At 71.3% G+C, this 57,671-nt stretch carries 46 protein-coding genes and 3 pseudogenes (2 of these 49 running past the window's edge); 16 read left to right on the forward strand and 33 right to left on the reverse strand.

Annotation, left to right across the window (positions count from 1 at the left end; genetic code table 11):
• The 4 genes from ACIBVL_RS32485 to ACIBVL_RS32500 form a co-directional block, all read left to right on the forward strand.
• On the forward strand, window positions 1–557 hold the 3' end of the coding sequence (locus ACIBVL_RS32485; protein ID WP_399102756.1) for a nitrate- and nitrite sensing domain-containing protein. 2,752 nt of this gene lie to the left of the window's left edge; 557 of the gene's 3,309 nt are visible here — the last part of the coding sequence; the start codon falls outside the window, past its left edge; the stop codon is at window positions 555–557.
• 10 nt (window positions 558–567) lie between these two features.
• Window positions 568–981: a roadblock/LC7 domain-containing protein gene (locus ACIBVL_RS32490; protein ID WP_003993185.1), complete on the forward strand. Its 414-nt coding sequence runs from the start codon at window positions 568–570 to the stop codon at window positions 979–981.
• A 96-nt stretch (window positions 982–1,077) separates the two neighbouring features.
• Window positions 1,078–1,665: a DUF742 domain-containing protein gene (locus ACIBVL_RS32495; RefSeq protein ID WP_399102757.1), complete on the forward strand. Its 588-nt coding sequence runs from the start codon at window positions 1,078–1,080 to the stop codon at window positions 1,663–1,665.
• The gene (locus ACIBVL_RS32500; protein ID WP_026248371.1) at window positions 1,646–2,227 is read left to right on the forward strand and encodes an ATP/GTP-binding protein; all 582 of its coding nucleotides are present in this window, start codon (window positions 1,646–1,648) and stop codon (window positions 2,225–2,227) included. Before ACIBVL_RS32495 ends, ACIBVL_RS32500 begins: the two co-directional genes overlap by 20 nt.
• A 120-nt stretch (window positions 2,228–2,347) precedes the next feature.
• Here the strand turns inward: ACIBVL_RS32500 and ACIBVL_RS32505 are convergent, their stop codons facing one another.
• Window positions 2,348–2,542: an acyl-CoA carboxylase subunit epsilon gene (locus ACIBVL_RS32505; RefSeq protein ID WP_399102759.1), complete on the reverse strand. Its 195-nt coding sequence runs from the start codon at window positions 2,540–2,542 to the stop codon at window positions 2,348–2,350.
• Between the two features lie 57 nt (window positions 2,543–2,599).
• Complete coding sequence (locus tag ACIBVL_RS32510; protein WP_399102761.1) at window positions 2,600–4,204, reverse strand: acyl-CoA carboxylase subunit beta; 1,605 nt, start codon at window positions 4,202–4,204, stop codon at window positions 2,600–2,602.
• 325 nt (window positions 4,205–4,529) lie between these two features.
• Here ACIBVL_RS32510 and ACIBVL_RS32515 point away from each other — a divergent pair, with 325 nt between their 5' ends.
• The 4 genes from ACIBVL_RS32515 (at window position 4,530) to ACIBVL_RS32530 (ending at window position 9,104) form a co-directional block, all read left to right on the forward strand.
• Complete coding sequence (locus tag ACIBVL_RS32515) at window positions 4,530–5,138, forward strand: YceI family protein (RefSeq protein ID WP_399102762.1); 609 nt, start codon at window positions 4,530–4,532, stop codon at window positions 5,136–5,138.
• Window positions 5,139–5,240: 102 nt separating this feature from the next.
• Window positions 5,241–5,879 (forward strand): hypothetical protein, encoded by a 639-nt coding sequence (locus ACIBVL_RS32520; RefSeq protein WP_399102764.1) that lies wholly within the window; start codon window positions 5,241–5,243, stop codon window positions 5,877–5,879.
• A 150-nt stretch (window positions 5,880–6,029) separates the two neighbouring features.
• Entirely contained in the window at window positions 6,030–8,111 is a 2,082-nt protein-coding gene (locus ACIBVL_RS32525; protein WP_399102766.1) for a tetratricopeptide repeat protein, read from the forward strand.
• Between the two features lie 210 nt (window positions 8,112–8,321).
• Window positions 8,322–9,104 (forward strand): serine protease, encoded by a 783-nt coding sequence (locus tag ACIBVL_RS32530; protein ID WP_399102769.1) that lies wholly within the window; start codon window positions 8,322–8,324, stop codon window positions 9,102–9,104.
• A 104-nt stretch (window positions 9,105–9,208) separates the two neighbouring features.
• On the opposite strand, the gene ACIBVL_RS32535 is transcribed toward ACIBVL_RS32530, so the two are convergent.
• Entirely contained in the window at window positions 9,209–10,573 is a 1,365-nt protein-coding gene (locus ACIBVL_RS32535; RefSeq protein WP_399102771.1) for a hypothetical protein, read from the reverse strand.
• 49 nt (window positions 10,574–10,622) lie between these two features.
• Entirely contained in the window at window positions 10,623–13,634 is a 3,012-nt protein-coding gene (locus ACIBVL_RS32540) for a glycoside hydrolase family 3 N-terminal domain-containing protein (RefSeq protein ID WP_399102773.1), read from the reverse strand.
• Window positions 13,635–13,781: 147 nt separating this feature from the next.
• On the opposite strand from ACIBVL_RS32540, the gene ACIBVL_RS32545 reads away from it, so the two are divergent.
• The gene (locus ACIBVL_RS32545; RefSeq protein WP_399102775.1) at window positions 13,782–14,399 is read left to right on the forward strand and encodes a GPP34 family phosphoprotein; all 618 of its coding nucleotides are present in this window, start codon (window positions 13,782–13,784) and stop codon (window positions 14,397–14,399) included.
• A 4-nt stretch (window positions 14,400–14,403) separates the two neighbouring features.
• Here ACIBVL_RS32545 and cimA read toward each other — a convergent pair whose 3' ends face one another.
• The 5 genes and pseudogenes from cimA to ACIBVL_RS32570 all read right to left on the reverse strand — a co-directional run bounded on the left by cimA (window position 14,404) and on the right by ACIBVL_RS32570 (window position 19,392).
• Window positions 14,404–16,017 (reverse strand): citramalate synthase, encoded by a 1,614-nt coding sequence (gene cimA, locus ACIBVL_RS32550; protein ID WP_399102777.1) that lies wholly within the window; start codon window positions 16,015–16,017, stop codon window positions 14,404–14,406.
• A gap of 285 nt (window positions 16,018–16,302) precedes the next feature.
• Window positions 16,303–16,515, reverse strand: a pseudogene (locus tag ACIBVL_RS32555) (transcriptional regulator); the annotation flags it as partial.
• 132 nt (window positions 16,516–16,647) lie between these two features.
• The gene (locus ACIBVL_RS32560; protein WP_399102779.1) at window positions 16,648–17,736 is read right to left on the reverse strand and encodes a branched-chain amino acid aminotransferase; all 1,089 of its coding nucleotides are present in this window, start codon (window positions 17,734–17,736) and stop codon (window positions 16,648–16,650) included.
• Window positions 17,737–17,985: 249 nt separating this feature from the next.
• A complete protein-coding gene (locus tag ACIBVL_RS32565; RefSeq protein ID WP_399102781.1) occupies window positions 17,986–19,029 on the reverse strand; it encodes a 3-isopropylmalate dehydrogenase in 1,044 nt (347 codons plus the stop codon).
• Between the two features lie 210 nt (window positions 19,030–19,239).
• Window positions 19,240–19,392: a hypothetical protein gene (locus ACIBVL_RS32570; protein ID WP_399102783.1), complete on the reverse strand. Its 153-nt coding sequence runs from the start codon at window positions 19,390–19,392 to the stop codon at window positions 19,240–19,242.
• Window positions 19,393–19,460: 68 nt separating this feature from the next.
• Here ACIBVL_RS32570 and ACIBVL_RS32575 point away from each other — a divergent pair.
• Window positions 19,461–19,850, forward strand: a pseudogene (locus ACIBVL_RS32575) (phosphoesterase); the annotation flags it as partial.
• A gap of 68 nt (window positions 19,851–19,918) precedes the next feature.
• On the opposite strand, the gene ACIBVL_RS32580 reads toward ACIBVL_RS32575, so the two are convergent.
• The 4 genes from ACIBVL_RS32580 to ACIBVL_RS32595 form a co-directional block, all read right to left on the reverse strand.
• A complete protein-coding gene (locus ACIBVL_RS32580) occupies window positions 19,919–20,053 on the reverse strand; it encodes a hypothetical protein (protein ID WP_107419162.1) in 135 nt (44 codons plus the stop codon).
• A 244-nt stretch (window positions 20,054–20,297) separates the two neighbouring features.
• Window positions 20,298–21,149 carry an alpha/beta fold hydrolase gene (locus ACIBVL_RS32585; RefSeq protein ID WP_399102785.1) on the reverse strand — a complete coding sequence of 284 codons (852 nt, stop codon included), beginning with the start codon at window positions 21,147–21,149 and terminating at the stop codon, window positions 20,298–20,300.
• Window positions 21,150–21,212: 63 nt separating this feature from the next.
• Window positions 21,213–22,844 (reverse strand): L-glutamate gamma-semialdehyde dehydrogenase, encoded by a 1,632-nt coding sequence (gene pruA, locus ACIBVL_RS32590; RefSeq protein WP_399102787.1) that lies wholly within the window; start codon window positions 22,842–22,844, stop codon window positions 21,213–21,215.
• A 173-nt stretch (window positions 22,845–23,017) separates the two neighbouring features.
• Complete coding sequence (locus tag ACIBVL_RS32595) at window positions 23,018–23,944, reverse strand: proline dehydrogenase family protein (protein WP_399102789.1); 927 nt, start codon at window positions 23,942–23,944, stop codon at window positions 23,018–23,020.
• 107 nt (window positions 23,945–24,051) lie between these two features.
• Here ACIBVL_RS32595 and ACIBVL_RS32600 point away from each other — a divergent pair, with 107 nt between their 5' ends.
• The 3 genes from ACIBVL_RS32600 (at window position 24,052) to ACIBVL_RS32610 (ending at window position 29,478) form a co-directional block, all read left to right on the forward strand.
• Window positions 24,052–25,335, forward strand: a complete 1,284-nt coding sequence (locus tag ACIBVL_RS32600; protein WP_399102791.1) for a PucR family transcriptional regulator — start codon at window positions 24,052–24,054, stop codon at window positions 25,333–25,335.
• Window positions 25,336–25,438: 103 nt separating this feature from the next.
• Window positions 25,439–26,626 (forward strand): FHA domain-containing protein, encoded by a 1,188-nt coding sequence (locus ACIBVL_RS32605; RefSeq protein ID WP_399102793.1) that lies wholly within the window; start codon window positions 25,439–25,441, stop codon window positions 26,624–26,626.
• A gap of 35 nt (window positions 26,627–26,661) precedes the next feature.
• Complete coding sequence (locus ACIBVL_RS32610) at window positions 26,662–29,478, forward strand: protein kinase (RefSeq protein ID WP_399102795.1); 2,817 nt, start codon at window positions 26,662–26,664, stop codon at window positions 29,476–29,478.
• Window positions 29,479–29,497: 19 nt separating this feature from the next.
• Here ACIBVL_RS32610 and ACIBVL_RS32615 read toward each other — a convergent pair whose 3' ends face one another.
• On the reverse strand, window positions 29,498–30,079 hold the full coding sequence (locus ACIBVL_RS32615) for a TetR/AcrR family transcriptional regulator (protein ID WP_399102797.1): 582 nt from the start codon (window positions 30,077–30,079) through the stop codon (window positions 29,498–29,500).
• A 96-nt stretch (window positions 30,080–30,175) separates the two neighbouring features.
• On the opposite strand from ACIBVL_RS32615, the gene ACIBVL_RS32620 reads away from it, so the two are divergent.
• Entirely contained in the window at window positions 30,176–31,669 is a 1,494-nt protein-coding gene (locus ACIBVL_RS32620) for an MFS transporter (RefSeq protein ID WP_399102799.1), read from the forward strand.
• A 123-nt stretch (window positions 31,670–31,792) separates the two neighbouring features.
• Here ACIBVL_RS32620 and serA read toward each other — a convergent pair whose 3' ends face one another.
• The 6 genes from serA to ACIBVL_RS32650 all read right to left on the reverse strand — a co-directional run bounded on the left by serA (window position 31,793) and on the right by ACIBVL_RS32650 (window position 41,763).
• On the reverse strand, window positions 31,793–33,382 hold the full coding sequence (gene serA / locus ACIBVL_RS32625) for a phosphoglycerate dehydrogenase (RefSeq protein ID WP_399102801.1): 1,590 nt from the start codon (window positions 33,380–33,382) through the stop codon (window positions 31,793–31,795).
• A 231-nt stretch (window positions 33,383–33,613) separates the two neighbouring features.
• Window positions 33,614–34,612 carry a ketol-acid reductoisomerase gene (gene ilvC / locus ACIBVL_RS32630; protein ID WP_399102803.1) on the reverse strand — a complete coding sequence of 333 codons (999 nt, stop codon included), beginning with the start codon at window positions 34,610–34,612 and terminating at the stop codon, window positions 33,614–33,616.
• A 119-nt stretch (window positions 34,613–34,731) separates the two neighbouring features.
• Window positions 34,732–35,256, reverse strand: coding sequence for an acetolactate synthase small subunit (gene ilvN / locus ACIBVL_RS32635; protein WP_399102805.1), 525 nt, complete (start codon window positions 35,254–35,256; stop codon window positions 34,732–34,734).
• 21 nt (window positions 35,257–35,277) lie between these two features.
• The gene (locus ACIBVL_RS32640) at window positions 35,278–37,125 is read right to left on the reverse strand and encodes an acetolactate synthase large subunit (RefSeq protein WP_399102808.1); all 1,848 of its coding nucleotides are present in this window, start codon (window positions 37,123–37,125) and stop codon (window positions 35,278–35,280) included.
• A 220-nt stretch (window positions 37,126–37,345) separates the two neighbouring features.
• Window positions 37,346–40,420, reverse strand: a complete 3,075-nt coding sequence (locus tag ACIBVL_RS32645; protein ID WP_399102810.1) for a putative bifunctional diguanylate cyclase/phosphodiesterase — start codon at window positions 40,418–40,420, stop codon at window positions 37,346–37,348.
• Between the two features lie 368 nt (window positions 40,421–40,788).
• Window positions 40,789–41,763, reverse strand: coding sequence for a 2-hydroxyacid dehydrogenase (locus ACIBVL_RS32650; RefSeq protein ID WP_399102812.1), 975 nt, complete (start codon window positions 41,761–41,763; stop codon window positions 40,789–40,791).
• 75 nt (window positions 41,764–41,838) lie between these two features.
• On the opposite strand from ACIBVL_RS32650, the gene ACIBVL_RS32655 reads away from it, so the two are divergent.
• Window positions 41,839–42,837, forward strand: coding sequence for an aldo/keto reductase (locus tag ACIBVL_RS32655; RefSeq protein WP_399102814.1), 999 nt, complete (start codon window positions 41,839–41,841; stop codon window positions 42,835–42,837).
• A gap of 147 nt (window positions 42,838–42,984) precedes the next feature.
• Window positions 42,985–44,130 carry a PQQ-dependent sugar dehydrogenase gene (locus tag ACIBVL_RS32660; RefSeq protein ID WP_399102863.1) on the forward strand — a complete coding sequence of 382 codons (1,146 nt, stop codon included), beginning with the start codon at window positions 42,985–42,987 and terminating at the stop codon, window positions 44,128–44,130.
• A gap of 6 nt (window positions 44,131–44,136) precedes the next feature.
• Here ACIBVL_RS32660 and ACIBVL_RS32665 read toward each other — a convergent pair whose 3' ends face one another.
• From ACIBVL_RS32665 to ligA, 13 genes and pseudogenes are all read right to left on the reverse strand, one after another.
• On the reverse strand, window positions 44,137–44,316 hold the full coding sequence (locus ACIBVL_RS32665) for a DUF6191 domain-containing protein (protein ID WP_399102816.1): 180 nt from the start codon (window positions 44,314–44,316) through the stop codon (window positions 44,137–44,139).
• 103 nt (window positions 44,317–44,419) lie between these two features.
• Window positions 44,420–44,684: pseudogene (locus ACIBVL_RS32670) on the reverse strand (hypothetical protein); the annotation flags it as partial.
• A gap of 83 nt (window positions 44,685–44,767) precedes the next feature.
• Window positions 44,768–45,358 (reverse strand): hypothetical protein, encoded by a 591-nt coding sequence (locus ACIBVL_RS32675; RefSeq protein ID WP_399102818.1) that lies wholly within the window; start codon window positions 45,356–45,358, stop codon window positions 44,768–44,770.
• Window positions 45,359–45,403: 45 nt separating this feature from the next.
• Window positions 45,404–45,979, reverse strand: coding sequence for a GNAT family N-acetyltransferase (locus ACIBVL_RS32680; protein ID WP_399102820.1), 576 nt, complete (start codon window positions 45,977–45,979; stop codon window positions 45,404–45,406).
• On the reverse strand, window positions 45,957–48,185 hold the full coding sequence (locus tag ACIBVL_RS32685; protein ID WP_399102822.1) for an MMPL family transporter: 2,229 nt from the start codon (window positions 48,183–48,185) through the stop codon (window positions 45,957–45,959). The genes ACIBVL_RS32680 and ACIBVL_RS32685 overlap by 23 nt, the downstream gene beginning before the upstream one ends.
• 179 nt (window positions 48,186–48,364) lie before the next feature.
• Complete coding sequence (locus ACIBVL_RS32690) at window positions 48,365–48,676, reverse strand: hypothetical protein (RefSeq protein WP_399102824.1); 312 nt, start codon at window positions 48,674–48,676, stop codon at window positions 48,365–48,367.
• Window positions 48,677–48,762: 86 nt separating this feature from the next.
• Window positions 48,763–50,277, reverse strand: a complete 1,515-nt coding sequence (gene gatB / locus ACIBVL_RS32695) for an Asp-tRNA(Asn)/Glu-tRNA(Gln) amidotransferase subunit GatB (protein ID WP_399102827.1) — start codon at window positions 50,275–50,277, stop codon at window positions 48,763–48,765.
• A gap of 15 nt (window positions 50,278–50,292) precedes the next feature.
• A complete protein-coding gene (locus ACIBVL_RS32700; RefSeq protein ID WP_356771622.1) occupies window positions 50,293–50,532 on the reverse strand; it encodes a hypothetical protein in 240 nt (79 codons plus the stop codon).
• On the reverse strand, window positions 50,529–52,031 hold the full coding sequence (gene gatA / locus ACIBVL_RS32705) for an Asp-tRNA(Asn)/Glu-tRNA(Gln) amidotransferase subunit GatA (protein WP_399102830.1): 1,503 nt from the start codon (window positions 52,029–52,031) through the stop codon (window positions 50,529–50,531). Before gatA ends, ACIBVL_RS32700 begins: the two co-directional genes overlap by 4 nt.
• A 5-nt stretch (window positions 52,032–52,036) precedes the next feature.
• Window positions 52,037–52,333: an Asp-tRNA(Asn)/Glu-tRNA(Gln) amidotransferase subunit GatC gene (gene gatC / locus ACIBVL_RS32710; protein ID WP_007384860.1), complete on the reverse strand. Its 297-nt coding sequence runs from the start codon at window positions 52,331–52,333 to the stop codon at window positions 52,037–52,039.
• Between the two features lie 97 nt (window positions 52,334–52,430).
• Window positions 52,431–52,925 (reverse strand): cupin domain-containing protein, encoded by a 495-nt coding sequence (locus ACIBVL_RS32715; RefSeq protein WP_399102832.1) that lies wholly within the window; start codon window positions 52,923–52,925, stop codon window positions 52,431–52,433.
• 82 nt (window positions 52,926–53,007) lie between these two features.
• Window positions 53,008–55,320 (reverse strand): putative bifunctional diguanylate cyclase/phosphodiesterase, encoded by a 2,313-nt coding sequence (locus ACIBVL_RS32720; RefSeq protein WP_399102834.1) that lies wholly within the window; start codon window positions 55,318–55,320, stop codon window positions 53,008–53,010.
• 268 nt (window positions 55,321–55,588) lie between these two features.
• Window positions 55,589–57,671 carry the 3' portion of an NAD-dependent DNA ligase LigA gene (gene ligA / locus ACIBVL_RS32725; protein WP_399102836.1) on the reverse strand. 125 nt of this gene lie beyond the right edge of the window, so 2,083 of the gene's 2,208 nt are visible here — the last part of the coding sequence; its start codon lies off the right edge, out of view; its stop codon occupies window positions 55,589–55,591.

A 57,671-nucleotide genomic window follows, 5' to 3' on the forward strand; every position in this document is an offset into this window, starting at 1 on the left:
ACGACTGGCCCCAGCAGACGGGTTACCAGAACGGCTACCCGGACCAGTACGCTCCGGAAGCGGAATCCGCGCAGGCCGCTGACGTGAGCGAGCTGGACCGCGTAGGCTTCGACCGTCCGGGACCGGCCCCCTCCGCCGTCCACGAGCTGACCGACGCCGGGCTTCCCCGCCGCGGATCCACCGCGGCGAACGGTTCGAACGGCGCCGTGCGGCCCGTGAACGCGGAAGCGTCGGCCCCCACCTCGGAGAGCAACGGCGACAACAGCTGGCGTTCGGCGAACGACGCGCGCTGGCAGCAGGCCTCGCAGCTCCGGAAGCCCAAGGCAGGCGGGGTCACCTCGTCCGGTCTGCCGCGGCGGGTGCCCAAGGCCAACCTGGTCGAGGGCGCCGCCGAAAGCACCCCTCAGGGAGGCCCACAGGTCTCCCGCGCTCCGGAGGACGTCCGGGGCAGGCTGAGCAACCTGCGTCGAGGCGTCCAACGCGGACGCAGCGCAGGCAGCAGTGAAACGAACGGCCAGGGCTTCGGTCCTGACAGCACCTACAACCAGGAGCGTTAGTGTGAGCCCGATGAGCCAGGCGGCACAGAACCTGAACTGGTTGATCACCAACTTCGTGGACAACACCCCGGGGGTGTCCCACACCGTGGTGGTCTCCGCCGACGGACTCCTTCTGGCGATGTCCGAAGGCTTCCCCCGCGACCGCGCAGACCAGCTCGCGGCCGTCGCATCCGGTCTGACGTCACTGACGGCAGGCGCTTCCCGGATCTTCGAGGGGGGCGCCGTGAACCAGACGGTCGTGGAGATGGAGCGGGGATTCCTCTTCATCATGTCCGTATCCGACGGTTCCTCGCTCGCCGTTCTCGCGCACCCCGAGGCGGACATCGGCCTCATTGGGTACGAGATGGCCCTTCTGGTGGACCGTGCCGGCACGGTTCTGACGCCCGACCTTCGTGCGGAGCTCCAGGGCAGCCTGCTCAACTAACAGACGGACGGTGCGTTTTGGCGTCCCGGGGCCGTAAGGTTTCGGGACGCGGCTTCCACGTGATGGGTGCCCGGCGCAGTCGGAGGAGGAGAGAAAGTGGCAACACCCCCAGGCGGTTCACATTCGGGCAACTGGTCGTACGGTCCTCCCCAGGGCCCGGGCGACGGTTCCCAGAACCCGAACCGTTACAACTTCCCCTCCGCACCGAGCCAGCAGCGGCCGTACACGCCGCAGGGACCGCAGGGCCCCGGGCCGTCGCCGTACGACCAGCCGCCGGCCCCGCGCATCCAGCCCGTGCAGCCGCATCGCCGCACCCCCGAGCCGTCGCCCGCCGGGGCGTCCAACAACCCCCTGGTGCGTCCGTACGCCATGACCGGTGGCCGGACCCGCCCGCGCTACCAGCTCGCCATCGAGGCGCTGGTGCACACCACTGCGCAGCCGCACCAGATGCAGGGCCAACTGCCCGAGCATCAGCGGATCTGCAACCTCTGCCGTGAGATCAAGTCGGTAGCCGAGATCTCGGCCCTCCTGACGATCCCTCTCGGCGTGGCCAGGATCCTCGTCGCCGACTTGGCGGAGGCGGGACTGGTCGCCATCCATCAGCCCGGCGGCGACGAGAACGCCGGCGGCCAGCCAGACGTGACACTGCTCGAAAGGGTGCTCAGTGGACTTCGCAAGCTCTAGCGGCGGTCCTTCCCGCTCCACCACCTCGGCGAAGATCGTGGTGGCGGGTGGCTTCGGCGTGGGCAAGACCACGTTCGTCGGGGCCGTCTCGGAGATCAACCCGCTGCGTACCGAGGCCGTCATGACGTCTGCTTCGGCGGGCATCGACGACCTCACCCACACCGGGGACAAGACCACCACCACGGTGGCCATGGACTTCGGCCGAATCACCCTGGACCAGGACCTGATCCTGTACCTCTTCGGTACGCCGGGCCAGGACCGCTTCTGGTTCATGTGGGACGACCTGGTGCGCGGCGCCATCGGCGCGATCGTCCTGGTGGACACCCGCCGCCTGGCCGACTGCTTCCCCGCGGTCGACTACTTCGAGAACTCGGGTCTCCCCTTCGTCATCGCCCTCAACGGCTTCGACGGCAACCAGCCGTACAACCCGGACGAGGTCCGCGAGGCGCTGCAGATCGGCCCCGACACCCCGATCATCACGACGGACGCCCGCCACCGCGCCGACGCCAAGTCCGCGCTGATCACCCTGGTGGAGCACGCGTTGATGGCTCGCCTCCGGTAACACCCGCCCTGCGCAGCCGAAGGCCCCCTCCGCGAGGAGGGGGCCTTTCGCGTGGGCCGGCGCGCACACGGCGAAGGGGGCCCACCCGGGGGGTGGGCCCCCTTCGGGGCCGTACAGGTCTCAGCGCCAGCTGTGGGGGGCGCGGAAGCCGCCCTCGCGCTCCAGGCGGCGCCAGCGCGCCTTGGGGCGGGCGTGGTGGGCCTGGGTGGGCTCGGAGGTGCGGGCGGCGGCGCGGGCCAGGAGGATCGCCGTGATGGCGGCGACCTCCTCGGGCTCGGCGTGGCCCTTCTCGACGCGGATGTCGGGAGTGTTCATGGGTGTCAGTCTCCGTGAGAGAGGTTTCCGCGGGGGTACCGCGAAGGATCCGCCGGGTTACTGCGGAGGGTTGCCGTGCTTGCGGGAGGGCAGATCGGCGTGCTTGGACTGGAGCATCGCCAGGGAGCGGATCAGCACCTCGCGGGTCTCCGCCGGGTCGATGACGTCGTCGACCAGGCCTCGCTCGGCCGCGTAGTACGGGTGCATCAGCTCGGACTTGTACTCCTTGACCATGCGGGCCCGCATGGCCTCGGAGTCCTCGGCCTCGGCGATCTGGCGCCGGAAGATGACGTTGGCGGCACCCTCGGCACCCATCACGGCGATCTCGTTCGTCGGCCAGGCGAACGTGAGGTCCGCACCGATGGACTGGCTGTCCATGACGATGTAGGCACCTCCGTACGCCTTGCGCAGGATCAGCGAGATCCGCGGCACGGTCGCGTTGCAGTAGGCGTAGAGGAGCTTGGCGCCGTGGCGGATGATTCCACCGTGCTCCTGGTCGACGCCGGGGAGGAAGCCGGGGACGTCCAGAAGAGTGACGATCGGGATGTTGAAGGCGTCGCACATCTGCACGAAGCGCGCCGCCTTTTCGCTGGCCTCGATGTCCAGCACCCCGGCGAGCGTCTGCGGCTGGTTGGCGATGATGCCGACGACCTGGCCGTCGAGGCGGGCCAGCGCGCAGATGATGTTGCGCGCCCAGCGCTCGTGGACCTCCAGGTACTCGCCGTCGTCGACGATCTCCTCGATGACCTTGGTCATGTCGTACGGCCGGTTGCCGTCCGCCGGGACCAGGTCGAGCAGGACGTCGCCGCGGCGGTCGGCCGGGTCGCCGGACTCGACGCGCGGCGGGTTCTCACGGTTGTTCTGCGGCAGCAGCGACAGGAGGTAGCGCACCTCCGCGATGCAGGTCTCCTCGTCGTCGTACGCGAAGTGGCAGACGCCGGAGGTCTCGGCGTGCACGTCGGCGCCGCCGAGGCCGTTCTGGGTGATCTCCTCGCCGGTGACCGCCTTGACGACGTCCGGGCCGGTGATGAACATCTGCGAGGTCTCGCGGACCATGAAGACGAAGTCGGTGAGGGCGGGGCTGTAGGCCGCGCCGCCCGCGCAGGGGCCCAGCATGACGCTGATCTGCGGGATGACCCCGGAGGCCCTGGTGTTGCGCTGGAAGATGCCGCCGTAGCCGGCGAGGGCGCTCACGCCCTCCTGGATGCGGGCTCCGGCGCCGTCGTTGAGCGACACCAGCGGGGCGCCGGCCGCGATGGCCATGTCCATGATCTTGTGGATCTTGGTGGCGTGGGCCTCGCCGAGGGCGCCGCCGAAGATACGGAAGTCATGGGCGTAGACGAAGACCGTGCGGCCCTCGACCGTGCCCCAGCCGGTGATGACACCGTCGGTGAACGGCTTCTTGGCCTCCAGGCCGAAGCCGGTCGCGCGGTGCCGGCGCAGCTGCTCGACCTCCTGGAAGGAGCCCGGGTCCAGGAGCAGCTCGATGCGCTCCCGGGCGGTCAGCTTGCCCTTGGCGTGCTGCGCCTGGGTCGCCTTCTCGCTCGGGCCGGCCAGCGCCTGCGCGCGGATCTCGTGCAGCTCGGCCACGCGCCCGCGCGCGTCCGTGGGCTCCGAGGGTTCCGCGGCCGGCTCACCCGTCGTCTCTTCCAAAACGGTCATGTAGTGACCATACGAAGCCCACCAAGCAAACCGAGACGTCGACTCCGTACAGTCTCCAGCGCGTTTTCCTGGTAGCACTGAACAGAACCATGTCGACGTGCAGCCGTTCTGACTGCTCAGGAGGCATACGGGTTGTGGGGGTCACACAAAGACGGAGGACGAGACTCCCTTCACACCGGCCCGCGCGGCGCGCCGTGCGGCATCCGCCGGGGGAGTGACGCGGCGAGCCTGACCGGCCCCGAGCCGGAATAGGTCTACGGTACTTCGTGTTCACCTCGTTGAAGATTCAACAGAAACGATCTTCTCCGTCCCCAAGGAGCACGTCATGGGCATCTTCGGCCGCAAGGACACCACCGAGGGCACCGCGACCACCGCCACCGCGGTGAACCCCGACCTCGCCGCGCTCACCGGCGACTACGCGATCGACCCGGCGCACTCGACGATCGGCTTCGTCGCCCGCCACGCGATGGTCACCAACGTCAAGGGCAAGTTCAAGGACTTCACCGGCACACTGCACCTGGACGGCACCGACCCGTCCCGGTCGACCGCCTCCCTCGATGTCACGATGGACAGCATCGACACCGGGTCCGCCGACCGCGACGGCCACCTGAAGAGCTCGGACTTCTTCAAGACCGACGAGTTCCCGACGATGACGTTCCGCTCCACCTCCGCCGAGGCCCTGGGTGGCGAGGACTACCGCATCACCGGCGACCTGAGCATCCTCGGCATCACCAAGCCGATCACCATCGACCTGGAGTTCAACGGCTCCGCCAAGGACCCGTTCGGCAACGAGCGCGTCGGCTTCGAGGGCAAGGCGGAGATTCTGCGCTCCGAATGGGGCCTGACCTGGAACGCGGCGCTGGAGACCGGTGGCGTACTGGTCTCGGACAAGATCAAGCTGAACTTCGACATCTCGGCGATCAAGAACGCGTGAACCGGGATCCCAGCAGGACAGAAAACGGCGGGAACCGGTAGATAGCGGCCGGAAGCGGAATGCTCCCGGCCGCTACCTGTGATCCGTGCCACAGTCACGGTCATGAGCACCAGGACCGGACCCCAGCACTACCCGGGCGCGAACCGCGACCACTGGTACCAGAGCAAGTTCGGCGGTGACCGTATGGAGGTCAACGCCGTCGTTCTCCACACCACCGAGGGCCGTTCACTGCCCGACTACCAGGGCGGCGCGAGCGCGCCGAACCTCACGGCGGTGCCGGACGTCGCCGCCAGGCGGCTGAAGTGGTACCAGCACTTCGACATCGACATCTCCTCGCGCGCGCTGGTCAACCTGCGCGGCGGCGTCGAGACGAACACCCTGAACGTCTGCCAGGTGGAGCTCGTCGGCACCTGCGACCCCGCCCGCCACAGCAAGTGGCGGACGAGCGACCTGGACCACGTCTACTGGCCCAAGGCCCCCGAGTGGGCGCTGCGCGGCGTCGCCCAGTGCCTGGCGTGGCTGAACATCCACCACCACGTGCCGCTGCGCGGGCCGTCGCTGTGGCCGGCCTACCCGAAGTCCACGGGGAACGGCGGCGGGCAGCGGATGAGCCACGAGCGGTGGAACGCGTTCAAGGGGGTGTGCGGGCACATGCACGTCCCGGAGAACACGCACGGGGATCCCGGAGCGATCCACTTCGAGGAACTGCTCGACTTCGCCGAGTCGGCGGCCCAGGACTGACCCGCGGGCGCCACCCGGCGGCAACCGCACGGCCACCGGCGACCTCTGCCGTTGCCGGCCACCGGGGTTCGCTCGGCCACGTCGCGACGGGGCGAACGTTGCCTGCCGCGGCACTAGGGTGCACTCGGCGACGAGTGGAGGCGGCCGGCGATGGGCGACGGGGACTACTTCGACTTCCGGGGCGGTGTCTTCCACGGGCCTGTCACCGGGGTGGAGCGTGGGTCCCCGTCCGACGCGGTGTCCAACCTGCTCGGCACGCCCGCCCTCTTCACCGGGCGGGACGAGGAGAGCGAGCGGCTCCTGGCGGCGCTCGACCCGGCCGGTCGGGTCAGAGTGGCCGCCGTCGCCGGGCTGGGCGGGGTCGGCAAGACCGCGCTCGCCCTGCACGTGGCGCACACGGCGCGGGAGCGGGGGTGGTTTCCGGGCGGGGCGCTCTTCGTCGACATGCGGGGGTACGACGAGGTTCCGTCGACCTCGGACCACGCGGTGCTGTCGCTGTTGTGCGCGCTCGGCGGTGGCGAGGGCCGCGAGGAGGACCCGTACGGGCGGTACCGGGCCGAACTCGCCCGGCGCGCACCGGTGTTGATCGTCCTCGACAACGTCTCCGACCCCGCCCGGGTCGCACCCGTACTGCCCGGCGAGGGGAACGGACACCGGGTCCTCATCACCTCGCGGGAGGTCCAGGACGCCCTCCCCCTACGGCAGTTCACGATCGGCGTGCTGGAAACCGAGGACGCGTGCCGGCTCGTGGACCGCTCCCTGCGTGAGCACGATCCCGAGGACCGCCGGGCGGCCGAGGAACCCGAGGCCGTCCGTGAACTCGTCGACCTCTGCGGCCGTCTGCCCCTGGCTCTGCTGATCGCCGCCGCGCTGTTGCGACGCCGTAGACCGCGCCCGGTCACCACACTGACCGCCGAACTGCGGGAGGCGGCCGACCGGGTGCGGGCGTTGCGGTTCAAGGGGGTCGACCAGTACCGGCGGGAGCTGGCGCTGCGGCCGGTCTTCGACGTGATGTACGGGCGTCTGGAGCCGGAGACCGCGCGGGTGCTGAGGGCGTTCGGGCAGGCGCCCACCCCGGAGGTGTGGATGGGCTCCGCGGTGGTCCTGGCAAGCATGCCGATCGAGGAACTGCGGCCCCTGCTGGACGACTTGGTCGCCGCGTCCCTGCTGACGGCGGATCCCGGCGGTGAGCTGTGGCGGATGCACGATCTGGTGCAGGTGTACGTCCGCGGCGTGGCGGCCGGGGATCCGCAGGCCACCGAGGAGGCGCGAACCGCCCGGCGGCACCTCCTCGATGTCGCCGAGACCGGCTTGCGGGCCGCCAACAACTGTCTCCGTCCCGGCTCGCACCCCGATGCGCCCGATGCCTTCATGGGCGACTACCGGCGGGCGCTGAACTGGCTCGACGCGGAACGCCGGACGCTGCTCGGCCTGGCCGGGTGGATGGACTGCGACGACCCGGTGACAGCCACGACGGCCATGGCGCTGGGACTCAACCTCGACGCGTATCTGCATCTGCGCCGGGCCTTCCACGACTGGCTGGAGGTGGCGAGGTCCGCTCACCGCACCGCGCGGCGCCTGGGAGACACGGTGGCCCTGGCCGCCGCGTGCCAGTCGCTCGGCGTGTGCCTGAACAGGCTCGGCCGGCACGAGGAGGGCGTCCCGTTCCTTTACCGCGCGACGGAACTCTGGGCCGAGACGGAGAACCGGCGGTCCGAGGCCGGCACGTGGGCGAACCTGGGCGCGGTGCTGCGCCAACTGGGCCGGCACGCCGAGGCCCTCGAGGCCCACCACCGGAGCCTGGACCTCTACAGCGCTCTGGGTGACCGGGGTTCCCTGGGCAGCGTGCTCGGCAACTACGCCATAGTGCTCTACGCGCTGGCCCGTTACGACGACGCGCTCCGGGCCAACGCGACCGCGCTGAGCATCCATCTCGAACTGGGCAACAGGTCCGGCGAGGCCGGCGCGTACTGCTTCCTGGGCCACCTCTGCATGGTGGCGGGCCGCACCGCCCAGGCCGCCGACGAGTACCTGCGCTCCGCCCGGCTGTACTTGGAACTCGACGACCCGCACAGCGCGGCGACCGCCTGCCTCCACATGGGCCACGCCCTGCGCACCCTGGGCCGCCACGCCCAGGCCGACCACATCCTCGGCATCGCCGCCCAACTCTTCACCTCGGCCGGCGCGGAGGAGGAGGCGGCCGAGGCCGGAAGGCCGGCGGAGGAGGCGTAGCGGCGCCGGGCGATGCGGTGTCGATACCGGTGCGCCGGCCCCGCTGGCTGAATCGGCCCCCTTGTGCGGGGGCTCACGGGCTTCGCATAATCCAGCAACGGATTTGACCTGACCATGCCATCGCATGGGTATTTCTTTGTCGCGTGATGTGACATGGGCACGTCAGAACAGCAGCGTCCTGCACTCTCCACCCCCCACGGAGGCAGCACAGTGAAGAAGCTCCTCACCGTCCTCAAGAGACTCGCGGCCGCCGGGGCGACCGCTCTCGCGATCGCGAGCCTTCAACCCGTGTCGGCCGCACAGGCCGCCCCCTCGCCCGTCATCGGCGGAAGCCGTGCCACACAGGGCGAGTTCCCCTTCATGGTCCGGCTCTCGATGGGCTGCGGCGGCGCGCTCTACACCCAGCAGATCGTGCTGACCGCCGCGCACTGCGTGAACGGGACCGGCGCCAACACCGGCATCACCGCCACCGCCGGCGTCGCGGACCTCCAGTCGACCAGCGGCCGGGTCCAGGTGAAGTCGACGTACGTGTACCGGGCCCCCGGCTACAACGGCAACGGCAAGGACTGGGCGCTCATCAAGCTCGCGCAGCCCATCAACCTGCCGACGCTGAAGATCGCCACCACCACGCAGTACAACACCGGCACCTTCACCATCGCCGGCTGGGGCGCCGCGACCGAGGGCGGCGCCCAGCAGCGGTACCTGCTCAAGGCCACCGTGCCGTTCGTGAGCGACGCGACCTGCCGGACGTACAGCGGCTACAGCGGACTGGTCGCGAGCGACGAGATCTGCGCCGGGTACGCCTCGGGCGGCGTCGACACCTGCCAGGGCGACTCCGGCGGCCCGATGTTCCGCCGTGACGCCGCCAACGAGTGGATCCAGGTCGGCATCGTCAGCTGGGGCATCGGCTGCGCCCGGCCCAACGCCCCCGGCGTCTACTCCGAGGTGTCCACCTTCGCCTCGGCCATCGCCTCCGCGGCGGCCTCTCTCTGAGTCCGCACCCACGAGATCCACGGGCCCGGCGCCACCCCGCGCCGGGCCCGTGGTCGGCTCAGACGGACGGAGCGGTCCAGTGGCACGGGGGGGTACGACAGGACTCAGAAACCGCCCCCGAAGTCCCCTCCGCCGCCGAAGTCCCCTCCTCCCCCGAAGTCGCCGCCCCCGCCGTCGCCGAAACCGCCGCCGAAGTCGCCGGGATCGTAGTCGGCGCCGGAGACGTCACCGCCCTCGTAGCCGCTCGCTCCGAAGTCGCCGTAGCCGCTGCCGTAGTCGGCGGCGTAGGACGGGGTGGCCATCAGGCTGCCGAGGAGGGTGCCGGCGAGGAGGCCGGGAAGGAGGCCGCCGCCGAAGTAGCCGCCGGCCCAGGGGCCGTAGGCCGGGCCCGCCTCCCAGTAGGGGCGGCGGCCGTAGTCGCTGTCGACCTCGCGGATCACCGGGTCGCGGCCGTCGGCCAGACGGGTGGCGTCCGCCGCGCAGACCGGCACCTCGCGCGAGGCCCCGCCCGGCGGCGTCCAGGTGGCGTCGGTGACCGAGGGGCCGTGCCGGGGGTCGAAGAAGCAGGGCGGGCGGCGCTCCGGCAACGGCATGCCCTCGCGGCGGGCGGCCAGTTGGGCGAGGGAGAAACGGCCGTCCTCCAGAGCCTCGGTGACAGCCCGCACGTCCTCCGGCCTGGCCGCCGCTGCCATCGCCGACTTCGCCCGGTCGTAGGCGTTCAGGGCGCGCTCGTAGTCGGCGCGCATCGTGTCGTCGGCACCCGGCTCGGCGGGGTGGAAGTCGAGCCGGTCCAGTTCCTCGCCGAAGGCGGTGATGTCCTCGTCGACGACGACCCGCAGCCGCTCCAGGGCCGCTCGCTGCTCCTCCGCATGGCGCCGGCGGTTGCGGCGGACCAGGGTGTACGCGCCCGCGCCGCCCGCGACCAGGACCACGCCCGCGGTGACGAGGGCGCCCGTCGAGACGCCCCCGTCCGAAGTGCCCCAGGACGACGGGGCCGAGCCGCCCATGTTGGCCAGGGCCCGGTCGGTGAAGTCGGCCAGCTGGGTCGCGGCGTCGTTCTCGCCCTGGACGCCGGCCACCAGGTTCTGTACGGCCGCGCGGGGCAGGACGGAGGAGTCGGCGCGGGCGTCGAAGCGGTCGCCGAGGCGGATCGCGTAGAGGCCGGTGACGCCGGTGGCCGTGCGGAGGTCCGTGAAGAGGTCGGCGGTCGGGTAGCCGGCGGGCAGGACCGCGATGAACAGCGGTTTGTCGGCGTCCTCGATCTGCTGCCGGAGGTCGTTCGCCTCCGCCCGGGAGAGCTGGGCGGACGCGGCCGGGTCTACGTAGACCGGGCTCTCGCGGAGGGCCTCGGCGACCTTCGAGACGCCGGTCGCGGCCGTCGCCCGGGGCGCGAGCACGGTCAGGACGGCCAGCGCCAGACCCAACAGCAGCAGCACCGGGAGGCTCCGGGGCCGTACGACACCCTTCATGCTTCGAAACTACCCGAAGCCCCCCAAACCGGTCACCCCATCCGCACGCTCATCCCGCCCGGTACGCCTCCGCCAGCTTCGCCACGGCCGCCCCGTACCGCCCGGCGAGCAGCAGGTGGTCCGCCTCGGCGAACGGCTTCGCCATCGCCTCCGTGATGCTCCGGCCCGCCTTCCGCTGGACGATCAGCCGTGCCTTGGTGACCAGGGCGCGGCCCACGGCGCCGGTCCCGGCCCGTTCGGCGGCCGTCGCCGCGAGGCCGAGGGTCCTCAGGGTCGTCGCGCCGCCCTCCGGCACCTTCGTCAGGGTCGTCAGGCCCCAGCCGTACGGGAACTGCGGGTCGTAGGCCGGGTCGCCGACGTTGACCGGCAGCTGGGCCTCGGAGCGGGGCCAGGTGACGGGCAGTTGCCCCGTGAAGGCGCGCCTGCCGTAGAGGACGTCGGCCACGCCGTCGCCCTCCGTGCCCGGCAGCCAGGAGGCGACCAGCGCGTCGATCGCGCCGAGCCGGTCGCCGATCAGCTGGGGGCGTCCGGAGACGATCAGCACCGCGCACCTCGTCGCGGCGCACACCTTGTCGACGGCGGCCTTGTCGGCGGCGGTCAGTTCCAGGTCGTTGCCGTTGCCGACATCCCCGACGCCCTCGGCGTACGGGGTCTCGCCGACGACGACCACACCGAGGTCGTAGCCGGTCAGGGGGGCGGAGGCGTCCCTGGAGTACGTGATGTCGCCGCCGGCCCTGCGCATCCCCTCCAGGATGGTCGTGCCGGGGGTGGTGTTCCCGGACCCGCCCTGCCAGGTGACCGTCCAGCCGCCGGTCTGGTTGCCGATGTCGTCGGCGTTGGAGCCGGCGACGTAGACCTTCTGCGTCTTCTTCAGGGGCAGGAGACCGCCGTCGTTCTTCAGGAGCACCTGGGACTCGGCGGCGGCCTGACGGGCCACGGCCCGGTGTGCCGGGGAGCCGATGCGGGAGGCGCCGGTGGTGTCGGCGTAGGGGTGTTCGAAGAGGCCGAGCCGGAACTTCTGGGTGAGGACCCGGGAGACGGCGTCGTCGATCCGGGCCGTGCTGATCCGGCCCGCCTCGACCTCGTCGATCAGCGCCTCGGTGAAGTCCTTGTAGGTGTACGGGACCATGATCATGTCCAGGCCGGCGTTGACCGACGTACGGACGTCCGAGGCGTAGTCGCCGGGGAGCTGGTCGATGGCCGCCCAGTCGCTGATCACGAAGCCGTCGAAGCCCATACGGCCCTTGAGGACACCGTTGATCATGTCGGCGCGGGCGTGCATCTTCACCGGACCCCGGCCGTCGCCGGCGAGGTCGAGGGAGGAGTACGACGGCATGACCGAGCCGACGCCCCGGTCCACCGCCTCCTGGTACGGCGCCAGGTGGACGGCCTCCAACTGCCGCCTGGTGACCTCGGTGACGCCCTGGTCGACGGTGTACGTGCCGGTGGTGGAGGAGCCGTAGGCGGTGCCGCCGTCGCCGACGAAGTGCTTGGCGGTGGCGAGGACCTTGTCGTCGCGGCGCAGGTCCCGTCCGTCGGAGTGGCCCTGGAGGCCCTGGATCACCGTCTCCATGGATTCGACGAGCGCCGGGTCCTCGCCGAAGGACTCGTAGGAGCGGCCCCAGCGTTCGTCGCGGGTGACGCAGAGGCAGGGGGCGAAGTCCCAGGGGACGCCGGTGGCGCGGACCTCGGCGGCGGTCACCGCGCCGGTCCTCTGGGCGAGTCGGGGGTCCCGGGTGGCGCCGATGCCGATGTTGTGCGGCATGACCGTGGCTCCGACCAGGTTGTTGTGGCCGTGGACGGCGTCGACGCCGTAGATGAGGGGGATCTGGAACCTCGTCGCCCGCGCCCGGAGCTGGAAGCCGTCGATCATCCTCGCCCAGGCCTCGGGGGTGTTGGGCGTCGGGGTCGAGCCGCCGCCGGAGAGGAGCGAGCCGAGGTGGTACGCGGCGATGTCGCCCGGGGCGGCCAGCGCGGCGCGCTCGGCCTGGGTCATCTGGCCGGCCTTCTCCGCCAGGGACATCCGGGAGAGGAGGTCGGCGACCCGCTTCCGCACCGGCAACGCGCGGTTCAGGTACGGCAGTCCGTGCGCGTCGACCACGATCCGCGGGGTCTCGGCGGGGGGCTTGGCGCCCGTCACGGTGAGCTTGAGGGGGATGGTCTCGGCGGATTCGGCGGCCTTGTCCTTGCGTGTGGGGACCTCGATGGTCCGTGTGACGCCGGAGGCGGTGCCCGCGGGGAAGGTCAGGGTGCCCGTGACGGGGATGTAGTCCGCGCCGGGCTCCGCGGTGCCGCCGGTGGTCTCGTAGGTGACGGTCACCGGTTCGTCGACCGGGGCGGAGCCGGTCGTGGCGAGGGTGACCCGGACGGTGGCCGTGCCGCCCTCCGCGACCGGGTGGACGGCGGAGTCGGTGGTGATGGTCGCCCGCAGGGACTGGTCGGCCTTCCCGTACAACTCGACGTCGTCCATGGCGAAGCGGCCCCGCACGCCGACGGGGAGGGTGACGGCGTACCCCCACATCCCGGTCAGCCCCAGGACGTGGTCGATGCCGCCGACGGGTTGGTAGTCGGTGCGGTACACGAAGTCGGTGAAGGGGATCTCGATCTGTTTCCAGCCGGAGAAGTCGTCGGTGAAGGACGTCGTCCAGAGCTCGGAGGCCTCGCCGTGCGCGCCTCCGTCCTTGATCTCGAAGGCGACCTTCTCGCCGTTGTCCCGGCCGTCCCACCAGAAGCGGATGCCCTGGTGGGACGACCAGTCGTGGGCGGGTTCGTTCGCGGCGAAGTCGTGGGTGAAGCCGCCGTAGCCGCTGATGTCGTAGGTGCCGCTGAGGACCTTGTCGCCCTCGGGCGCGTCGGCGCGGGCGGTCAGATCGAGCGCCGGCGGGTCGTCGCCGTCGCCGCCCCAGGTGAAGATGCCTTCGGCGGGCTGGGAGGCGAAGGGGACCTCGCCCTCGAAACGGTCGACCGGGACGGGCGCGGGGGCGTCGTCGGCGCGCGCCGAGGAGAGCGGCAGCGCTGCGGCGAGCAAGGCGGCGGAGACGAGCAGGGCGGTTCTCGGCATGGACCTTCCCTCGGCTCTCATGATTCACTCAGGGCTTAGCTCACGTCGTGAGTGAACTAACGCCTCATGACCCCGTCAAGACCGCGGAAGCTGTTCGGCGGTGACGGGTGGACCATGGAGGAAACCGTCACGGCACTGGAGTGGGACATGACCACAGCTCGGGACCTGCTGATCGTCTCTCTGGACGTCCCGTCCGGCCGGCCCGTCGAGCGGGGGGACCTGTCGCTGGCCCTGGCGGGTGCCGAGCTGGTCGATCTGCTCGCCGCCGAGGCGGTCACGCTGGACGACGACCGGATCCTGCCGGGTCTGGTGCCGGGCACGGGTGACCGGCTGCTGGACGAGGCCGGGGCGGCGCTCGTCCGGCAGCCGCCCTACGAGTCCGTCGAGGACTGGCTGTGGCGCCGGGGGAACGGTCTGGCCTCGGCCTATGCCAACGCCCTGGAGACGGAGGAGCGGGGCGGCGGGTCGGGGCACCGCTGGCTGCCCCGGCGCGGCGGGCGCCCCGTCCGGGCCGACTCGCCCGCCAGGCGCCGGGCCGCCGACCGCTGGGCCGCCGCGGAGCCCGTCCTCGTCGGCCTCGCGGCCGCCCTGGGCATCCCCGAGGGAGCGGCCGACGAACCCGCGGAGCCTGCCGCCGACGGGGCCGACGACCCCGTGGTGACCGTGCTGGCCGCCGTCCACGGCGCGCTGACGGAGCTGGAGGGCGTCCGCCAGCGGCGGCGTATCGAGGACGCGGCCTTCGACAACATCTGGCGCGCCCCGTGACGGGTCACTCGGCCGGATCCACACCCGCCCGCAGCAGGCCGTACGTGTAGGCGTCCTCCAGGGCCTGCCAGGAGGCCGCGATCACGTTCTCCGCCACGCCCACCGTGGACCACTCCCCCGACCCGTCGGTCGTGGAGATCAGGACGCGGGTGGTGGACTGGGTGCCGTGGACGCCCTCGAGGATGCGGACCTTGTAGTCGACCAGGTCGAGCTTGGCCAGCTGGGGGTAGATCTTCTCCAGGGCGACCCGCAGCGACCGGTCGAGGGCGTTGACCGGGCCGTTGCCCTCCGCCGTGGCGACGATGCGCTCGCCCTTGGCCCACAGCTTGACGGTGGCCTCGTTGGCGTGGGTGCCGTCGGGGCGGTCCTCGACGATGGCCCGCCACGACTCGACCTCGAAGTAGCGCAGCGGCTTGCCGCCCTGCACCTCGGTGCGCAGCAGCAGCTCGAAGCTGGCGTCCGCCGCCTCGTAGGTGTAGCCCTTGAGCTCGCGTTCCTTGACGCGCTCCACCACCCGGCCGACCAGTTCCCGGTCGCCGCCGAGCTCCACGCCGAGTTCCTTGCCCTTCAGCTCCACCGACGCCCGGCCCGCCATGTCGGAGACCAGCATGCGCATGGTGTTGCCGACCAGCTCGGGGTCGATGTGCTGGTAGAGGTCCGGGTCGACCTTGATGGCGGAGGCGTGCAGGCCGGCCTTGTGGGCGAAGGCGGACACCCCCACGTACGGCTGGTGCGTCGACGGGGTCAGGTTGACCACCTCGGCGATGGCGTGCGAGATCCGGGTCATCTCGCGCAGGCGGCCCTCCGGCAGGACCTTCTTGCCGTACTTCAGTTCCAGGGCGGCGACGACCGGGAACAGGTTGGCGTTGCCGACGCGTTCGCCGTAGCCGTTCGCCGTGCACTGGACGTGGGTGGCGCCCGCGTCGACCGCGGCGAGGGTGTTGGCCACCGCACAGCCGGTGTCGTCCTGGGCGTGGATGCCCAGGCGGGCGCCCGTGTCGGCGAGGACCGTGGAGACGACCGCCTGGACCTGGGCCGGGAGCATGCCGCCGTTGGTGTCGCACAGGACGACCACGTCCGCGCCGGCCTCGGCGGCCGCCCGGACGACCGCCTTCGCGTACTCCGGGTTGGCGCGGTAGCCGTCGAAGAAGTGCTCGCAGTCGACGAAGACCCGGCGGCCCTGCTCGTGGAGGTACGAGACCGTGTCCCGGACCATCTCCAGGTTCTCGTCCAGCGTGGTGCGCAGTGCCAGCTCCACGTGCCGGTCGTGGGACTTGGCGACGAGGGTGATGACGGGGGCACCGGAGTCCAGGAGCGCCTTGACCTGCGGGTCGTCGGCCGCCTTCGCACCCGCCCGGCGCGTCGCGCCGAAGGCGACCAGCAGGGCGTTCTTGAACTCGATCTCCTGCTGGGCGCGGGCGAAGAACTCGGTGTCGCGCGGGTTGGCGCCGGGCCAGCCGCCCTCGATGAAACCGACGCCGAAGTCGTCCAGGTGCCGTGCGATCGCGAGCTTGTCGGCGACGGTGAGGTTGATGCCCTCCCGCTGGGCGCCGTCGCGCAGGGTGGTGTCGAAGACGTGGAACGAGTCGTCGAGCTCGCTGGTTGCCGTCTCGGTCATGGTCTCAAGGCTCCTGTTGTGGATCTTCGGTCTTACCGGAATGACCGGCTCCACCGTCCCCAATGGTTCCCTCGTGCGCTCGCTCCCGGCTGCGGGTGGGCCAGAAAAGCGAAAAACCTCTCGCGGGTGCGAGAGGTCTGCGCGCGGGTCGAGGACGACGGTGGCCACCCGTACCTGGTCGTACGTGGCGGTCACTGCGGACCGGCGCGCCTGCTGCCAATAATCGTGGCGAACGAGAACACGGGGGCAGTCTGGCACAAGCCGCCCGGCCGTGAGCGCGGTGTCTCAGGATGCGAGCAGTGACGTATCAGGAAACGCGCGGACGTGCGCGAACACCGGTCCCGGTCCGTGCCGCGCGGTCCGACGGCGACGTGGCGGGAGAAGCCTGTCCAGCAGCGCCGCAGCAGCGCCGCGAACCGGTCGGCGTCGACGTGGCGGAACTCCCCCTTGGACATCCCTTCCGCCGGCAGGGCCACCAGGTCAGCGGTGCCAGGCGCCCCGATGGCGGCCCCGTGGAACGCCGAAGGGCCACCCCGGACGGGTGGCCCTGGGCCGGGAAGGGCGGACAGGGCGTGTGGTGAAAGTCCCGCCAGCCCGCCGGGCGGACCGACGCTACTTTCGAAACACGCCCTAGCCCAGCTTGTGCATCCAGCCGTGCTTGTCCTCGGCGACCCCCCGCTGAATGCCGAGGAGGGCCTCGCGCAGGCGCTGGGTGACCGGGCCCGGGGTGCCGTCGCCGTGGCTCCAGGCGTCGTCCTTGGTCTTGGCGTGGCCGATGGGGGTGACGACGGCCGCGGTGCCGCAGGCGAAGACCTCGGTCAGGGCACCGGAGGCGGCGTCCTCGCGCCACTGCTGGAGGGTGACCACTCCCTCCTCGGCGGTGTAGCCGAGGTCGCGGGCGACCTGGAGGAGGGAGTCGCGGGTGATGCCCTCCAGGATCGAGCCGGTCAGCTCGGGGGTGACGATGCGGTCGCCGTAGACGAAGGCGATGTTCATGCTGCCGGACTCCTCGACCTTGGTGCGGGTCACCGCGTCGAGGTAGACGACCTGGTCACAGCCGTTCCTGGCGGCTTCGGCCTGGGGCAGCAGGGAGGCCGCGTAGTTGCCGCCGGTCTTGGCGTCGCCGGTGCCGCCGGGGACGGCGCGGACATAGTCCTCGGAGACCCAGATGGTGACCGGCTTGACGCCGCCCGAGAAGTAGGCGCCGGACGGGGAGGCGATCAGCATGAACAGGTACTCGTTGGCCGGGTGGACGCCGAGCGCGGCCTCCGTGGCGAACATGAACGGGCGTAGGTAGAGGGACTCCTCGCCCCCGTGCGGCGGAACCCAGTCGGCGTCCTGGGCGAGCAGCGCGTCGAGGGCGGCGATGAACAGGTCCTCGGGCAGCTCGGCCATCGCCATGCGGCGGGCGGAGTTGCGGAAGCGGCGGGCGTTGGCCTCGGGGCGGAAGACCGCGACCGAACCGTCGGCCTGTCGGTAGGCCTTCAGGCCCTCGAAGATCTCCTGGCCGTAGTGGAGAACGTGGGTGGAGGGGTCGAGGGAGATCGGCCCGTACGGAACGAGCTGCGCGTCGTGCCAGCCGCGGCCCTCGGTCCACTTGATCGTCACCATGTGGTCGGTGAAGTGGCGTCCGAAGCCGGGGTTCGCCAGGATCGCCTCGCGCTCGGCGGCGGAGGTGGGGCTGGCGGAGGGCTTGAGCTCGATCGTGGGCGTCGTCATGAGTAGGTGTCCTTCACCGGTTGTAGTGACGGGCCGCGCTCACGCCCGTACGGCCGGTGGCCAGTGCTAGGACGTCCGAGCATTCCCTCAATCCGCGGCTCCGCGTTCGATTATCTCAAGCGGCATCCGAGGAAGAAAACGGCGTGAATGCGACCCAGGGTTGATGGTGGCACCCGGCGGGGGACATGCGAAAGCCGCCGGGTGCGGATGCGCCCCGGCGGCTTCGAAGTGTTTCGAGTGGCGGCGGGGTCAGCCGGCTACTCGTACGGAGAGCGCGTCGCCGATCTCGGACGTGCTGCGGGCGGGCTTGCCGGTGCGCTCCGCGAGGTCGGCGGAGACGGCCTCCTCGATGCGGGTCGCCTCGGCCTCGTAGCCGAGGTGGCGCAGGAGGAGGGCGACGGACAGGACCGTGGCGCTGGGGTCCGCCTTGCCCTGGCCGGCGATGTCGGGCGCCGAGCCGTGCACGGGCTCGAACATCGAGGGGAACTCGCCGGAGGGGTTGATGTTCCCGCTCGCGGCCACGCCGATGCCGCCGGAGACGGCCGCGGCGAGGTCGGTGATGATGTCGCCGAAGAGGTTGTCGGTGACGATGACGTCGAAACGGCCGGGGTCGGTGACGAGGTAGATCGTCGCCGCGTCGACGTGGATGTAGTCGGTGGTGACCTCGGGGAACTCCACGGCCACCTTGTTGAAGATGTTCGTCCACAGGTGGCCGGCGAAGGTCAGCACGTTGTTCTTGTGGACGAGGGTGAGCTTCTTGCGCGGGCGGGCCTGGGCGCGGGCGAAGGCGTCCCGGACCACGCGCTCGACGCCGAAGGCCGTGTTCACGGAGACCTCGGTGGCGACCTCGTGCGGGGTGCCCTTGCGGATCGTGCCGCCGTTGCCGGTGTACGGGCCCTCGGTGCCCTCGCGGACCACGACGAAGTCGATCTGCGGCTCACCGGCGAGCGGCGTGGCGACACCGGGCAGCAGCTTGCTCGGGCGCAGGTTGACGTGGTGGTCGAAGGCGAAGCGGAGCTTGAGCAGGAAGCCGCGCTCCAGGACACCGGACGGGACCGACGGGTCGCCGATGGCGCCGAGCAGGATCGCGTCGTGCTGCTTCAGCGCGTCGAGGTCGGCGTCGGTGAGGGTCTCACCGGTGGCGTGGTAGCGCTGCGCACCGAAGTCGTACTCCTTGGTCTCCAGCTTCACATCCTGCGGAAGGACGGCGGAGAGGACCTTCAGACCTTCGGCCACGACCTCCTGGCCGATGCCGTCACCGGGAATCACTGCGAGATTGATGCTGCGAGACATGTCGGCACCGTACTCCTTGTCCCATGTGATGACACGACCCGTCCGCCATCCGGACACCCGGACGGCGGTACGGCGCCTGCCCTTCGGACGGCGTTCACCCGTACGCAGGACGGCCGTTGAGGAGCCCGGGAAGCTTCAGGGCATGGAGACACCCGATGTCGGCATCCCACCCCGGCTCGCCCGCGGCATGAGTATGGCGGAGCAGCACGACTACCTGCGCACCCGCACGACCCGGCGCCGGACGCTGGTCACGGCGGGAGCGGTGGCGGGCGGGCTGCTGACCGGTTGCTCGGGGACCACCTCGCCGGCCCCCACGGCACGGACGACCCCGGCGACGAGCCCCTCCGCCGGCGCCGGAGTCACCCCCTTCGGCCGCCGTGCACGCGGGGGACATCTGCTACGCGGACGGCACCGGACAGGGCAGGAAGACGGGCCACAACCATGTGTACGAGCGGACGGACGCCCTGACGGGCGGACGGGTGGGCCGGGCGGTGCCGGTCGGCGGCTCCTGCGATCCGGCGCGCGACGGGACCGTGTATGTCACGGCGGGCGGGGGCGGCCGCGATCCGCACGGCTTCCCCGCGGGAGTGCCGGAGAGCTACGAGGGGCATGTCCGCGACCGCGAGTCCGTGGACACCTTCCACTGGACGCGGTCGCGCGAGAACGCGGCGGAGAGCGTGGAGTGGTCGCGGGTGCGCTACCGGGGTTTCTCCTGCCTCACCGTGGAGGCGACCGGCGGGGCGGCGCCGAGACTGACGGTGTCGGCACTGGCGGAGGACGGCGGGCGCATCGACCGCTTCGAGGTGCGGCGCAGGGCCTGAAGTCCCGTTCGGGCCCCGCACCGCGCCCCGTGCGGGTGCGGCTCCCGGACTGCGGGCGGCCGGGCGGCCTACAGGTGGCCGGTCTCGCCACCGTTGTCACGGCGGTCGAGGGCGCGCTGGAGGGCCGCTGCGGCGTTCTTGCGGTCGGATTCGCTCGTACGGGAGGTGTGGCGGACTCGGCGGCGGACGGTCGTCTCGGCCATGGGAAATCGACTCCTTCGAAAACGGCAGGGAGTGCGGAAAGGGTTGCGAGACGCCGGAGGGCGGGGAGCGGTGGCCGCAGGGATTGCCTGCACGGGGCCCGGCTCACGACCGCCATTCGCTTGGTCGAGCGAGACGTTCGGCTCCTACAAAGCTAAGCGAGGAGCTCGCGCCTGTCTCCACAATTACTCGGACTTCCTACTATCTGAGACGGTGGATTGGATCACACGTCGCTGACCTGCGATGTCAGTTGGGCAGGACCGAGAGGACCGCCGCCCGGAAGCCTTCCGGCTCCTCGACCCACGGCATGTGCCCGGCCTCCGGCAGGACCACCCGCCGCACCCGGGGCAGGGCCCGCTCCAGGGAGTCCACCGCCGAGCGCGGGCGGATGTCCCGGGCGCCGTCGACGATCAGTGCCGCAACGTCGAGGCTCTGGCAGGCGGCCTGGAGGGCGGGGGTGCCCCAGTCGCGCTTCCGCTCCTCGTTGAGGGCCCTGTTGCAGGTGCCGTTGAGCCCGAACCAGGGGTCGGCCATCTGCCGGGCGAGCTCCAGGGCCCGGTCCCGGTCCTCGAACTCGATCGACCACTGGAGCACGGCCCGCTCCCGCGTCTCGTCCTCCGTCGGTTCCGGCCGGTCCGTCAGCTCCTGCCAGCGGGCGAGTCGTTCGGGCGGGTCGCCCAGCCGGGCGAGGAAGTTCTCCCGGAAGGCCGGGTGCCAGTCGGCGTCCGGTCCGATGCCCGTGCCCGAGACGTAGACCAGAGCGCTCACCCGCTCCGGGTGCGCGAGCGCGTAGCTCAACGCCAGTTGGGCGCCCCAGGAATGACCGAGCAGCGCGATCCGGGAGAAGCCGAAGTGGGCGCGCACGGCGTCCAGGTCGGCGACGAAGCGCTCGCTCGTCCACGGCCCGTCGCAGCGTTGCGAGCGCCCGCAGCCCCGCTGGTCCCAGCGGACGACGGTGGCCCGGTCGGCGAGCAGGGCGGAAACCCCGTCGAGGGTGTCCCACAGTCCGGGTCCGCCGTGGCAGAGCACCAGCGGCCCGCCCCGGCCGGACGCGCTAGCCCACAGTCGTACGCCGTCGTCCGCGATCACCGTCTCCATGGGCGCCAGTGTGCCGAACGGGCCGGCTCCCCGACGGACCCGGCCCGTTCGCTCGCGCGGTTCTCAGCCCATGTGCGGGTAGGTGTAGTCGGTCGGCGCCACCAGGGTCTCCTTGATGGCGCGGGTCAGCGTCCAGCGGGTGAGGTTCTGCGGGGCGCCGGCCTTGTCGTTCGTACCGGAGGAGCGTCCGCCGCCGAAGGGCTGCTGGCCGACGACGGCGCCGGTCGACTTGTCGTTGATGTAGAAGTTGCCGGCCGCGTAGCGCAGCTTCTCCATCGTGTACGCCGCCGCCGCGCGGTCGCCCGAGATGACCGAGCCGGTGAGGGCGTAGTCGGACACCGACTCCATCTGGGTCAGCATCTCGTCGTACCTGCCGTCCTCGTAGACGTGCACGGCGAGGATCGGGCCGAAGTACTCGGTGGTGAAGACCTCGTTCTCCGGGTCGGTGCACTCGATGACGGTCGGGCGGACGAAGTAGCCGACCGAGTCGTCGTAGGAGCCGCCGGCGACGATCGTGCAGGTGGGGTCGGCCTTGGCGCGGTCGATGGCGGCCTTGTTCTTGGCGAACGCCCGCTCGTCGATGACGGCGCCGATGAAGTGGGAGAGGTCGGTGACGTCACCCATGGTGAGGTGGTCGACCTCGGCGGCGAACTCCTCCTTGAAGCCGGAGTTCCAGATGGAGGCCGGGATGTAGGCGCGGGAGGTGGCGCTGCACTTCTGGCCCTGGTACTCGAAGGCGCCCCGGGTGAGGGCCGTCTTCAGCACCGCGCGGTCGGCGCTCGGGTGGGCGACGACGAAGTCCTTGCCGCCGGTCTCGCCGACCAGGCGCGGATAGGAGCGGTACTTCTCGATGTTGGCGCCGACCGTCTTCCACAGGTACTGGAAGGTCTTCGTCGACCCGGTGAAGTGGATGCCGGCGAGGTCGCGGTGCTCCAGGGCGACCTCGGAGACCTCGATGCCGTCACCGGTGACGAGGTTGATGACGCCCTTGGGGAGACCGGCCTCCTCCAGCAGCCGCATGAGCAGGACGGCGGCGTGGGTCTGGGTCGGGCTCGGCTTCCACACCACCACGTTGCCCATGAGGGCGGGTGCGGTGGGCAGGTTGCCGGCGATGGCGCTGAAGTTGAACGGCGTGATCGCGTAGACGAAGCCCTCCAGCGGGCGGTGGTCGAGGCGGTTCCACACGCCCGGGGAGTTCGCCGGGGGCTGCTCGGCGAGGATCTGGCGGGCGTAGTGGACGTTGAAGCGCCAGAAGTCGACCAGCTCGCAGGGGGTGTCGATCTCGGCCTGCTGGACGGTCTTGGACTGGCCGAGCATGGTGGAGGCGGCGATCGTCTCGCGCCAGGGGCCGGCCAGCAGTTCGGCGGCGCGCAGGATGATCGCGGCGCGGTCGTCGAAGGACATCGCGCGCCAGGCGGGCGCGGCGGCGAGGGCGGCGTCGATCGCGTCCCGGGCGTCCTGCCGGGTGGCGTTGCGGTACGTGCCGAGGACGGCCCGGTGGTTGTGCGGCTGGACCACCTCGAACTCATCACCGCCGCCCATCCGCTGCTCGCCGCCGATGGTGCAGGGCAGGTCGATCGGGTTGTCGGCCAGCTCCTTGAGCTTCGCCTCCAGCCGGGCACGCTCGGGCGAGCCGGGGGCGTAGCCGCGGACCGGCTCGTTGACGGGGGTGGGGACCTGGGTCACAGCGTCCATGAGATCCGTAACTCCTTGTTTTTGAGCGGGTGTTGCTTGCTCAGCGCTTGCTGACCATCGAGCGGAGGAAGAACCGGAGGTTGGCGGGCTCCTCCGCGAGCCGGCGCATACCGCGTCCCCCCGGGGGACAACCCCCGGACCCCCGGCCGAAACCACGCCACAACCACGCCACATCAACCACGACCGATCACACTCCGCAGAAAGAACCGCAGGTTCGCCGGCTTCTCCGCCAGCCGGCGCATGAAGTAGCCGTACCAGTCGGTGCCGTACGCGGTGTAGACGCGCATGCGGTGGCCCTCGGCGGCCAGCCTGAGGTGTTCCTCGCCGCGGATGCCGTAGAGCATCTGGAACTCGTACTCGTCGGGCTTGCGGCCGGCCCTGCGGGCCAGTTCCTGGGCGATGGAGATCAGGCGCGGGTCGTGGGACCCGATCATCGGATACCCGTCCCCGTCCATCAGAGTCCTCAGGACCCGGACGTACGCCTTGTCGATCTCGTGCTTGTGCTGGTGGGCGACCTCGGCCGGCTCCTTGTACGCGCCCTTCACCAGCCGTACGCGGCTGCCGTTCGCGGCGAGGCGGCGGGCGTCGGCCTCGGTGCGGAAGAGGTAGGCCTGGATCACACAACCGGTCTGCGGGAAGTCCTTCCGCAGCTCCTCGTGGATGGCGAACATCGAGTCGAGGGTGGTGTGGTCCTCGGCGTCGAGGGTGACGGTGGTGCCGATGGCGGCGGCGGCCTCGACGACGGGCCGGACGTTGGCGAGGGCGAGTTCATGGCCGCCGTCCAGCGCCTGGCCGAACATCGACAGCTTGACGGACATCTCGACGCGCTCGCCGAGCTCCAGCTCCTCGAGCCGGGCGACCAGCTCCAGGTAGGCGTCACGGGCGGCGCGGGCCTGCTCGGGGGTGGTGATGTCCTCGCCGACGACGTCCATCGTCAGCTCCAGGCCCTTGCCGGTGAGGTCCTCGATGATCGGCACGATGTCGTCGACGGTCTCGCCCGGGATGAAGCGGTCGACGACCTGCTTGGTCACCGGGGCCGCCGAGATCAGGCGTCGCATCCGGTCGCTGCGCGACGCGGCGAGAATCACGGGACCCAGCACGGGGCACCTCCACAGACGTAAAGCACCAAGTCACCGTGAACCTAAGGATCCCTCCGATCGTCGGCCATCGACAGCTGTCACGCATCCGTGCCGCAGATCTCAGACAGATGTATGAAGGGCCTGCGGAAATGCAGGAGAATGGCCGGGTGACCGCCGATGACAAAGGTGACTACCAGGAGCTGGTCGATGAGATCTCGGAGCTCCTCGGCGCCCCCGCGACCCTGGAGAACCGGAACTTCGAGCTGATCGCCTTCGGCGCGTACGACAGCGAGGGTGAGCTGGACGCGTCCGCGCTGGACCCCGTGCGGACCCGCTCGATCCTGACCCGGCGCTCGACGGCGGCCGTGCGGACCTGGTTCGAGGGCTTCGGCATCACCCGTGCCACCGGCCCGGTCCGCATTCCACCGACCCCGGAGGCGGGGGTGTACCGGGGGCGCGTCTGTCTCCCCGTACGGCATCGGGGGGTGGTCCTTGGTTACGTCTGGCTCCTTGAGGACGATCCGGGGCCCTCGGACGCCCAGCTGACGGCGGCGATGACGGTGACCGTGCGGATCGGCGCCCTGCTCGCGGACGAGGCCCAGCACGGCGCCGACCTCACCCGGGAACTACGGGCGGCGCTGACGGCCGAGGAGGGCTGGCCGCGGGACATGGCGGTGGCGGAGCTGCGCACCGCACTCGGCGCCCGCGCGGACGGCCCGCACACGGTGGTCTGCGTGGCCCCCTGGCCGTCCACCGACCCGGACGACGCCCCCTCCCCGCGCACGCTCCCGGGGGCGACGGCTCTGTGCACGGTGCCGTGGGGAGCTTCCGGCCAGTGCCTGGCGGTACTGGTACGGCTCCGCTCGGCCGACCTCCTGACCCCGGCGACCTCGGCGGCGACCCGCCTGCTGGAGCGGGCGGCGGACACCACCGGGGCCGGGGCGGGCGGGAGCGGCTCGGGCGGGGCCGGCTCGGCCCGGGCCGGAGGAGACGCCGGCCGACGGGCCGCGGGGGTCGCCGGTGGGCGGCTCGGGCTGGCGGAGGTCGGGGTGGCCTGGCAGGAGGCCTCGGCCGCGGCGCGGGCGGCGCTCGCGGAGCCACGGCTCGCTCCGGTGGCCACCTGGGCGGCGATCGGACCGTATCGTCTGCTCACGGCGCTGCCCCCGCGGACCGCCGACGACCCCGCCGTACGGACCCTGCTCGTCCCCGCCCACCGCGAACTCGCCCGCACCGCCGAGGTCTACCTGGACCGGGCGGGCCAGGCGGGCCGCACGGCCGCGGAGCTGGGAATCCACCGCCAGACCCTTTACTACCGGCTGTCGCGCGTGGAGCAGCTGACGGGTCTGGACCTGGGCGACGGGGAGGACCGGCTGCTGCTGCACATGGCGCTCAAGGGGGCCCGGCTGCCCTGAGGTTGACGTCGGGCGGGAATGTCGGACATCGCGGCATGCGGCGTCCGGGAACGCTAGCCTCTCGTGCTGTACCGCGCGGCCGACGGCTATGGGGGGCGAGGGCGTGAAGAGCGACGTGGCGGCGTTCCGCCGGATGGAGCGTCATCTGCTGGGCTCGGCGCAGGAGGCCAACTACCTGGTCGACCTGTCCAACGTGGTCCGGGACACGGCGCTCGGCGGCGGCTCCCCCCGGGCCCTGCAGCGGTTGCGGCTGGTCCTGCGGGCCCTGCGCGAGTCCACCGGCGACCAGGAGGTCACCGTCCACGCGATCGCGGACAACAGCCTGCTGCACCCGCGCCACGACGGGGAGTTCCCCGATCCCGAGGAGGGAGCGCTGCTGCGCGAGTGGCGGGACCGCGGTCTGATCGCCGCCATCGCCAAGGCGGACCCGGATCTGCTCGACCACGCGAAGGAGTTCGGCAGCCGGGTCATCAGCGGCGACTACTTCAAGGGGCACCGCGGAGAGCACCCCTGGATCCAGGGGGACCGCGAGCACTTCCTCAGGCCCGAACGGCGCGACGGCGGTGCGGTGCGGCTGGTGCTGCGGGACATGCGCGTGTTCGCCGACCGTGAGGTCTCCCGCGAGGGCGAGCGCGACGCGCTCAAGGCCCGCAACCTGCTGGACTTCAGGGGCCGGCCGCGCTCGGACGTACTGGGGCGCTCCTGGCGCTGCCCGCGCCCGGGCTGCAATCCCGGCCCCGCCATCCAGGGCGGCAAGGTGGTCTGCCGGTCCCACCGCACGCTGCTCACGGACACGGGCCCGCGCCGCCGCCGGATCCAGCTCAAGATCTTCGTCGACGGGACGTGCCACGCCTGGGAGAACCTGACCGAGCGCCCCGACGGTCAGGACAGGGAGATCCTGCTCGGACGCAACCACCTCGCGCGCATCGAGGAGTGCCATCTGTCCGAGGAGCGGCGGCGCGGGATCAGCAGGCAGCATCTGATGCTCCTCTGCAGCCGGGGCGTGCTGCGGGTCCTCGACACCAGCAGGGTGGGCTGCCGGATCCGTACGCTGCGGCCGGGTGGGGAGCCCACGCCGTGGAAGCCCCTGCCGCGCCTCGACACCGGGGCCGGCGGCGGGCCCGGGGAACGGCTCCCGCGCGCCTTCGGACCCGACGACGAGATCGAGATGGTCCCCGGGATCGTGCTGCGCCGCAGTGGCCAGCGGTGGCCGGAGGAACGCGCGGAGGGCGTACGCGCCAGGCCGCCGAGGCGTCCCCGGGGCGGCGACGAGTTGACGGAACCGGGCTGAGCGGGCCCGGCGAGAAGTGACAGGTGGGGGGTTGAGTGGAGCCGCTGCGGGAGGACGATCCCGAACGGATCGGCGGGCACCGGCTGTTCGCGTTGCTGGGCGAGGGCGGCTGGGGAAGCGTCTACTTCGCCCGGAGCTCGGACAGCGGCCGCGGCCTCGCGCTGAAGACGATCCGACCCAAGTGGCTGGACGAGCACCCGGAGCGTTTCCGTAGCCGTTTCGCCAGGGAGGTCGAGGCGGCCAGGGCGGTCGATCCCCGGCACACCGCCGAGGTCGTCCACTACGACACACGGGCCCCGGAGCCCTGGTTCGCCACCCGTTACATCGCGGGGGTGAATCTGCGTGAGGCGCTCGACCACTGCGGGAGCCCTCTGCCGTTGCGGACCTGGCGGATGCTCGCGGCGGGCCTGACCGACGCCGTGCGGAGCATCCACAGCGCGAAGCTCGTCCACCGCGACCTCAAACTGGACAACATCCTCCTGGCCGCCGAGGGCGCCTCCGTCATCGACTTCGGAATCGCCCGGCACCTCTCCCCCGAGGACGGTGTCACGCTGACCGGAACCGCGGGCAACCCGCGGACCACCAGTTTCGCCTCGCCCGAACAGCTCCGGGACGAACGGGTGGGGCCGGCGAGCGACGTCTTCGCGCTGGGCCTGGTACTCGCCTACACGGCCCTGCACCGCCATCCGTTCGGAACCGGTTCACCCATGCAGATCGGCTCGAACATCCTCCACGGCCGACTGTCGCTCGACGGCCTGAGTCCCGTGGTCGAGCGGGTGGTCCGGCCGTGTCTGGAGGCGAAGCCGCAGAACCGGCCCCGGCCCGCGGAGATCGCCGAGCTGCTGGCCGCGGACGCGTCGCCGAAGGCGAAGGAGTGGCTGCCGCCGGGACTACGGGCCAAGATCGACCAACGGTCCCGTTTCGCCATCGACATCGACCGGCCGCTGCGTCCACGGCGCGGCGGCGGGCAGGGCGGCCCGGCACCGGCGCGTTCCACCTCCGCGTCCGGCCTCACGTCCGATCCGACCCCGGCGGAGTCCCGCGCGGCGCCGAGCGCCCGGAAGCAGCGGGAACGCGACCTGTCGTCGGCCCGGCCGGACCGGGCCGGCACGGACACGACGACCCTGCCCCCGCCCGTCGCTCCCCGGGTGAACACTCCGGCCAAGGCCGTACGACAGTCCGGCGCCCCTGACAGCGCTCCGGCCAAGGCCATGTCGCGGGCCGGCGCCGACGACGGCGCCCGGGACGGAGCCGTACGGCAGGCAGCCGCCGAGGACAACGCCCGGAGCAAGAACCCGCCGCAGGCCGCCGCCCCCGATGTGGACGCCCAGCTCCGTGCCTCCGCCGAGGCCGGGAACGCCGAGGCCATGCGCTGGCTCGCCGCCCGCTACAAGAGCGCCCAGGACCTGAACTCGGCCCTGCTGTGGTATCAGCGTGCGGCGGACTCCGGTAACCCCACGGGCGCCCGCGAGGCCGGGCAGTTGCTGGAGAGGTACTTCCCCGAACGACGGGCGCAGGCCCTGGCGCTGTACCGGATGGCGGCGGACGCCGGGGAGGTCTTCGCGAAGACGCGGCTGGAGGAGCTGCAGGGGCAGAAGCAGGCGGGCAGGCCCGCCGACGCCCCGAGGCGGAACGAGAAGGCACCGGCGAAGACGGTCCCCGCCGCCGAGCAGGCGCTGCTCCGCGAGCACCGGGCCGCCGCCATGGAGGGGCGGATCGGCTCCATGCTGGCCCTCGCCGACTGGTACATGCAGCAGAAGCGGGACCAGGACGCGCTCGTCTGGTTCTGGCGGGCGGCCGAGGCCGGTCACCCGCACAGCATGCTGGCGACCGCACAACTGCTCGCCAAGGATGCCCGGCGCAACGGGGACGCGCTCCACTGGTTCCGCAAGGCCGCCGCCGCGGGCAACACGGAGGCGCTGTACCAGCTGGGGCGTCGTATGGCGCAGGAGGGCAACCAGGCGGCCGCGCTCGGCTACTTCCGTGGCGCCGGCGACAAGGGGCACATGAACTCCATGGTCGAGGCGGCCCGCGTCCTGGAGCAGACGGGACAGCTGCAGCAGGCACTGGACTGGTTCACCCGGGCCGCCGAGAAGGGCAGCCCCTCCGCGCCCAAGGACGCCGAACGCCTCCGTGCCGACCTGCGGCGGGTCTCCACGCCACCGCCGCAGCCCAAGGCCTCCCCGCCCCCGAAGAAGACCGGCGCCGGCACGAAGGGCGGCGGGACCTCCGTGACCTCCCTGCGCAAGCAGGCGGCGCTCCACGAGAAGGAGGGCCGCCTGTCGAAGGCCCTGAGCACCTACGCCCAGGCCGAACAGCTCGGAGACGTGGCCTCTCAGCGGGACGTCGCCCGACTGTGCCTGCAACTGCGCGACCGCACCGCCGACGCGGAAGAGCGCAGGCGCCTCAAGAAGAGAGCGGTCAGGCTGTACCGGAAGCTGGCCGAGGACGGTGACGCCCGGTCGGTCAAGGCCCTGGCCGAACTGGACGCCGAGGGCGGCCGCCAGGCGCAGACCCAGTTCCAGTCGCAGGTGCAGGCCGCCGAGGCGGGAAGCACCAAGGCCATGCGCACCGTGGCACGGACGCTCCTGAACAGCGGAAGCGAGGAAGACGCGGAACGGGCCCTGGCGTGGCTGCGCCAGGCCGGCGAGCAGCGCAACACCGGCGCCATGCTGGACGGGGCTCGTGTGTTGGAGGAGCGCGGCCGGTACCGGGAGGCCATGGAGTGGTACGCCTGGGCCCGGGAGCACGGCGACCGGACGGCGGCGGCGCACATCGAGCGCCTCGCGGCCGAGCACCCCGGCACCGCTCTGCTCCACCGCCTCAAGCGCTGGCGCCTCTCCTGGTCGTGACGCCCGCCCGAGGCGGGGGTCATTCCTTGCCGGCCGCCTCGATGACCCGCCGCAGGCCCTCCGTCAGATCGTCGGCCGTGGTCGCGCTCGCCGGGTCGAAGAGCCACTGCACCATCAGGCCGTTGAGGAGCGCCTGGTAGAAACCGCCGACGGTGCGGACGGTGCGTTCGTCGAGGGTGGACTCGTCCTGGCCCGTGAACATGGCGACGAGTCCTGAGCGGCCCTCGAGCTGGGCCTCCGCCATCAGTTTGCGCAGCTCGGACGCGCGCTCCCCCTGGGTGGCGATCTCCAGGCTGGCCGCCCAGACGGGCCGGGACTCGTCCAGGGTCTCCAGCATCCGCGCCCACACCCCCCGGAACCGCTCGAGGGAGCCGCCGTCCTCGGTGTCGCGCCGGGCGGCCGGGGCGAACTTCTCGCCCCACTCCTGCACCAGCTCCACGAACGCCTGGGTGAGCAGGGCGTCCTTGGAGCCGTAGTGGTAGCCGATCGAGGCGAGGTTGGTCCCCGACTCCTTCACGATGTCGCGCGCCGTCGTGCGCACGAACCCCTTCTCCAGCAGGCAGCGCTTGGCGCCCTCGAGCAGATCCTCACGGTGTCCCATGCCACCACCCTAGCGCCGATCCATACAGATGTCCTATACGAACGACTTATACATTCGTCCTAGACAAGCGTTTAATACGCCCGTACAGTCCTCGGCATGACGAACTCGACGAGCACCACGACACCCCCGGCGGCCCGCGCCGGCCGCCGTGAATGGACCGCCCTCGGTGTGCTGATGCTGCCGCTGCTGCTGGTCTCGATGGACGTCTCGGTCCTGTACTTCGCGATCCCCGCGATCAGCGCGGACCTGGAGCCGAGCGGCACGCAGCAGTTGTGGATCTTCGACATCTACGCGTTCGTCCTGGCCGGCCTGCTGATGACGATGGGCTCACTGGGCGACCGCATCGGCCGCCGCAAGCTGCTCCTGGCGGGCGCCGCGGCCTTCGGCGCCGCCTCCCTGGTCGCGGCCTACGCGGGCAGCGCCGAGACCCTGATCGCCGCCCGAGCGGTCCTCGGCATCGGCGGCGCCACCCTGATGCCCTCGACGATGGCCCTGATCCGCACGATGTTCACCGATCCGGCCCAGCGCGCGAAGGCGATCGGCCTGTGGTCGGGGGTGATGACGGCCGGGATCGCGCTCGGCTCGGTGATGAGCGGTGTCCTGGTCGAGTACTTCTGGTGGGGCTCGGTCTTCCTGGTCAACCTGCCCGCGATGGTCCTGCTGCTGCTCCTCGGGCCGGTCCTGCTGCCCGAGTCGAAGGACCCGGACCCCGGCCGCTTCGACTGGCCGAGCGTCCCGCTGTCGATGGCCGCCGTGCTCCCCGTGATCTACGGCCTGAAAGAGATCCCCTCCGAGGGCTGGCACACCGGGTACGTCGTCTCGATCACCGTCGGCCTGCTCTTCGCGGCCCTCTTCGTCCACCGCCAGCGCACGGCCACGGACCCGATGATCTCCCCCGCCCTGTTCCGCGGCGGCGGCTTCACCCCCGCGGTCGTCCTGAACCTCGTCTCCTCGTTCGGGATGATGGGTTCGGCCTTCTTCACCACGCAGTACCTGCAGTCGGTCCTGGACAAGAGCGCGCTGGAGGCGGCGCTGTGGGCGCTGCTGCCCTCGGTGCCGATCGGTCTGGCCGCCCCGATGGCCACCTCTCTGGTCCAGAAGGGCGTCAACCGGGCCTACGTCGTCACGGCGGGCTTTCTGATCGGCGCGGCCGGCTACGGCCTGCTCGCCCTCGCCGGCACCGACTCGATGTGGCTCGTGCTGATCGCCTGCGGCGTGCTCGCCTCCGGGATCGTCATGGTCATCTCCCAGATGACGGACCTGGCGATGGGCGCGGCCCCGACCGAGCGGGCAGGCTCCGCCTCGTCCCTCCTGGAGACGGGCGCCGAGTTCGGCGGCGCCCTGGGCATGGCGGTCCTCGGCTCCATCGGTACGGCGGTCTACCGCCACGAGATCCCGTCCTCGGCGCCGGCTCCGGCCCGGGAGACGCTGGGCGGCGCACTGGCGATGGCCGACCGGGTCCCGGGACTCGCCACGGCGGCGCGAGAGGCGTTCACCAGCGGGATGCAGGGCGCGGCAATCGCGGGGACGGTGCTGCTGGCGGGGGCGGCGGTCGCGGCGGCCGTGACCCTGCGGAGGATCCGGGTGTAGTGACGGGACATGCAAAAACGCCGGACGGGCTGACCGAATCAGCCCGTCCGGCGTTTGAGGACCAGGCCCGTTCAGGGCCGAAGCGGGGGCCCGGGGGCGGCAGCCCCCAGTCGGGCGGCAACCTCAGACGAGGTTCACCGACCGCGCGGACGTCGCGCCGATCTCCTCCGCGACCTCGGCCAGGACGGCCGCGGTCACCGTGTCGTCGACGGTCAGGACGGCCAGCGCCTCGCCGCCGGCCGCCGCGCGGGCGACCTGCATACCGGCGATGTTGATGCCCGCCTCGCCGAAGATACGGCCGACGGTCCCGACGACACCGGGGCGGTCCTCGTACTTGAGGACGACCATGTGGTCGGCGAGGGCGAGGTCGACGTCGTACTCACCGACCGCGACGATCTTCTGGAGGTGCTTCGGACCGGCCAGCGTGCCGGAGACCGACACCTCCTCGCCGTCCGAGAGCGTGCCGCGCACGGTGACGACGTTCCGGTGGTCGGCCGACTCCGAGCTGGTCGTCAGCCGCACCTCGACCCCGCGCTCCTGGGCGAAGAGGGGCGCGTTGACGTACGACACCGTCTCGTCGACGACGTCCTCAAAAACGCCCTTCAGCGCGGAGAGCTCCAGCACCTTCACATCGTGCTGGGTGATCTCGCCGTAGACCTCGACGTCGAGGCGGACCGCGACCTCACCGGCGAGCGCCGTGAAGATCCGGCCGAGGCGCTCGGCGAGCGGCAGACCCGGCTTGACGTCCTCGGCGATGACACCGCCCTGGACGTTCACCGCGTCGGGGACGAGCTCACCGGCGAGGGCGAGGCGCACCGACTTGGCGACGGCGATCCCGGCCTTCTCCTGGGCCTCGTCGGTGGACGCGCCCAGGTGCGGGGTGGCGACGACCTGGTCGAACTCGAACAGCGGCGAGTCGGTGCAGGGCTCCTTGGCGTACACGTCGAGACCGGCACCGGCGACCCGGCCCTCCTTGAGGGCGGAGTACAGCGCCTCCTCGTCGACGATGCCGCCACGCGCCGCGTTGACGATCCGCACGCTCGGCTTGACCTTGCGCAGCGCCTCGTCGCCGATCAGACCGACCGTCTCGGGGGTCTTCGGCAGGTGGACGGTGATGAAGTCGGAGACCTCGAGCAGCTCGTCCAGCGACAGCACCTTCACGCCCATCTGCGCAGCGCGCGCGGGCTGGATGTAGGGGTCGTAGGCGACGACCTTCATCCCGAAGGCGGACATGCGCTGCGCGACGAGGGCGCCGATCCGCCCCAGACCCACGACACCCAGGGTCTTCTCGGCGAGCTCGACGCCCGTGTACTTGCTGCGCTTCCACTCGCCGTTCTTCAGCGCGGCGTTGGCCTGCGGAATGTGGCGGGCGGTGGCGACGAGGAGGCCACAGGCCAGCTCGGCGGCGGTCACGATGTTGGAGGTGGGGGCGTTGACGACCATCACGCCGGCCTTGGTGGCGGCGGAGACGTCGACGTTGTCCAGGCCGACGCCGGCTCGTGCGACGACCTTCAGGCGGCGGCTCGCCGCGATGGCCTCGGCGTCGACCTTCGTCGCCGAGCGGATCAGGATCGCGTCGACGTCGGCGATGGCGGGGAGCAGCTCGGATCGGTCCGCTCCGTTGCAGTGCCGGATCTCGAAGTCCGGGCCAAGTGCGTCCACGGTCGCGGGCGACAGCTCTTCAGCGATGAGTACGACGGGTTTCGAGCTCACGTGAGTCCTCACAAGTCCAAAGCGTGCGGACGGCCGTCCCGACGGCCGCAGGCGGAGGAGGGGCTAGCCGCGTGGAAGACGCACGACGCTGTGGGCCTGAACGCGTATATAGCAGCAGTGTAGTGCTGTGACGGAGGTCGCCTCACGCCTCCGCGGAAGGATCACCCGTCCGTGTGGGACGGGATGGCCAAGGGGGCCGGGGCGATTCGCCCCGGCCCCGCGACCTGAGGCTCACGCCTCCTCGTTCACCCAGCTCATCAGCTTGCGGAGCTGCTTGCCGGTGGTCTCCAGCAGGTGCTCGGAGTCGGCGGTCTTGTACTCGTTGTACTTCTTCAGGCCGCCGTGGTACTCGGCCATCCACTCACGCGCGAAGGTGCCGTCCTGGATCTCGGCGAGGACCTTCTTCATCTCGGCCTTGGTGGCGTCGGTGATGATGCGCGGGCCGGTGACGTAGTCGCCCCACTCGGCGGTCTCGGAGACGGACCAGCGCATCTTCTCCAGGCCGCCCTCGTACATGAGGTCGACGATCAGCTTCAGCTCGTGCAGGCACTCGAAGTAGGCGATCTCCGGCTGGTAGCCCGCCTCGGTCAGGGTCTCGAAGCCGGCCTTGACCAGCGCCGCGGTGCCACCGCAGAGGACGGCCTGCTCACCGAACAGGTCGGTCTCGGTCTCCTCGGTGAAGGTCGTCTTGATGACACCGGCGCGGGTGCCGCCGATGCCCTTGGCGTACGACAGCGCGAGCGCGAAGGCGTTGCCGGTCGCGTCCTGCTCGACGGCCGCGATGCACGGAACGCCGCGGCCCTCCTCGTACTGGCGGCGCACCAGGTGGCCCGGGCCCTTCGGGGCGACCATGCAGACGTCGATGCCGGCCGGGGGCTTGATGAAGTCGAAGCGGATGTTCAGGCCGTGACCGAAGAACAGCGCGTCGCCGTCCTTGAGGTTGTCCTTGATGGACTCCTCGTAGACCTGGGCCTGGATCGGGTCCGGGACGAGGATCATGATGACGTCGGCCTCGGCGGCGGCCTCGGCGGGCGTCACCACGCGCAGGCCCTGCTCCTCGGCCTTCGCCTTGGACTTCGAGCCCTCGTGCAGACCGACGCGGACGTCGACACCCGAGTCACGGAGCGACAGCGCGTGGGCGTGGCCCTGGCTGCCGTAACCGATGACCGCGACCTTGCGGCCCTGGATGATGGACAGGTCGGCGTCGGCGTCGTAGAACAGCTCGGCCACTTTGGGTTCTCTCCTTGAGTGCAGGTGTTGCGTCCCACCGTATGACGGCGGGCGGAAGGGAAGTTTCCGGGTCTCGGTATACGGGCGGCCGGTGTCACCCGACCGCCCGAATTCCAGCCTTACGCCGATCGGTCCAGAGCGCGCAGCGAGCGGTCCGTGATCGAACGGGCACCGCGGCCGATCGCGATCGTGCCGGACTGGACGAGCTCCTTGATGCCGTACGGCTCCAGCATCTTGAGCATGGCGGTCAGCTTGTCGCTGCTGCCGGTGGCCTCGATGGTCACGGCCTCCGGGGAGACGTCCACGGTCTTGGCGCGGAACAGCTGGACGATCTCGACGATCTGGGAGCGCGTCTCGTTGTCGGCGCGCACCTTCACCAGAACGAGTTCGCGGTGCACGGCCTGCAAGGGCTCCAGCTCGACGATCTTCAGCACCTCGACGAGCTTGTTGAGCTGCTTGGTGACCTGCTCCAGCGGCAGGGCGTCGACACTCACCACGATGGTGATGCGGGAGATGTCGGGGTGCTCGGTGACGCCGACGGCGAGGGAGTCGATGTTGAAGCCGCGGCGGGAGAACAGGGCGGCGATCCGGGCCAGGATGCCCGGCTTGTTCTCCACCAGGACGGAGAGCGTGTGCTTGGACATTTCTCTTTGCGTCTCTCTCGCTCAGTCGTCTTCGTTGTCGCCGAAGTCGGGGCGGACGTCCCGGGCGGCCATGATCTCGTCGTTGGAGGTGCCGGCGGCGACCATCGGCCACACCATCGCGTCCTCGTGGACGATGAAGTCGACGACCACGGGGCGGTCGTTGATCGAGTTCGCCTCCTCGATGACCTTGTCGAGGTCGTCCGGCGACTCACAGCGGATCGCGTAGCAGCCCATGGCCTCCGACAGCTTCACGAAGTCGGGGACGCGGGTGCCCCTCGCCTCCGGGTTGACGTCGTTCGGGCCGCTGTGCAGCACGGTGTTGGAGTACCGCTGGTTGTAGAAGAGGGTCTGCCACTGGCGGACCATGCCGAGGGCGCCGTTGTTGATGATGGCGACCTTGATCGGGATGTTGTTCAGGGCGCAGGTGGTGAGCTCCTGATTGGTCATCTGGAAGCAGCCGTCGCCGTCGATCGCCCAGACCGTCTGGGCGGGCGCGCCGGCCTTGGCGCCCATCGCGGCCGGGACCGCGTAGCCCATGGTGCCCGCGCCACCGGAGTTCAGCCAGGTGGCGGGCTTCTCGTACTGGATGAAGTGGGCGGCCCACATCTGGTGCTGGCCGACGCCGGCGGTGAAGATCGTGCCCTCGGGCGCGAGCTGTCCGATGCGCTCGATGACCTGCTGCGGGGAGAGCGAGCCGTCGGCGGGCTGGTCGTAGCCGAGCGGGTAGGTCTCGCGCCAGCGGTTCAGGTCCTTCCACCAGGAGCTGTAGTCGCCCTGGTTGCCCTCGCTGTGCTCCTTCTGCACGGCCTGGATCAGGTCGGCGATGACCTCGCGGGCGTCACCCACGATCGGCACGTCGGCGGCGCGGTTCTTGCCGATCTCCGCCGGGTCGATGTCCGCGTGGACGATCTTGGCGTGGGGCGCGAAGCTGTCGAGCTTGCCGGTGACGCGGTCGTCGAAACGGGCGCCGAGGGCGATGATCAGGTCGGCCTTCTGCAGACCGGTGACGGCGGCCACCGAGCCGTGCATGCCCGGCATGCCCAGGTGCTGCGGGTGGCTGTCGGGGAACGCGCCCAGCGCCATCAGCGTGGTGGTGACGGGCGCGCCGGTCAGCTCGGCGAGGACCTTCAGTTCGGCGGTCGCGCCGGCCTTGAGGACACCGCCGCCGACGTACAGGATCGGCCGCTTGGCGGTGGTGACCAGCTTGGCGGCCTCGCGGATCTGCTTGGCGTGCGGCTTGGTCACCGGGCGGTAGCCGGGCAGGTCCATGACCGGCGGCCAGGAGAAGGTGGTCTTCGTCTGGAGGATGTCCTTGGGGATGTCGACCAGCACGGGTCCGGGGCGGCCGGTGGAGGCGATGTGGAACGCCTGCGCGATCACCCGGGGGATGTCCTCGGCCTTGGTGACCAGGAAGCTGTGCTTGGTGATCGGCATGGTGATGCCGACGATGTCCGCCTCCTGGAAGGCGTCCGTGCCGATCGACGAGGACACCACCTGGCCGGTGATCGCGACCAGCGGCACGGAGTCCATCTGCGCGTCGGCGATCGGGGTGACCAGGTTGGTCGCGCCCGGTCCCGAGGTCGCCATGCAGACGCCGACCTTGCCGGTGGCCTGCGCGTAGCCGGTGGCCGCGTGGCCGGCGCCCTGCTCGTGGCGGACCAGGACGTGGCGCACCTTGGTGGAGTCCATCAGCGGGTCGTACGCCGGAAGGATCGTGCCGCCAGGAATGCCGAATACCGTGTCGGCGCCGACCTCCTCGAGAGAGCGGATGAGGGACTGCGCACCCGTGACGTGCTCGACGGTGGCGGAGTGTCCTCCGGATCGGGGCCGCGGCTGCGGATGATGGGCCCCGGTGGCCTGATCGGTCATCGGCATTCTCTTCTCGATGCTGAGGTTCTACTGCGGGTTCACTGCGGTTTTGTGCAACAAAAAACCCCTCGTGCCGTAAGGCAAGCGAGGGGAGCGCGCCGGGTGCGGGTCGCTGGGAGTCCGGGTGTTCCGGGCGTCACCAGCTTCAGCCGACGCGCTTTCCAAGTACGAGAATTCGGGTGCGCATGGCATTGACCCTCCCCCTGGCGCGCACCGACTGTCAAGTGGGTGGGACAGGAGTCTCAGTATGTGAGCGAAGGGCACTTCCGCTCCCCAGGACGGCGGTGACACCACCCGCGACCACACCACTGGTGTACACCCCCGGGGCACCACCCGCGAACGCGGGTTCGGCGGGACCGTGCGGCACCGGATAGCGGCCGGTGGCGAGCCCCCGGCGCAGCCGGTACTCGTCCAGCGGCCCGGAGAAGGCCATGCCCTGTCCGTGCGTGCAGCCCATGGCGCGCAGCGCCACCACCTGTTCGGGCAGATCCACGCCTTCGGCCACGGACTGCAGCCCGAGGTCGCAGGCGATCCGCAGCAGCCCGCTGGTGATCTTGTGCAGCCGCGCGGACTCGACGACCCCCTCGACCAGGGAGCGGTCGAGCTTGAGTACGTCGACGGGGAGGCGCCGCAGCGCTGTCAGAGCGCCGTAGCCGCTGCCGAAGCCGTCGAGGGCGATCCGGACGCCGAGCCGGCGCAGTGCGCCCAGGCGGCGCTCCAACTCCTCCAGTGACACCTTCGGGTCCAGATCCGCCAGCTCGACGACCAGTGACCCCGAGGGCAGCCCGTGCCGGGTGAGCAGCGCCTCCACGGACCCCAGCGGCATCGACCGGTCCAGCAGCCGCCGGGCGCCGATGCGCACGGCCACCGGCACGGTGAGTCCGCTCCCGGCCCGGTCGGCGGCCTGTTCGACGGCCTCCTCCAGGATCCAGCGGCCCAGCTCGGCGGTCTTGTCGCTGTCCTCCGCGACCCGCAGGAACTCGGCGGGCGTGAACAGCACCCCTTGGGAGGAGCGCCACCGCGCCTGCGCGGAGACCGACGAGATCCGGCCGTCCTCCAGCCGCACCACGGGCTGGTGCAGCAGGGCGAACTCGCCGTCGTGCAGGGCTGCCCGCAGCCGCGTGGCCAGCTCCGTCTTGCGTACGACGTCCTGCTGCATCTGCGGCTTGTACAGCTCGACCCGGCCCTTGCCGCCCGCCTTGGCGCGGTACATCGCGAGGTCCGCGTTGCGCAGGAGCTCGCCCGCCCCGAGGCCCGGTTCGGCGAAGGCCACGCCGATGGAGGCGGCGACCCTGACTTCGTTGCCATCGATCAGGTAGGGCTCCGAGAGCGTGATCCTGAGGCGGTCGGCGAGCTCCAGGATGTGCCGCTCGCGGGCCGCGCGGTCGCGGGTGGTGTCGCCGACGATCAGGGCCGCGAACTCGTCGCCGCCCAGCCGGGCGGCGGTGTCGCCCTGGCGGACCGCGTCGTGGAGCCGGCGGGCGGCCTGGACGAGGAGTTCGTCGCCGGCCTGGTGCCCGATGGTGTCGTTGACCGCCTTGAAGCCGTCGAGGTCGATGAAGAGGACGGCCGTGTTGCGCAGGGCGGTGCCCCGGTCGGAGCTGCGGCGGCCGGACAGGGCCTGCTGGACGCGCCGGGTGAACAGGGCGCGGTTGGGCAGGTCGGTGAGTGGGTCGTGTTCGGCGTTGTGCTGCAGCTGCGCCTGCAGGCGCACCCTTTCGGTCACGTCCCGGCTGTTGAAGATCAGGCCGCCGTGGTGGCGGTTGACGGTCGACTCGACGTTGAGCCAGCCGCCGTCGCCGGAGCGGAACCGGCACTCGATGCGGGTCGTGGGTTCGTCCGGGGGGCTGGCGGCGAGGAAGCGGCGCACCTCGTGCACCACGCAGCCGAGGTCCTCCGGGTGGATGAGATCGGCCAACTCGGTGCCGACCAGGGCCTCCGCGGGCCGTCCGTAGACCCCGGCGGCGGCCGGGGAGACGTAGCGCAGGACACCGCTGGGGGCGGCGATCATGATGACGTCGCTGGAGCCCTGCACCAGGGAGCGGAAGTGGTTTTCCTTCTGCGCGAGCTCCTGGGTGAGGGTGATGTTGTCCAGCAGCATGATCCCCTGGCGCACCACGAGGGCGAGCACGACCGCGCCGCCGGTCAGCAGCACCACGCGGTCGACGCTGTGGCCGTTGAGGACGTTGTAGAGGATCCCCAGGGTGCAGACGGCGGCCGCCAGGTACGGGGTGAGGGCGGCCAGGGAGCCGGTGATGGGCCGGGTGGCAGGATACCGGCTGTGATCACCTCCCTGCGGGGGAGTCTGCGGTGACGACGGGGAGGCCGTCTGCGCGGACGGGTTCGCGGCGGTGTGCGCGGCCGCGTGCGGGTGGCCGCCGGGGCGCTGCCCGGGCACGTGTTCGTGGACCACGCGCGTGTGTCCCTCGTCCGCGGCGGCCCCGTGCTGCCGGGAGGCGGCCCAGGGCGCGTACGCCAGGAGCAGGGAGCCCGCGAACCAGCCGGCGTCCAGGAGCTGGCCGGACCGGTAGTTGTTGTGCAGCAGCGGTGAGGTGAACAGGGCGTCGCACATCACGGTCAGCGCGAGGGCGCCGACGGCCGTGTTGACCGCCCTGCGGTTGACCGGTGAGCGCCGGAAGTGCAACACGAGCACCATGCTGACCAGGGCGATGTCGAGCAGCGGGTACGCCAGCGACAGCGCCGCGTGCGCCACGCTGGGGCCCTCGAACTGCGCGGCCTGCGCGAGGGCGAGGCTCCAGGAGAGCGTGAGCAGCGAGCCGGCGATCAGCCAGGCGTCCAGCGCCAGGCAGACCCAGCCCGCCTTGGTGACGGGCCGGGCGGCCAGCACCAGCAGTCCCACGATGGCGGGGGGCGCGAAGCACAGGAAGAACAGGTCGGCATAGCTGGGACTGGGGACGGGACGGTCCAGGACGACCTCGTACCACCCCCAGACCAGGTTGCCCAGGGCGGCCATGGCGGAGGAGAGGGCGAACAGCAGCCAGGCGGGTCGAAAGCGGACGCGGCGGGTGCGGGCGTAGAGGAAGCAGGACACGGAGGCGGTGGCCGCGGCGGCGGTCAGCCCGAAGTCGCCCATGATCACGGCGAGCTCGTGGGAGCCCCAGCCGATCGCGGCGCCGATGGCGTATCCCCCGCACAGCAGGGCCAGCACCAGTTGGCGCGCCAGGCTCGACCCGGCGCGGGAGGACGGCTGCCGCGGCGTCTTGGCCGGAGCCTGCGCGCGCGGCGCGGGCTCGACGCCGTCGAGGAGGGTCGTGGAGGTCGTCGGCGTACTCACCGGGTCCTCCCGGTCCGCGCTCCCGGGTCCCCGGTGTCCCGGTGCGCATGCTTCCGGCGGCCGTTGTGCCTGTGGTGGTGATGGCCGGGGTGAGTGTCGTGGCCGCGTCTGCTCGCGGCCGTGCGCCAGGGTCGCCGCCGGCGGCTCCGCCGCGTCGGATCGTTCGTCCATAGGCCGTGCATCGCCCGTCGCCCCCCTCACAAGTCTGAAATGTCCATCCCAGGCGCCGAAAGGTCGCGGCGCAGCCCCTGTCGGGACGATACACCAGTCTCGTCACTCAGGGACATAGGTTCTCTACGCTCCGTGACGATCAACGGCATATGCATACGGGCCGCGCCCGGGGGACTGCGGAGGGTGCCCGAACCGGACTACACGGCTGCCGCACCCGTCGTCAGGATCACGTGGCGCAGGGGCTCCCGGTTCACGAAGCGGTCCAACTGGTCCACCAGCAGGCGCTTGGCGCGGGGCAGGAAGGCGGACGTGGGGCCGCCCACGTGCGGGCTGATCAGCACGCCCGGCGCGTGCCACAGCGGGTGGTGCGGGGGCAGGGGTTCCGGATCGGTGACGTCCAGGGCTGCGGTGATGCGGCCGGTCTCCAGCTCGGCGAGCAGCGCCTTGGTGTCGACGACCGGGCCGCGGGCCACGTTGACCAGCAGCGCGCCGTCCTTCATGCGGGCCAGGAACTCGGCGCCGGCCAGGCCGCGGGTGGTCTCGGTGAGGGGCGTGGACAGGATGACGACGTCCGCCTCGGGGAGCAGGGCGGGCAGTTCGGTGAAGGGATGCACAAGACCGCGCGCCGTCGTGCGCTGGGAGCGCGCGACGCGCGCCACCCGCGCCACCTCGAAGGGCACGAGCCGGTCCTCGATGGCCTCGCCGATGGCGCCGTAGCCGACGATCAGGACGTTCTTGTCGGCGAGCGCGGGGTGGAACCCGCCCTCCCAGTGCCCCCGGTCCTGGGCGCGCACGAACTCCGGGATCCCGCGCAGCGAGGCCAGCGTCAGGGTGAGCGCGAGCTCGGCGGTGCTCGCCTCGTGCACCCCGCGCGCGTTGCACAGCCTCACCCCGGGCGCGAGGTCCGACAGCCGCGCGGTGATGTCGTCGACGCCGGCGGTGAGCGTCTGCACGACCTGCAGCCGCCGCATCCGCGCCAGCGGCCCCACCCGTACCCGTTGCGCCTTCATGTACGGCACCACGTACACCACGCAGTCCGCGGGATCCCCGGGGTACGGCTGATCGCCGTCCTCTCCCCCGTCCCAGAAGAGGTAGTCGAGCCCTTCGGGAAGACCGTCGATCTCCTGCGGGGGGATGGGCAGCCATACGTCACGCGGTGTGTCGATGCTCATGCCAGGAGGCTAATTCAGGTACGCGTGCGCGTAGAGGTTAGGTTGGGGGGTCGGGAGAGAGAGGGTCACGAGCAGGTGGAGCGCAGGACGATCGGCGCGGGGGCGCTTGCGGTGGGGGCCGTCGGACTTGGGTGCATGCCGATGAGCTGGGGGTACAGCGGTTCCCGGCAGCGGGGCGACGAGTCGCTCAGGGCGGTGCACGGGGCGCTGGACGCGGGCTCGACCCTCCTGGACACGGCCGACATGTACGGCCCGTTCACCAACGAGCTGCTGCTGGGGCGGGTGTTGAAGGAGCGGCGCGGGGACGCGTTCGTGTCCACGAAGGTCGGCCTGCTCGTGGGCGACCAGCACATCGTGGCCAACGGGCGCCCGGGATACGTGAAAAGGGCCTGCGACGCGTCGCTGCGGCGGCTGCAGACGGACGTCATCGACCTCTACCAGTTGCACCGCGCCGACCCCGAGGTTCCCGTGGAGGAGACGTGGGGCGCGATGGCGGAGCTCGTGCGGGCCGGAAAGGTAAGGGCGTTGGGGCTGTGCGCGGTGGGCGCGCGCGGCGGCCGGCGCTCGGGCGGGCGGCTGCACGACGCGACGATCCGGCAGTTGCGGCGGGTGCAGCAGGTGTTCCCGGTGAGCGCGGTGGAGGCGGAGCTGTCGGTGTGGTCGCCGGAGGCGCTGGACACCCTGCTGCCGTGGTGCGAGGCGCGCGGGGTGGGCTTCCTGGCGGCGATGCCGCTGGGGAACGGTTTCCTCACGGGCACGCTGACCCCGGGCGAGGGCTTCGAACCGGACGACATGCGTGCCCGGCACCCCCGCTTCACCGCCGAGATGATGGCCGCGAACCAGCCGATCGTCGCCGGTCTGCGCCGGGTGGCCGCCCGGCACGGGGAGGGCGTGACGGCCGCGCAGGTGGCGCTGGCCTGGGTACTGGCCCAGGGGCGGCACGTGGTCCCGGTGCCGGGGGCCAAGCAGGCGCGATGGGTGGCGGAGAACGCCGGGGCGGCCGGGGTGCGGCTGACGCCGCAGGACCTCGCCGAGGTGGCGGGCCTGCCGGCCGCGCAGGGATCGTGGGAGTGAGCACCGATTTCGCGCCATCGCTTCGGGTACCGCTTTCGGGTGGGTCGGCGACGATCGGGAACCCCGGAGGCGTGTCCTGCGTAGGACAAGTGGAAGCTGCCGCGGGACCGCCGCGTCGAAGGGAGCGGGATCGTGCAACGTGGGGTTGTGACGGCCGTGTCGGCCATGGGCGCACTGCTGTTGACGGCCGGCTGCTCCTCCGGCGACGGGGGATCGTCCGGGAGCGGTACCACCCCGTCCGCGAGTCGTACGACGGTCCAGGGCTCGTCCTCGCCCAGCGCCGAGGAGACACCGCCCGCGAAGGGCACGGTCAAGGTCGTGCGTACGGTCGCCGAGGGCCTGAACTCGCCCTGGGGCCTGGCCCCGCTCCCCGAGGGCGGCCTGCTGGTCGCCTCGCGCGACGAGGGCACGATCACGTACGTGGACGAGTCCAGCGGCAAGAAGACCCGGGTCGGCGAGGTACCGGGCGTATCGGCGGCCGGCGAGGGCGGTCTGCTCGGCCTCGCCCTCTCCCCCGACTACGCCTCGGACCACATGGTCTACGCCTACTTCACCTCGGTCTCGGACAACCGGATCGTCCGCATGCTCTATGACGCGAAGCGGCCCGCCGGTGATCAGCTGGGCGCCCCCGACACGATCTTCAAGGGCATCCCCAAGGGTGTGATCCACAACGGCGGGCGGATCGCCTTCGGCCCCGACAGGATGCTGTACGTCGGCACGGGCGAGAGCGGTGACCGGGGTCTGGCGCAGGACAAGGAGTCCCTGGGCGGCAAGATCCTGCGCCTGACCCCCGAGGGCGAACCGGCCGCAGGCAACCCCTTCCCCGACTCCCCCGTCTACTCGTACGGCCATCGCAATGTGCAGGGCCTGGCGTGGGACTCCCGACAACGCCTGTTCGCCGCGGAGTTCGGCCAGGACACCTGGGACGAGCTGAACGCGATCGTGCCGGGCGCCAACTACGGCTGGCCGGCGGCCGAGGGCGAGTCCGACGACGGCAAGTACCGGAACCCGATAGCCCAGTGGCACACCGACGACGCCTCCCCCAGCGGCATCGCCTACGCCGAGGGCTCGATCTGGATGGCCGGCCTCAAGGGCCAACGCCTGTGGCGCATACCCCTGAAGGGCACGGAGGCCTCCGCGGACCCCCAGTCCTTCCTCCAGGGCGAGTACGGCCGGCTGCGCACGGTGGTCGCGGCGGGCGACGACAAGCTCTGGGTCACCACCAGCAACACGGACGGCCGGGGTGCCCCGAAGCAGGGCGACGACCGGATCCTGGAGCTGGAGGTGAGCTGACCGGCGTCATTCCTCGCCGGCCTCCGGCTCGGGCAGCCGTACGACGACCTTCCCGGAGGCGAGATCTATCGGTCCCCGCCCCGGATCCGCGTCCCCGACGTCCTCCCTGGTCAGCTCCAGCCGGTTCTCTTCGTCACGGGTGTGCTTGCGGCCCGGTGAGAACAGCTCCTCGAAGGCGTTGAACATCGCGGTTCCCTCCCGGGTCGGCGTTACCTCGTTCCATCATCACGCGAGGACCCGCTCTCCGGCCTCCGGCCTCCGGCGGGAACATCCCGAGGCGGTGGGCCAGGGCCCGCCGGACGAGGGCGGTCACGGCGTCGGCCAGGGGGGCGGGCCGCCAGGTGCGTGGCCCCGGCGTGCGCGGGGCGAAGGAGTTCCGTGGCCCGCGCGCGGTCGTCCTCGGTACCGGTGGCCAGGAGTGTCTCGGCGAGGTGGTGGCGGGTGCGGGCGAGGTCGTAGGGGCGTTCCAGACGCTCGAAGGCGGTGACCGCCTCGGACCAGGCGTCCGGGTGGGTGCGCCCCTCCGCGCGCAGGAGTTCGGCGCGCAGCCAGTGAGCTCTTGAACACGGGTGAGGGGTCTCAGGGCCGCCGTAAGGTGCTTACGGCGGCCCTGAGACCCCTCGTGACGTGCGCGGGCTCAGGCCGCCGAGGGCAGGCCGAGCAGGGCGTCGGTGTACTTGAGGACGGCCAGCAGGAGGCCGATCACACCGAGCACGACGCCGGCCCAGGACACGGACTTGATCCAGGCGGCCTGTGTCCGGGCCGGGTTGCCGAAGGCGGGGCGGGCCAGCACGACGACGCCGGTGACCAGGGCGGCCAGCGCGAAGAAGCCGGCCCACAGCGCGGTGGTCTGCCAGGCGTCGCCGTAGACGGCCTGGATCTGCTTGGCGACGCTCGCGGTGGAGGAGGTCTGCAGCTGGCCGACCAGGGTCTGGCGGGCGCCGGCGACGGTGCCGATCCAGCTGCCGCTGAGCGACAGGAAGCCCAGCGCGGCGGAGACGACGGCGCCCGCGCCCTGGCCGGCGCCGGTGAAGCCGTCCTCCTTGGCGTCGTCGTCTGCGAGGCCGTCCTCGAGGCCGTCCTCCAGGACGTCGTCGTCCGTGTCGTTCTCGGTCACGTCGTCGGACGCGTCGGTCTTGGTGATGTCCACCGCCTGCTCGTCGTTCTTGGCTTCGGTGGTCTCGGAGCCGGTCTCGGCGCCGGCCTCGTCAACAGTCTTGGTTCCCATGCCTCGCACCGTACGGACGCTCTCTGAGAGGTCTCTTAATGATCGTCAACGCTCTTGGTGAGCGACACGCGCGCGTGCGGCGCGCCACTCCTGGGCCAGCACTGACCACACTTCGAGGTCGTGCCGCACCCCACGATAGGGGTAGGCCTCCCGGCGCACACCGTCGCGGGTGAACCCGAGCCGCCGGGCGACGTTCAGACTGTTGGTGTTGCCCGCGCTGGCGACCCACTCCACGCGGTGGATCCCGCGCTGCTCGACGGCGAAGTCGATCAGTACCCGCATGGCCCGGGTGACCAGTCCGCGCCCGGTGCCGGCGGGCTCCAGCCAGCAGCCGACCTCGCAGTTGGCGTTCTCCGCGTCGAAGTTCAGGAACAGCACCCCGCCGACCAGCTTGCCCTCCAGCCACAGGCCGTGCAGCGAGCCGGTGTCGGCGGCGCGCATGTCGGCGTACCGCTGGAGCACCTCGCGGGCGCCGGCCACGTCGGTGGCCCGGGAGCCGAAGGGGACGTACTCGTTGATGAACTCCCGCCCCCGGTCGAGGTGGGCCAGGAGTTCCTCGGCGTGCCAGGGCTCGAGGGGGCGCAGTTCGGCTCCGTCGTCACCCAGCGATATCGCGTACATCCCTCTGCGGCTCCTTCTCGAAGTCCTCCACGACCCGGTCGAGCCTCTCATGGGCGGCACGGCACTCGGGCGCTTCGATGCTGATCCGGGGCAGGCGCCGGTCGAGCACGCGTGGCAGCCACCAGTTGGCGCCGCCGAGGAGATGCATCAGCGCGGGCACCAGGAGCGTGCGCAGGACGAAGGCGTCGAGGGCCACGGCGGCGGCGAGCGCGATGCCGAACATGGCGATCACGCGGTCGCCGCTGAGGACGAAGGCGAGGAAGACCGAGATCATGATGACCGCGGCCGAGTTGATCACACGGCTGGTCTCGGCGAGCCCGACGCGCACGGCCCGGCGGTTGTCGCCGGTCTCCAGCCACTCCTCGTACATGCGGCTGACGAGGAAGACCTGGTAGTCCATGGAGAGGCCGAAGAGCACCGACACCATGATCACGGGGAGGAAGGGCTCGATCGGTCCGGCCCGTCCGAGGCCCAGCAGCTCGCTCCCCCACCCCCACTGGAAGATCGCGACGACGACCCCGAAGGCGGCGGCGACGGCGGCCACGTTCATCACGGCGGCCTTCAGCGGGATGCCGACGGACCGGAAGGCGAGCAGGAGCAGCAGACAGCCCAGGCCGATGACGACTCCGACGAAGAGCGGCAGCTTGCCGACGATGACCTCGGCGAAGTCGTCATAACCGGCCGTGACGCCGCCGACCTGCAGGTCGAGGGAGGTGCCGGCCTCGACCCCGGGCAGCACCTCGGTACGCAGCCGGTCGACGAGCTCGCTGGTGTGCTGCGACTGCGGGGAGGAGTCCGGTACGACGGTGAGGTACGCGGTGTGTCCGCCCGAGTCGAACGCCACCGGCGTGACCGTCGCCACGCCCTCGGTGCCGCGCAGGGTGGCGTCGAGGTTGTCGAGGGCGAGCTTGTCCTCGGCGCCGTCGACACGGGTCACCAGGGTCAGCGGGCCGTTCACCCCGGCGCCGAAACCGTCGGCGAGGAGGTCGTAGGCCTGCCGGGTGGTGGCGGTCTTGGGGCCGTTGCCCTGGTCGGAGGTGCCCAGGCGCAGGGAGAACGTCGGCAGGGCGAGGACGGCGATGACGACGACGGCGAACGTGCCGAGCAGCTTGGGGTGGCGCTCGACGAACGCCGACCAGCGGGCGGCGAAGCCGGTCGGCAGCTCCGGCTCGGGCCCGTGTTCGGCGAGCCGGCGCCGTTCTCGGCGGCTGAGGGCGCGGGGGCCGATGAAGGACAGCAGGGCGGGCAGGAGCGTCACGGAGGCGGCGACGGTCAGGACGACGGTCAGGGAGGCCGCGATCGCGACGCCGTTGAGGAAGTTCAGGCGCAGGATCAGCATGCCGAGCAGGGCTATGCACACCGTGGCGCCCGCGAAGACGACCGCGCGTCCGGTGGTCGCCACGGCGTTGGTGGCGGCCTCGGTGACCGTGAGGCCCCGTTTCAGGCCGCGCCGGTGCCGGGTCACGATGAACAGGGCGTAGTCGATGCCGACGCCGAGCCCGACGAGCATGCCGAGCATGGGCGCGAAGTCGGCGACGGTCATGGCGTGCCCGAGGAGCTGGATGCCGGCGTAGGCGGTGCCGACGCCCACCAGGGCGGTGGCGATGGGCAGCATCGAGGCGGCGACCGAGCCGAAGGCGAGGAACAGCACGAGGGCGGCGACGACCACGCCGACGACCTCGGCGAGATGCCCGCCGGAGGAGTCGGTGAGCGCGATCGCGCTGCCGCCCAGCTCGACCTGGAGTCCGTCGCTCTCCGCGGCCTTGGCGGCCTTCACGACGGCCTGCGCCTCGGCCGTGTCGATGTCCTCGGCGCGGTCGGCGAAGGTGACGGTGGCGTACGCCGTGTGCCCGTCCTCGCTGATCTGCGCGGCGCCCTGGCCGGCGTAGGGACCGGCGACGGAGGCGACGCCCGGGAGGTCGGCGATCCTCTCCAGCGCGCGGGTCATGGTCTGTTCGACGTCGGCGGCGCGGACGGTGCCCGTGGTGGTGTGCCAGACGACGGTGTCGCTGTCGCCGCCGAGGGTGGGGAAGCCCTCCGCGAGCAGCGCGGTGGCGCGGCCGGACTCGGTGCCGGGGACCTCGTAGTCGTTGGAGTAGGCGGAGCCGGTGGCGACGGCGGCGGTGGCGGTGCCGACGAGGGCGAGGAGCCAGAGCAGGACCGCGACGAGGCGGTTGCGGACACACCAACGTGCGAGGGCTGCCACTGACGTGCTCCCGGGGGTGAATGTGGATCTTTGACCGGGAACAGCCCGCAAAGAACGTATGAGCAGATCGCGTGAGCGATCGAAAGTCCACTCTCGCAGGCGTCAGAGATCGTTTGCTTCGATCGTGTGGCTTCTCACGAGAGTGGGAGGCAGATCACAGGACAATAACGACGACGGTGTCAGTCGGCCTGGTCGCCGAGGGCCATCACCATCACTCCGGCGATGAGCAGCCACAACGCGCGCCGGGTACGGCCGCGGGAGCCGAGGAGCGCGGCGAGGGCACAGACGGCGGCGCCGAGGGCGTAGGCCGCCGGGACCAGGGCCGGGGCGGTGCCGGACAGGCGCATGAGGGACGCGGCGAGACCGGCGAGGGTGAGGAGGGTGCCGGTGGCGGTGGCCGTCCAGCGGGCCCGCCGGGCGTCTTCGTAGGCGTACTCCTCGTCGCTGCCGTCCAGGTCGTCCTGAGGGTCTGAGTCGGTGCGTGCACTCATGGCGGGGGAGCGTAGCGCTTCCGGCTGGGAGCGCGAGAGGGGGTGCGCCCCTGCGGACGCACCCCCTGCCACGCGGTTACCCCGGGTCAGCCCTCGCTGACCCCCAGCTTCTCCAGGATCAGTTCCTTGACGCGGGCCGCGTCGGCCTGGCCGCGCGTGGCCTTCATCACTGCGCCGACGAGGGCACCGGCCGCGGCCACCTTGCCGCCGCGGATCTTGTCGGCGACGCCCGGGTTGCCGGCGATGGCCTCCTCGACGGCGGCGGTCAGCGCGCCCTCGTCGGAGACGACCTTCAGCCCCCGCTTCTCGACGACCTCGTCCGGGGTGCCCTCGCCCGCGAGGACGCCCTCGATGACCTGACGGGCCAGCTTGTCGTTCAGATCGCCGGAGGCCACCAGCTTGGTGACCCGGGCGACCTGCTCCGGCGTGATCGCCAGCTCGTCCAGGGACGTACCGGACTCGTTGGCGCTGCGCGCCAGTTCGCCCATCCACCACTTGCGGGCGGACGCGGCGTCGGCACCGGCGTCGATCGTGGCGACGATCGGCTCCAGGGCGCCGGCGTTGAGGATCGCCTGCATGTCGGTGGCGGAGATGCCCCACTCGGCGACCAGCCGGGTACGGCGGGCCAGCGGCAGCTCGGGGAGCGCCGCCCGGATCTCCTCGACCCACTCCCGGGAGGGGGCCACCGGCACCAGGTCCGGCTCGGGGAAGTACCGGTAGTCCTCGGCCTCCTCCTTCACGCGGCCCGAGGTCGTCGACCCCGTGTCCTCGTGGAAGTGCCGGGTCTCCTGGATGATCGTCCCGCCACTGCTCAGTACGGCGGCGTGCCGCTGGATCTCGAAGCGGGCCGCACGCTCGACGGACCGCAGCGAGTTCACGTTCTTGGTCTCGCTCCGCGTGCCGAACTTCTCGGTGCCGTTCGGGCGCAGCGACAGGTTGACGTCGCAGCGCATCTGGCCCATCTCCATCCGGGCCTCGGAGACGCCGAGGGCACGGATGACCTCGCGCAGCTCACGGACGTACGCCCGCGCGACCTCGGGAGCACGCTCGCCCGCCCCGACGATCGGCTTGGTGACGATCTCGATGAGCGGGATGCCGGCGCGGTTGTAGTCGAGGAGCGAGTGCGAGGCGCCGTGGATACGGCCCGTCGCGCCGCCCACGTGGGTGGACTTGCCGGTGTCCTCCTCCATGTGGGCGCGCTCGATCTCCACGCGGAAGGTCTCGCCGTCCTCCAGCTGTACGTCGAGGTAGCCGTTGAAGGCGATCGGCTCGTCGTACTGGGAGGTCTGGAAGTTCTTCGGCATGTCCGGATAGAAGTAGTTCTTCCGGGCGAAGCGGCACCACTCGGCGATCTCGCAGTTCAGCGCGAGACCGATCTTGATCGCCGACTCCACGCCGGTCGCGTTGACGACCGGGAGAGAGCCGGGCAGGCCGAGGCAGGTGGGGCAGGTCTGCGTGTTGGCGTCCTGACCGAGTTCGGTCGAACAGCCGCAGAACATCTTGGTCTTGGTGCCGAGTTCGACATGGACCTCGAGGCCCATGACGGGGTCGTACGACGCCAGCGCGTCCTCGTACGACACCAGGTCGGTCGTGGTGGTCACGGTGAAACTTCCCTCTCAGCCCAGCAGGACGTCGTCGTCGCCCAGCCGCTTCAGCTCGCGGTAGAGGATGGCGAGGCCGGTGACGATGGCGACGGCGGACACGGTCGCGTCGATCAGGACCAGGGTGTCCTTCTCGGCGCGGGCCTTCTTGAGCCGCTTGGCGACGCCGAACGCGCCGAACGCGGTCCCGGCCATGGACAGGTACGTGCCGGACTTGGACTTCTTGAAGCCCTTGGCCTTGGTCAGTGCACTCACAGCGACGGAGCCTCCTCGAGCAGCGGGTGCCCCCACCTTTCCACGAAGGCGGCCTCGACGGCGGCGCCGACCTTGTAAAGACGGTCGTCCTTCAGCGCCGGGGCGATGATCTGCAGCCCGACCGGGAGGTTGTCCTCCGGGGCGAGACCGCAGGGCAGCGACATGGCCGCGTTGCCCGCGAGGTTGGTCGGGATGGTGCACAGGTCGGCCAGGTACATCGCCATCGGGTCGTCGGCGCGCTCGCCGATCGGGAAGGCGGTGGTGGGGGTGGTCGGCGAGACGATGACGTCCACCTGCTCGAAGGCCTTCTCGAAGTCGCGCGTGATCAGGGTGCGCACCTTCTGGGCGGAGCCGTAGTAGGCGTCGTAGTAGCCGGAGCTGAGGGCGTAGGTGCCGAGCATGATGCGGCGCTTGACCTCAGGACCGAAGCCCGCCGCCCGGGTGAGGGAGGTGACCTCCTCGGCGGAGTGCGTGCCGTCGTCGCCGTTGCGCAGGCCGTAGCGCAGACCGTCGAAGCGGGCGAGGTTGGAGGAGCACTCGGACGGCGCGATCAGGTAGTACGCCGACAGCGCGAGGTCGAAGGACGGACAGTCCAGCTCGACGATCTCGGCGCCCAGTTCCCTCAGCAGCGCGACGGACTCGTCGAACCGCTGGATGACGCCGGCCTGGTAGCCCTCGCCGCGGAACTGCTTGACGACACCGACGCGCATCCCGGCGACGCTGCCGTTGCGGGCGGCCTCGACGACCGGCGGGACGGGGGCGTCGATGGAGGTGGAGTCGAGCGGGTCGTGCCCGGCGATGACCTCGTGCAGCAGCGCCGCGTCCAGGACCGTACGGGCGCACGGCCCGCCCTGGTCGAGGGAGGAGGAGAAGGCCACCATGCCGTACCGGGAGACGGCGCCGTACGTCGGCTTCACACCGACCGTGCCGGTGACGGCGGCCGGCTGGCGGATGGAGCCGCCGGTGTCGGTGCCGATGGCGAGGGGCGCCTGGAAGGAGGCGAGCGCGGCGGAGGAGCCGCCGCCGGAGCCGCCGGGGATCCTGGTCAGGTCCCAGGGGTTTCCGGTGGGCCCGTACGCGCTGTTCTCCGTGCTCGACCCCATGGCGAACTCGTCCATGTTGGTCTTGCCGAGGATGACGACGTCGGCGGCCTTCAGCCGCTTGGTGAGCGTCGCGTCGTAGGGCGGGATCCAGCCCTCGAGGATCTTCGAGCCGACGGTCGTCGGGATGCCCTCGGTGGTGAAGATGTCCTTGAGCGCGAGCGGGACGCCGGCCAGCGGGCCGAGCTTCTCGCCCCTGGCCCGCTTCTCGTCGACGGCGCGGGCCTGCGCGAGGGCGCCCTCGCGGTCGACGTGCAGGAAGGCGTGGACCTTCTCGTCGACGGCCTCGATGCGCGCCAGGTGCGCCTCGGCGACCTGGACGGCCGTGAGCTCGCCGGAGGCGATCTTCGCGGCGGTCTCGGCGGCGGTGAGCTTGATGATGGTGACGTTGTCCGTCATGGCGGTTAGTCCTCCCCCAGGATCTGCGGCACCTTGAAACGCTGCTGCTCCTGGGCCGGGGCGCCGGAGAGCGCCTGCTCGGGGGTGAGCGACGGACGGACCTCGTCCGCCCGCATGACGTTGGTCAGCGGGAGCGGGTGCGAGGTCGGCGGTACGTCTTGGTCGGCGACCTCACTGACGCGGGCGACCGCGCCGATGATGTCGTCCAGCTGTCCCGCGAAGTGTTCGAGCTCTTCGGGCTTCAGCTCCAGACGCGCCAGCCGGGCGAGGTGGGCGACCTCCTCGCGCGTGATGCCAGGCATGCGGCGTTCCTCTGGGGGTGAGTGCGTGTGGTTTGGGTCCTAATCCTAGGGGGCAGGGCCCGCAACCCGTGAAACGGTTTGCCCGGCGGCCGGTGCCTCAGCCCCTGCGGCCGTCCCAGGCATCGCTGCGCAGGAAGTGGTTGTCGTAGAGCTCCTGCACTTCCAGGAGGCTTTCGGGGGTGGCCTCGCCGAGGCGGATGCGCTGGAGATGGCGGAAGTAGTCGAAGCGCTCCACGCCCGGGGCGATCACGATCAGGAGGTCGGCGGCGCTGCCTGGGGTGGCGGCGAAGGCGTGCGGACGGTTCGGGGGGACGATGACGAGGTCGCCGCGTTCGGCGGTGAGGACGTCGTCGCCGGAGAGGACCTCCGCCTCGCCGTCGAGCAGGAAGAACATCTCGGCGGAGTTGCGGTGCAGGTGGGGGCGGGCACCGTCGGCCCCCTCCCCGAGGGTGACGCGCACGGTGGACAGCGCGCCGCCGGACGCGCTGCTGTCGGCGAGCAGCTTGACGCCGACGGGTGCGCCGCCGAGGACCTCGGCCTCGGCGTCACGGACGATGACGGTCTCGTCGAACTTCGGCACGAACAGCGACATCTTCGAACCCCCTGTCGATGATGTGGACGCGCTCGGACCGCGAAGAGCAGCCCGGCGCTTGTCAGGACAACCACAGCCGGGGTTATTCGTCGGCGGCTGCCGCCGGGAGCGCTGCCGCCGGGCGTTGCCAGCCTCGGGAGCCTCGGGCCCGTAGCCAGGCCGTCGTCTCCTCGGGGGGCATCGCGGCGGCCACCAGCCAGCCCTGGACCGCGTCGCAGCCCAGATCGCGCAGACGCTCCCAGGTCTCGTCGTCCTCGACGCCCTCGGCGACCACCAGCAGCCCCAGGGAATGCGCGAGGTCGACCGTGCAGCGCACGATCTCCGCGTCCTCGGTGTCGACGGCCAGCCGCGCCACGAAGGAGCGGTCGATCTTCAGCTCGCTCACGGGCAGCCGGCGCAGGTGCACCAAGGACGAGTAGCCGGTGCCGAAGTCGTCCAGCGACATCTTCACGCCGTGTCCGGTCAGCCCGTTGAGGGTGTCGGCGGCCCGCTGCGGGTCCTCCAGGAGGACGTGTTCCGTTATCTCCAGTTGGAGCGCTCCCGCCGGAACGCCGTGCCGGGCGAGGCGCGCCGCGACGGAGCCGGCGAAGCCGGGGGTGTGGACGTCGCGCGGGGAGACGTTCACCGCGACGGGGACGTAGAGCCCCTGCGCACGCCACTGGGCGACCTGGCCGAGCGCCGTCTCCAGCACGTACTCCGTGAGATGGGGCATCAGCCCCGACGACTCGGCGATCGCTATGAACTCGTCCGGCGGCACCTTCCCCCGCTCCGGGTGCACCCACCGCACCAACGCCTCGAGGCCCGCGACCTGCCCGTCGAAGCGCACCTTCGGCTGGTAGTGCAGCTGCACCTCGTGCGCGTCCAGCGCCCGCCGCAGATCGCCCAGGAGCCCGAGCCGGTCGGGGGTGTTGGAGTCTCGCTTGGACTCGTACACCTCCACGCCCGTACGGTCCCGCTTCGCCTGGTACATCGCCACGTCGGCCCGGCGCAGCATCCCCTCCGCGTCGAGCGCGTGGTCGGGGAAGACGGCGACGCCCGCGCTGGCCTCCAGGACGAGGGTGAGCCCGTCGAGGTCGAGCGGCGAGCTGAGCGCGGAGACCAGCCCGCGGGCGACGCGGGTCGCGGAGGTCGTGGAGTCGGCGACCGGGAGTAATACGGCGAACTCGTCCCCGCCGAGCCGCGCGACCTCCGCCCCGCGCGGCAGGGCGAGCCGCAGCCGTTCGGCTATCTGGAGGAGGAGGCGGTCGCCGGCGAGATGCCCGAGGGTGTCGTTGACCGAACGGAAACGGTCGAGGTCGATCAGCATCAGGGCGGCCCGGGCGCCGATGCGCTCGGCGTCGTCCAGGGCGGTCCAGATGCGCTCGAGCAGCCACTGCCGGTTGGGCAGTCCGGTCAGCGGGTCGCGCAGCTGTTCCTCGGCGCGCGCCCGGGCTATCCAGAGAGTGGAGTCGAGGGCGATCAGCGGAATCGCGAACAGCGGCAGCAGGATCGGCTTGGCCACCGCCACCACACAGACCAGCGGGGCGATGCCGAGCAGCGCCACCGCGACCAGGCCCTGTCTGACCAGGGCGGTGCGGGCGACCGTCGGCAGTCCGCCGGAGCGGGGGGAGTGCAGGTACCACAGGAGCACGCGGGTGACGGCGAGGTAGGCGACGGCCACCAGGGCCACCTGGGGGCCGGTGTAGACCGTCCAGGTGTCGGGGTACCAGGGGTGTTCCACGGACGGCACCCGTCCGCACGCGGCCAGCAGGAGCGCGCCCGCGCCGATGCCGAGGATGTCCACCGCGCCGTGCAGGACGCCCTGCCGCCAGCGGTGGCGCCTGGCTATGCCGACCAGCACGACGACGGTGAGGCTGACCATGCCGGCCGGTACCCAGCCGTACAGCAGCAGGACGGCGAGGGTGAGGGCGGCGCCGGAGCCGGTGCCGCCCCACCAGCGGGCGCGGCCGAGCATGACCAGATGGCCCACGATGACGCCGGTCAGCAGGGCCAGCGACCAGCCGACCGTGCCGGACGGGAAGAGGGCGTGGTTGCCGGTGAAGGCGCGGTAGAAGCCGGCGCCGAGGGCGAAGGCGGCCGCCCCGACGACCGCCGCGGGCAGCGCGGGCCAGGACAGGTGCCGGTCGGGTTCGGCGCCGGGCAGCCCCTGGGTGCCGGGCAGCCCGGCGGTCCCGGACAGCGCCGAGGTGCCGGGCAGGGCGGCGGCCGCGGGCCGCCCGGAGGCGGAACCGGCGGGCCGTGCCGGGGCGCGGAGGTCGAGGCCGGTGCGCGGTGGGTACTCCGCCGCGCCCGGATGGCGCTCGGACCGCCCGGCCCACAGGCTCCCCCACCGGACGCCGACGCCCCGGAATCTGCGCAGCCGGGAGTCCGGGGCGGCGCTCTCGGTCGGTTCCATTCCCGTCCCTCTCACAGCCGGCGGTGCCCGCGCCACGCGGCCCGATGCCCGACAACACCTGGGCGGCGCCGGGTTGGAAAACCCCTCCCCCCGCTCGTGAGAGCGAGGAGATGCCCCGACCGCAGCTGGGCACGGCAGGCGCACATCTCAACAGTAGGCCGCGGAAGGCGTCCACGGGCAGCGGTCGTCGACGGTTGCCCGAATGCGTCCTGGCCACCCTTATGCATCTGGTATGCGCCGATCGGGTGACCTTCAACCGCCACCTTCGCTACTCCTCGACCGGAAGGGCGGCTTCGGCGGCCGCGTCCGGGCCCTGTTCGAGGAGGACGGTGAAGCCGTCCTCGTTCAGAACCGGCACCTTCAGCTGCATCGCCTTGTCGTATTTCGATCCAGGACTGTCACCCACAACGACGAACGACGTCTTCTTCGAAACAGAACCGGTCACCTTCGCTCCCCGGCTCTGCAGAGCCTCCTTGGCGCCGTCGCGGGTGAAGTGTTCGAGCGTGCCGGTGACGACGACGGTCAGCCCTTCGAGGGGACGCGGCCCTTCGTCCTCGCCGGTGCTCTCCTCCGCCATGCGGACGCCGGCGGCCCTCCACTTGCGGATGATCTCCTGGTGCCACTCCTCGGCGAACCACTCCTTGAGCGAGGCGGCGATGATCGGCCCGACGCCGTCGGTGGCCGCCAGCTCCTCCTCGCTCGCCTGCTCGATACGGTCGATCGAGCGGAACTCGCGGGCGAGCGCCTCGGCGGCGACCGGTCCCACGTGACGGATCGACAGGCCGGTGAGGACGCGGGCCAGCGGACGCTCCTTGGCCGCCGCGATGTTCTCCAGCATGGCGAGCGCGTTCTTCTTCGGCTCGCCCTGCTGGTTGGCGAAGACCGTGGCGATCTTCTCCTCCCCGGTCCGGGGATCGCGCTTGGGCAGTCCGCTGTCCTGGTCGAGGACGTACGCCTTGATCGGCAGCAGCCGCTCGACGGTGAGATCGAACAGGTCGCCCTCGTCGGTGAGCGGCGGGTCCTGCGGCTCCAGCGGCTTGGTGAGGGCGGCCGCGGCCACGTAGCCGAAGTGCTCGATGTCCAGTGCCCTGCGGCCGGCCAGGTAGAAGAGGCGCTCGCGCAACTGGGCCGGACAGGTACGGGCGTTGGGGCAGCGCAGGTCGACGTCGCCCTCCTTCATCGGCCTGAGGGGCGTACCGCACTCGGGGCACTCCGACGGCATCACGAACTCGCGCTCGGTGCCGTCGCGCAGGTCGACGACCGGCCCGAGGATCTCCGGGATGACGTCACCGGCCTTGCGCAGCACCACCGTGTCGCCGATGAGAACGCCCTTGGCCTTGACGACGTCCTGGTTGTGCAGGGTCGCGAACTCGACCTCCGAACCCGCCACTGTCACCGGCTCGACCTGCGCGTACGGCGTCACCCGGCCCGTACGGCCCACGCCCACCCGGATGTTGACGAGCTTGGTGTTGACCTCCTCCGGCGCGTACTTGTACGCGATCGCCCAGCGCGGTGCGCGGGCGGTGGAGCCGAGCCGCCCCTGGAGCCGGATCTCGTCGAGTTTCACCACCACACCGTCGATCTCGTGCTCCACGGAATGCCGGTTCTCGCCGTAGTGCGCGATGAACCGCCGTACGCCGTCCAGGTCGTCGACCACCTGGTTGTGGCGGGAGGTGGGCAGGCCCCAGCCCTTGAGGAGGTCGTAGGCCTCGGAGAGGCGGTTCAGGCCCTCGTAGCCCTCCAGGGCGCCGATGCCGTGGACGACCATGTGCAGCGGGCGGGTGGCGGTGACGCGCGGGTCCTTCTGGCGCAGTGAACCGGCCGCCGCGTTGCGCGGGTTGGCGAAGGGCTTGTCGCCGGCCTCGACCAGACGGGCGTTGAGTTCCTCGAACTTCTCCATCGGGAAGTAGACCTCGCCGCGGATCTCCACCAGCGTGGGCACCCCGTGGCCCGTCAGCCGGTCCGGGATCTCCGCGATGGTGCGCACGTTGGGCGTGATGTCCTCGCCGGTGCGGCCGTCGCCCCGGGTCGCCGCGCGTGTGAGACGGCCGTTCTCGTAGGTGAGGTTGACGGCGAGGCCGTCGACCTTCAGCTCGCACAGGAAGTGGTACGCGGACGCGCCCACGTCCTTGTGGACGCGCTCGGCCCAGGCGGCCAGCTCCAGGTCGTCGAAGGCGTTGTCCAGAGAGAGCATGCGCTCGCGGTGCTGGACGGCCGAGAAGGCCGTGCCGGCGAACGCAGCCTCGTACGCGCCCGCGACCTTCTGGGTCGGCGAGTCCGGGGTGCGCAGCTCGTGGTACCGCTCCTCCAGCTCCTCCAGGGAGCGCAGGAGCCGGTCGAACTCCGCGTCG

The sequence above is a fragment of the Streptomyces sp. NPDC049687 genome (genome assembly GCF_044465285.1).
Classification (GTDB): Bacteria; Actinomycetota; Actinomycetes; order Streptomycetales; family Streptomycetaceae; genus Streptomyces.

Coding starts and splice junctions, on each gene's coding strand:
- ACIBVL_RS32490 (WP_003993185.1), top strand. CDS start 568: ATGAGCCAGGCGGCACAGAACCTGAACTGGTTGATCACCAACTTCGTG.
- ACIBVL_RS32505 (WP_399102759.1), bottom strand. CDS start 2,542: ATGAACACTCCCGACATCCGCGTCGAGAAGGGCCACGCCGAGCCCGAG.
- ACIBVL_RS32510 (WP_399102761.1), bottom strand. CDS start 4,204: ATGACCGTTTTGGAAGAGACGACGGGTGAGCCGGCCGCGGAACCCTCG.
- ACIBVL_RS32515 (WP_399102762.1), top strand. CDS start 4,530: ATGGGCATCTTCGGCCGCAAGGACACCACCGAGGGCACCGCGACCACC.
- ACIBVL_RS32520 (WP_399102764.1), top strand. CDS start 5,241: ATGAGCACCAGGACCGGACCCCAGCACTACCCGGGCGCGAACCGCGAC.
- ACIBVL_RS32525 (WP_399102766.1), top strand. CDS start 6,030: ATGGGCGACGGGGACTACTTCGACTTCCGGGGCGGTGTCTTCCACGGG.
- ACIBVL_RS32535 (WP_399102771.1), bottom strand. CDS start 10,573: ATGAAGGGTGTCGTACGGCCCCGGAGCCTCCCGGTGCTGCTGCTGTTG.
- ACIBVL_RS32540 (WP_399102773.1), bottom strand. CDS start 13,634: ATGCCGAGAACCGCCCTGCTCGTCTCCGCCGCCTTGCTCGCCGCAGCG.
- ACIBVL_RS32545 (WP_399102775.1), top strand. CDS start 13,782: ATGACCACAGCTCGGGACCTGCTGATCGTCTCTCTGGACGTCCCGTCC.
- cimA (WP_399102777.1), bottom strand. CDS start 16,017: ATGACCGAGACGGCAACCAGCGAGCTCGACGACTCGTTCCACGTCTTC.
- ACIBVL_RS32560 (WP_399102779.1), bottom strand. CDS start 17,736: ATGACGACGCCCACGATCGAGCTCAAGCCCTCCGCCAGCCCCACCTCC.
- ACIBVL_RS32565 (WP_399102781.1), bottom strand. CDS start 19,029: ATGTCTCGCAGCATCAATCTCGCAGTGATTCCCGGTGACGGCATCGGC.
- ACIBVL_RS32580 (WP_107419162.1), bottom strand. CDS start 20,053: ATGGCCGAGACGACCGTCCGCCGCCGAGTCCGCCACACCTCCCGTACG.
- ACIBVL_RS32585 (WP_399102785.1), bottom strand. CDS start 21,149: ATGGAGACGGTGATCGCGGACGACGGCGTACGACTGTGGGCTAGCGCG.
- pruA (WP_399102787.1), bottom strand. CDS start 22,844: ATGGACGCTGTGACCCAGGTCCCCACCCCCGTCAACGAGCCGGTCCGC.
- ACIBVL_RS32600 (WP_399102791.1), top strand. CDS start 24,052: ATGTATGAAGGGCCTGCGGAAATGCAGGAGAATGGCCGGGTGACCGCC.
- ACIBVL_RS32615 (WP_399102797.1), bottom strand. CDS start 30,079: ATGGGACACCGTGAGGATCTGCTCGAGGGCGCCAAGCGCTGCCTGCTG.
- ACIBVL_RS32620 (WP_399102799.1), top strand. CDS start 30,176: ATGACGAACTCGACGAGCACCACGACACCCCCGGCGGCCCGCGCCGGC.
- ilvN (WP_399102805.1), bottom strand. CDS start 35,256: ATGTCCAAGCACACGCTCTCCGTCCTGGTGGAGAACAAGCCGGGCATC.
- ACIBVL_RS32640 (WP_399102808.1), bottom strand. CDS start 37,125: ATGACCGATCAGGCCACCGGGGCCCATCATCCGCAGCCGCGGCCCCGA.
- ACIBVL_RS32650 (WP_399102812.1), bottom strand. CDS start 41,763: ATGAGCATCGACACACCGCGTGACGTATGGCTGCCCATCCCCCCGCAG.
- ACIBVL_RS32665 (WP_399102816.1), bottom strand. CDS start 44,316: ATGTTCAACGCCTTCGAGGAGCTGTTCTCACCGGGCCGCAAGCACACC.
- ACIBVL_RS32675 (WP_399102818.1), bottom strand. CDS start 45,358: ATGGGAACCAAGACTGTTGACGAGGCCGGCGCCGAGACCGGCTCCGAG.
- ACIBVL_RS32680 (WP_399102820.1), bottom strand. CDS start 45,979: ATGTACGCGATATCGCTGGGTGACGACGGAGCCGAACTGCGCCCCCTC.
- ACIBVL_RS32690 (WP_399102824.1), bottom strand. CDS start 48,676: ATGAGTGCACGCACCGACTCAGACCCTCAGGACGACCTGGACGGCAGC.
- gatA (WP_399102830.1), bottom strand. CDS start 52,031: ATGACGGACAACGTCACCATCATCAAGCTCACCGCCGCCGAGACCGCC.
- gatC (WP_007384860.1), bottom strand. CDS start 52,333: ATGCCTGGCATCACGCGCGAGGAGGTCGCCCACCTCGCCCGGCTGGCG.
- ACIBVL_RS32715 (WP_399102832.1), bottom strand. CDS start 52,925: ATGTCGCTGTTCGTGCCGAAGTTCGACGAGACCGTCATCGTCCGTGAC.
- ACIBVL_RS32720 (WP_399102834.1), bottom strand. CDS start 55,320: ATGGAACCGACCGAGAGCGCCGCCCCGGACTCCCGGCTGCGCAGATTC.